We start from the raw sequence: 55821 nt of genomic DNA, 5'->3' as shown, positions 1-55821 counted from the left end.
ACGGCATGGGGGCAGGCTAGCCCGGAGTCGCTACCCTGCGTGACATGTCGAGCGACGTGCAGGTCGGATCTCCCCTGCGCCGCGCGTTCGCCCACAACGACTACGCCCGCGAACGTCCCTTGTACGACGCCCTGGCGCACGGCTTCACCACCGTCGAGGTCGACGTCTTCCTCGACGGTGGACAGATCCTGGTCGGGCACGGGCGTCGCGACCTGCGGCCCCACCGGACCTTCGAGTCGATGTACCTGCAGCCCCTGGCCGACCTGGTCGAGGACCGTGGCCACGTGTGGCCCGAGCACACGCTGACCCTGTTCGTCGACGTGAAGAGCGACGCCCGGCCGACGTACCTCGCGGTCCACAACGCCCTCGAGCGGCACCGGGACATGCTCACCCACTACCGCCCCGACGGCCACCTGTCGGGGCCGGTCACGGTGGTGGTGAGCGGCCACACGGATCCCGTGCTGATGGAGTCCCAGCCGATCCGCTTCGCGACCCGGGACGGTCGTCCCGGCGACCTGGTCGACGGGCTGACGCCCTGCACGAGTGCGATCAGCGAGAAGTTCGGCAGGCTCTTCGACTGGAACGGCGAGGCGGAGCTGGATGCGCCCCGACGCGAGGGGCTGCACCGCCTGGTCTCCGAGATCCACCGCGTCGGGCGAACCGCACGCTTCTGGGGCACCACCCCCTCGATGTGGACGGAGCTGGTCGAAGCAGGGGTGGACCAGGTCATCGCCGACGACCTGCCAGCGCTGCGCGACTTCCTGCTCGCCGGACCCTGACCCAGGCACGGCTGGTCGGCCCGACTGGTCGGCACGGCTGGTCGGCGCGGCTGGTCGGCACGGCTGGTCGGCGCGGCTGGTCGGCACGGCTGGTCGGCACGACTGGTCGGCGCCGGACGGATGATCAGGGAAGCAGGAACGAGCCACGCCACGCCTTGCGGTTGACACCGCCGCCGACCATGCCCTGCTCCTCGAGGTAGGGCATCACCTTCTCGCCCATCCACGCGATCGTCGCGCGGTGGTTCGGGTTGGTGACCGCCACCTTGCGCGCCTCCTGCGGGTCCAGACCGACGGCCGCGTAGACCGCGGGGTTGACCAGCGAGCGCATCATCACGAAGGCGGCTTGGGCGGTGAGCGTCTGCGCCCAGAGCCGCTCGGCCCGCGACATCGTCCTCACCGACTTCTCCAGCTCCTCACGCGCGAAGGTGACGTGGCGGGCCTCCTCGAGCACGTGGATGCGCGAGACCATCCGCACCAGCGGCTGGATGCGCTCGTCCTTCATCATGTCGCGCTGCCAGCGGTCCACGGGCTCCTCGCCGATCAGGATCGAGGCGTAGGCCGCGGCGCCGCGGGCGATCGGCGGGAACACCCGGCCGAGCTTGCGGATGTGGTCACGGGGGCCGTACGCCGGGGCGCCGAAGGTGCCGATCGCCTTGCCGAACATCAACGTGTGCCGGCACTCGTCGGCCACCTCGGTGAGTGCGTAGTGGGTCCGCGCCTCGCGCGGGTCGTTGCGATAGACGTCGCGCAACAGGATCTCCATGAGCAGGATCTCGAACCACAGGCCGACACTCGCGATCGAGGCGACCTCGTGCTTGCTCAGCTCGACCTGCTGCTCCGGGCTCAGCGACTCCCACATCGGCGTACCGAACAGCGAGGTGCGCTCGGGCTGCATCCAGAAGAGCCCCTCGACCGGTGGCGCCTCCCAGTCGATGTCGACCTCGGGGTCGTAGGACTGGCGTGCACTGGACTTCAGCAGCCGATCGGGGATCGGATCGACGAGCGTCATCAGAACTCCTCGGGGATAACTGTTACTTCAAGTTACGGATACCGCTAGAGTGACCCACATGACACGCAAGGTCAAGACCCCCGAACCCGCCGACGGGCGGGCGACCCGCTGGGAGGAGCACCGCGACCAGCGCCGCGCCACCCTGATCGAGGCGGCCGTCGCGGCGATCGACGAGCACGGCGCCGACGCCAGCATCGCGCAGATCGCGGCGACGGCCGGGGTCAGCAAGCCGGTGCTCTATCGCTACTTCGCCGACAAGGACGAGCTCCACGCCGCCGTCGGCTCCTGGGGCGCCCAGCAGGTGCTCGAGCAGGTGATCCCCACCCTGCTCACCGACCTTCCGATCCGCGAGCGGATCGCGCGCAGCGTCGACGGCTACCTCGGCGTCATCGCCGAGCACCCCCACCTGTTCCACCTGGTCGTGCAGCATCGCACCGAGTCCAAGGACCCACTCGCCGACGGCAGGCAGGCGATCACCTCGGCCTTCGCCCGCGTGATCGGCGACGGCATGCGCCACCTCGGAGTCGACGCCGCGGGAGCCGAGCCGTGGGCCCACGGCCTCGTCGGCCTCGGGCTCTCCACCGGCGAGTGGTGGCTGACCAGGCAGACAATGTCGCGGGCCGCGGTCGCGCGCTACCTCACCGAGTTCGTCTGGCACGCCTTCGAGGGCATCGCCGAGGAGTACGGCGTCCCCCTGACCTCCCTGGACTCACCCACCCGCGCAGCCACTCCGATCCGGAAGGACCACGAGGTATGAGCAACCACCTCCCCGAGGCCGACGAGTACGCAGGTCCCGCCAACCTCATTGCCGGAGAGACACGGCTGCAGGTCGAGGTCACCCTGCGCAGCGTCTTCCAGCCGATCGACGGCCACCTGCACTGGTACGGCCGGATCGCCAGGAACCCCGAGCTGGAGCACGGCTGCACCCCGGGCAGCACGGTCTCCTTGACCACCCCGGCCGGCAGCGCCGAGGGCAGGATCAACGACGTGGACCCGTGGGGCCGCTTCCGGATCGCCGGCACGGGACGGCCACCGTTCTGATCGGATTCGATTTACATAGGTTCCCTATGCAATAGTGGGGGCATGGCGCAATCCGAGTCCCTCCTGGTCGCCAGCAGCGACCTGGTCACCTACGCCGCCCGGTTCGTGCGTGCCTCCCGCCAGCACATCCACCACACCCCGCCGGCGGGGATCCGGGTGTTGTCGCTGCTCGACGAGCACGGCGCCTCCGGGGTCAGCCAGCTCGCCACCATGGACCGCTGCTCCCAGCCGACGATGTCAGGCGCCGTGGCCGGCCTCGTCGAGCGTGGATGGGTCTCCAAGGAGCCCGACCCACGCGACGCGCGCGCTTCCCTGGTCACGCTCACCGACTCCGGGCGCAGCGCCCTGGCGGTGGTACGTCGCCGCAGCGCGGAGACGGTCTCCGCCGCCATCACCGATCACCCGACCCTCACCGCACACGACCTCGACACCGCCGTGGCCGTTCTCGTCGCCGTGCTCGAGGCAACCCAGGAAGGACCCCAGTGACCCACCACGTCCCCGCCGAACCCGAGTCCGGCTCCATGCTCCACCAGCCCCGGGCGGTGTGGGCGGTCGCCTTCGCCTGTGTCATCGCGTTCATGGGCATCGGCCTCGTGGACCCGATCCTCAAGCAGATCGCGGAGAAGCTCGAGGCCTCACCGAGCCAGGTCTCGCTGCTCTTCACCAGCTACATGGCCGTGATGGGCGTGGCCATGCTGGTCACCGGCGTGGTCTCCAGCCGGATCGGCCCGAAGAAGACCCTGCTCAGCGGCCTGGCCCTGATCATCATCTTCGCCGGCCTCGCCGGCGCCTCCGGCTCGGTGGACGCCGTGATCGCCTTCCGCGCCGGCTGGGGCCTGGGCAACGCCCTGTTCGTCGCCACCGCGCTGGCCACCATCGTGCAGGCATCGAAGGGCTCGGTGGCCCAGGCGATCATCCTCTTCGAGGCCGCGCTCGGACTCGGCATCGCCTCGGGGCCGCTCGTCGGCGGGCTGCTCGGTGAGCACTCCTGGCGGGCACCGTTCTTCGGCGTCTCGTCCCTGATGGCGATCGCACTGGTCGCGACCACGGTCTTCCTGCCCGCCACTCCCCCGACGGGACGACGTACGTCGCTGGCCGACCCGTTCCGCGCACTGCGCCACCCCGCACTCCTGCTGCTCGCGCTGACCGCGATCTTCTACAACCTCGGGTTCTTCACCATCCTGGCCGCCGGCCCGTTCGCACTGCCGAGCGCCGGGATCATGCAGATCGGCTGGATCTTCTTCGGCTGGGGCATCCTGCTCGCCTTCACCTCGGTCGTGGTCGCCCCGGCCCTCCAGCGTCGCTTCGGCACGATGCCGTCGATGATCGCCTGCCTCACCCTCTTCGGGCTCGACCTGCTGGTGATGGCGCTGTTCACCCAGCACGAGATCGTGATCGTGGTCGGCATCATCGTGGCCGGCGCCTTCCTCGGGGTGAACAACACGCTGGTCACCGAGGCAGTGATGGGTGCGGCTCCGGTCGATCGCCCGGTCGCCTCGGCGGCCTACTCGTTCGTCCGCTTCTCCGGTGGCGCCGTCGGCCCCTACGCCGCACTCAAGATGGGTGAGAACATCAACATCCACGCGCCGTTCTGGTTCGGCACCGTCGCGATCTTCATCGGCATTGCCATCGTGTCCGTCGGCACGCCGACCATCCGGCGCGCGCTGAACGGCCCGCCGGCCGCACACGGCGCCGACGAGGCAGAGGCCGTCCTGGTCGGCGACCTGGACTGAAGCTGGCTGCCCTGCGAAGCGGGCACCAGCGGCCGGGACCGTGGAGGCTGCCGCAGACGGCCGGTTTCGTCCCGGCATCGCCCGGGTCCCGACCGGAGCTGGTGGCTCCGACGCCGGGTCAGCCGCCGCGCGAGCGGTCAGGCAGCGCGCACCGTTCCCCGCGCCAGCGCCCGGCGGTGTGCCGCCCAGCACAACGCCCCCAGCACCACCAGGACCAGTGCGGTGAGCGCGAAGCCCAGCGCCGACCCACCGACGTACGGCGTGATCGCCACGGCTGCGACGGCGTTGAACGACAACGTCACGCAGGTCATCCCCGACATCACCGCGCCGCGTCGCGTGGGCAGCAGGTCGAGCACCATCAGCTGCACGATCGGATAGCCGAGTCCGTTGCCGAAGGACAACAGGGCCAGTCCCACGACCGCCCACGGCAACGTGTCCCCGAGCCCGACGAGAGCCAGCACGGTCCCCAGGACCATGCCTCCCAAGGAGATCGCATAGCCCGCACTGACGATCAGCACGGGCTCGACGACACCCGCGGATCGACCACTGGCCCACGAGCCGAGCACCATCGCGCCGATCATCGGCACGAAGAGCTTCCAGAAGTCGAGCTCGCCGCCACCGAGCACGTCGACCACGAAGATCGCTGCGCCACCGATGTAGAGGAACTGCGCTCCGAACACGAAGGTCCCGGCCCAGGCGATTCGGTGGAAGGCCGGCTGGCGCACGACCTCGCCCAGGCCATGCAGGATCTCCTTGACCCTCAGCTCGGTCCGCGCTTCCTTCGGATGCGTCTCGGGCAGCACCAGCAGGGTCGCCACGATCAGCACGAGCCCCATCACACCCATGAACCAGAAGACCAGGTGCCACGGACCCAGCTGCAGGAGGATCCCACCGACAATCGGGGCGATGGCGGGCGCCAGGCCGAAGATCATCGCCACCTGCTCATCAGCCGCTGCGCCTGCGGCCCGTCGAACACGTCACGGATGACGGTTCGGCTGACGATCGTGGATCCTCCCGCTGACAAGCCCTGCACCACACGGCCCACCAGCAGCCAGCCCAGCGACGGGGCCAGCGCGCACCCGATCGAGGCGACGACGTAGACCGCGATCGAGCCGAGGATCACCGGGCGTCGACCGAGGGCGTCCGAGAGCGGCCCGTGGAAGATGCTCATCGCGGCGAACGCCAACATGTACGCGGTCACGACCAGCTGCAGCTGGTCGGAGTCCACCCGCAGCGCCACGCGCATCTCGTCGAACGCCGGGAAGGGGGTGTCGATGCTGAACGGGCCGATCATGCTGAGCATCGCCAGCACGATCGGCAGCGCAACCAGGACCCGGCGCGAGCGAGGATCGAGGGCTGGCGTCACCCACGGAGTATGTCGCACCCCGTGAAACGACAACGTGTGGGATCCGACGTGCGTGACACGTCGGATCCCACACGTTGTGTGGGTCGATCGCGACTCAGAGGTTGCCGCGGGCGTCCTGCTCGCGCTCGATGGCCTCGAAGAGCGCCTTGAAGTTGCCCTTGCCGAAGCCGAGCGATCCGTGGCGTTCGATGAACTCGTAGAACACGGTCGGTCGGTCCCCCATCGGCTTGGTGAAGATCTGCAGCAGGTAGCCGTCCTCGTCGCGGTCGACGAGGATCTTGCGCTTCTTCAGCTCCTCGATCGGGACCCGCACCTCGCCGATCCGGGCACGCAGCTCGGGGTCGTCGTAGTAGGAGTCGGGGGTGTCGAGGAACTCGATGCCGTTGTCGCGCAGGATGTCGACGCTGCGCAGGATGTCGTTGGTGGCCAACGCGATGTGCTGGCAGCCGGCGCCGTCGTAGAACTCGAGGTATTCGTCGATCTGCGACTTCTTCTGCGCGACCGCCGGTTCGTTGAGCGGGAACTTCACCCGGTGGTTGCCCGAGGCGACCACCTTGCTCATCAGCGCGGAGTAGTCGGTGGCGATGTCGTCGCCGATGAACTCGGCCATGTTCGTGAAGCCGAGCACCTTGTTGTAGAACGTCACCCACTCGTCCATGCGACCGAGCTCGACGTTGCCGACGCAGTGGTCGACGGCCTGGAAGAGTCGCTTCGGGTGGCCCTCTCGGCGGGCCACCTTGGTGGTCGCCTCGACGTAGCCGGGGAGGTAGGGGCCGTCGTACCTCGACCGGTCGACCAGCGTGTGCCGGGTCTCGCCGTAGGTCGCGATGGCCGCGGTGCGGACGGTGCCGTGCTCGTCGGACTCGTCGTGCGGCTCCACCAGGATCGTCGCACCCTGGGCGCGGGCGTGCTCGATGCACTTGTCGACGTCGGGCACCTCGATGGCCAGGTCGACGACGCCGTCGCCGTGGTGGCGGTGGTGGTCGAGCACGGGGCTGTCGGGGGTCACACCCCCGGTGAACACGAACCGCGCCGAGCCGGAACGGAGCACGTAGGACTTCGACTCGCGGCAACCGTTCTCCGGGCCGCGGTAGGCCTCCAGCTCCATGCCGAGGGCGAGCTGGTAGAACGTCGCGGTCTGGGTGGCGTTGCCGACCACGAAGCAGACCGCGTCCTGGGCGATCACCGGGAACGGGTCGCTGCTGGCGTCGTACTCCACGAGGCCGACCAGCTGCTGGAGCTGCTCGAGGGTGAGGTCTGCCTTGAGCTCGTCGGCGGTCAGGGCACCGCCGCTGGCACCACCGGATTCCTTGGCTGTCGTCGTCATGGCTCAAGCCTGTCGATCGGCGACAAGGTGTGCAACAGTACGACGAAACACTGTGCATGTTGTCCAACAGAAGGTGGGATGATGGATGATCTCGATGCCACATTGATCGGTCTGTTCGCCAATGAGCCTCGGATCGGCGTGCTCGAGGCCTCCCGGCGCCTCGGGGTGGCTCGCGGCACCGTCCAGGCCCGGCTCGACAAGCTGGCCGCCAGCGGCGTCGTCACGGGCTGGGGCCCGGACCTCGACCCCGCCGCCCTGGGCTATCCGGTGACCGCGTTCCTCACCCTAGAGATCCGGCAGGACGCCACTGACCTCGGCGGGCACGACACCGTGGCGCGCAAGCTCGAGCAGGTCCCCGAGGTGCTCGAGGCCTACACCATCACCGGCGCCGGCGACATGTGGGTGCGCGTGGTGGCCCGGTCGAACGTCGACCTGCAGCGGGTCATCGACCGGGTGCTGGCCGACCCGACCATCGTCCGGTCGACGACAGTGATCGCGCTGGCCGAGCAGGTGCCCTACCGCACCCTCCCCCTGACACGAGCCCTCGATCCGCGAACGGGCAATCGTTGATGCGCGAACGGGCAATCGTTGTTGCGCGAACGGACAATCCACGGATCTTCACCTCAACTGCGCGTTCGACACGCAATGATTGCCCGTTCGCGACGCAAGAACTGCCCGTTCGCGAGTCAGGCGAGCCGGGTGGCCACGTCCGCGGCAGCTGCCGCCACCTGGGGGCCGAGCTTCTCCACGTCGAGCACCCCGAGCGTGACGATGCCCACGGACGCCTCAAGCCCATCGACGCCCCGCACCGGCGCGGCAAGGCCCTTGGCACCAGCCTGCAGCTCTCCCGCCGTCACTGCAAAGCGCGCGACGGCCGGATCCCGCCCGAGGAGGATCGCCTTCCCGGCCGCGCCCTGGGCCAGCGGGTGCCGTGCGCCGACCCGATAGGCCACGTGGAAGTCGGTCCACGACGGCTCCACCACGGCCAGTGCCAAGGCCTCCTCTCCGTCGGCGACGGTCAGGTGAGCGGTGCAGCCACTCGACTCGGCCAGGGCACGCAACACCGGCACCGCCAGGTCGCGCAGCACCGGCTGGACCGCAGAGGCCAGGTGCAGCACCCCGAGGCCGACGTGCAGCCGTCCCCTGGCATCGCGGCGTACGAGTGCGTGCTGCTCGAGCGTGGCCACCAACCGGTAGACGACGGTGCGGTTCACCGAGAGCCTGGCAGCCAGCTCGGTCACGGTCAGCCCGGACTGGGTCTCGGCCAGCACTCGGAGGACGCGCAGCCCACGATCGAGTGTCTGCGAGGTCTCCGTGGCCATGCGGTGAGCCTAGCGGGGCACGACGCCGGAGTGCAGCGTCTGAGAGGTGGGTCGAGCGACCGCGCGCCCAGCCGGGTCAGGACGTCTTGCGAACCGCCCATTCACGGACCAGGTCGATGCGCTTGCGCAACAGGTCGGCCCCGGCGACCGCCGCAGCGGGCCCCCCGGTCTCCTTGCGCAGCGCCGCATGGGTGACACCGTGGGGCTGCCCGGTGCGGTGGAACCACGCGGCGACGAGGCCGTTCAGCTCGCGCCGCAGGACGGCCAGTTGCTCGTGCGTCGAGACCTGGGCCACCGAGTCGGCCTCGGGGGCCTTGGCCCGCTTGGTCTTCGCTGCTCGCTCGGACTGACGGGTGCGCAGCAGGTCGCGGACCTGGTCGGCCTCGAGCAGCCCGGGGATGCCGAGGAAGTCCATCTCCTCCTCGGACCCGACGTGCACCTCGCCCTCATGGCCGAACTCACCGCCGTCGTAGAGCACGCGGTCGAAGGTCGCCTGCGAGCCGAGCGCCTCCCACGGGCCCATCATCTCGTCGCCCAAAGCCGACTCGGTCGCGTTGGCCTGGTTCATCAGGTCCTCTTCGGCGCCGAAGATGTCTCCGTCGTCGTTGACCTTGCGACCGAGGACGTGATCGCGAGCCACCTCCATCTCCGAGGCGTGCAGGAGCAGGTTGGGCACCGACGGCAGGAACACCGATGCGGTCTCGCCGCGCTTGCGGGCACGAACGAAGCGCCCGACTGCTTGGGCGAAGAAGAGCGGCGTCGAGATCCGGGTCGCGTAGACACCGACCGCCAACCGTGGCACGTCGACACCCTCGGAGACCATCCGCACGGCCACCATCCACCGGTCGTCGGAGTCGGCGAACTTCGCGATCTTCTTCGACGCTGCCTTCTCGTCGGAGAGCACGACGACGGGCGACTGGCCGCTGATCGCCTTGAGCAGCTTCGCGTAGGCGCGGGCGGAATCCTGGTCCGAGGCGATCACCAGTCCACCGGCATCGGGCACGTGTCGACGCACCTCGGAGAGCCGGCGGTCGGCGGCCTCGAGGACCGCAGGCATCCACGATCCGGCCGGGTCGAGCGCTGTGCGCAACGCTTGAGCGGTCTGGTCCTTGGTCAGCGGCTCACCCAGGCGGGCGGAGATCTCGTCGCCGGCGCGCGTGCGCCACTGCATCTCACCGGAATAGGCCATGAACAGCACCGGGCGGACGACGTGGTCGGCCAGCGCCTCGCCGTACCCGTAGGTGTAGTCGGCCAGCGAACGCGGAATGCCGTCGTCGCCGGGCGCATAGGTGACGAACGGGATCGGGTTGATGTCGGAGCGGAACGGCGTCCCGGTCAGGGCCAGGCGTCGGTGCGCCGGCTCGAAGGCTTCGCGTACGCCGTCCCCCCACGACAGTGCGTCGCCGGCGTGGTGCACCTCGTCGAGGATGACCAGCGTCTTGAACCGCTCGGTGCGGATCCGGTGGGCCAGCGGGTTCACCGCCACACCGGCATACGTGAGCGCGATCCCGACGTAGTCCTTGGAGGTCCTGCCCTGCCCCGCGGAGTAGTTGGGGTCGATCGGGATGCCGGCACGGGCGGCGGCCTCGGCCCACTGCGTCTTGAGGTGTTCCGTGGGCGCGATGATGGTGATCCGGTCGATGATCCGACGTCCGAGCAGCTCGGAGGCGACGGTCAGCGCGAACGTCGTCTTCCCGGCACCGGGGGTGGCCACGGCGAGGAAGTCGCGCGGCGACTCGGTGAAGTACTTCTCCAGCGCTGCTGCCTGCCACGCACGCAGGGACTGCGCGGTGCCCCACGCGGCACGGTCCGGCCAGGCCGGGGTGAGAGGGGGCGTGTTCGGTACGACGGGCTGGCTGGCGGGCCCTTCCGTCACTCGGAGCCTCCCCCGCCCTGCGGCAGGCTCTCCCAGATCTCCTTGCACTCCGGGCACACCGGGAACTTCTCCGGCGACCGGCTCGGCACCCAGGTCTTGCCACACAGGGCGGTCACGGGCGTGCCCATGACCATCGCCTCCATGACCTTGTCCTTGGGCGCGTAGTGAGAGAACCGCTCGTGGTCACCCTCGTCGGTCGGGACGGTCTTGCGGTCCTCGAGGACGTCTGTCTGGCTGAATCCGATCGGGTTGCTCACGTTCACCACTGTATGTCAGATGTCAGTTCATCAAGGGGTCGGCCGGGCGTGTTGAGACCCACGCCAGCTCACCGGGCTGACGGCGGAGCACGTCGGTGCGCAGCGTCGTGGTGTCCTCACGGAACAGGTCGCCGACGTCGGCGGGGACGACGTACCAGGCGCCCTCGTCGATCTCGGCGGCGAGCTGCTCGGCACCCCATCCGGCGTACCCGGCAAAGATGCGCAGGTCGGCCAGTCCTCCTTCGACGAGCTCCAGGGGCGAGTCCAGGTCGACCAGGCCCACGTCGGCGAAGGTGGCCCTGAACCCGACCGGCTCGTCGCCGGGGTCGGAGAGTCGGGCCACGGCCAGTGCTCCATCGGTCGACACCGGGCCACCGTGGAAGAGCACGGCGGGCTCGGCAACCAGGTCACGCCAGTCCGCGAGCGCTTCGGCGACCAGCAGCATCGTCGGACGGTTGAGCACCACGCCCAGCGCACCGTCCTCGCCGACGTCGAGGAGCAGGACCACGGAGTCGGCGAAGTTCGGGTCGGCCAGCTGGGGGCTGGCCACCAGCAGTGCTCCGGCTCGTGGCTCCATGCACCCAGCATGCCAAAACATGACAACAGACCCCGGGCCGACACTGGGGAGGGAGGGAGTGCGGAAGGGAGGGGCCGCGGGCGTGTCGACGCCGGGGTCTGTCAGTCTGGGTGCGCACTCAGGCGGCGAGGGCCGCCTTGATGCGATCGAGGAAGCCGACGTTGCCGGGAGTCGGCGACGGCTCAGGGAGCTGGTAGCCCGCTCGCGCGGCCGCCTCGATCCGGGCCCCGATCCGGGCTCCGTGCTCGTCGGCCTGCACGGCCGAGACCAGTCCTGCCATCACGGCCAGCATCTGGCGTTCCTTCGCCGTCGCCGTGGCCATCGCCTGCGCCATCCGGTCGTCCAGCGGCGCGGCCCGATAGCTGTCCTGGACCTCGCGGATCCCGGGAAGCTCATCGGCCGTGGCCCGCCAGGCGGCGATCACCGCGGACTCGAGGTCCATCGGCTGGTTGCTGAGCTCGGCCTCGATGTGGCCCGAGAGTCGGGCAAACCAGCGCAGTTGCAGGGCGCCGAGGACGTCGAGCTCGTCGTGGAAGGTCTGGGCGACGCCGGGCAGGTCCATCGGGAGGATTCCATCCCGGCGGACGCCCACCTCGGCGACGAGGGAGCGGAGGACGTCTCCGCGCTGGTGAAAGGCTTCCCAGGTCATGGTGCAGCTCCTTTCGATTTCACGTACCGACGGTACGTACTAAGAGTATGTACCCGACCGACGGTATGCAAACCGACCACTGCGTGACCTCGACCACAGCACGCGGCAGCGCCCACCTATGCTGAGCCAATGAGCAAGTCCGCTGCCAAACGCCTCATGCCGAGCCTTCCTCTCCCCGATCTCCCCGGGGCCACCCGGCGCCAGCAGTACTCCAGCAGCACCAAGCGAGCCCTGGTGGAGGCGGCCGCCGGGCTGTTCGCCGAGCACGGCTACGCCAGCACCTCCCTCGACGCGATCGTCGCTGAGGCGCAGGTCACCAAGGGCGCGCTCTACCACCACTACAGCGGCAAGCAGGCCCTCTTCGAAGCCGTCTTCGAGCGCATCGAGGCCGAGGCCGCCCAAGCCATCGCCAAGGGAGTCAAGGGGGTCAAGGACCCCTGGGAGAAGGCGCTCGAAGGGCTTCGCGCCTTCCTCACGGTGGTCCAGGACCCGGCCTACCGCCGCATCGTGATCCAGGAGGGCCCTGCCGTGCTGGGCTACGAGCGCTTCCGCGAGCAGGAGGAACGCTCCTCGTTCGCGATCGTGCTCGACGTGGTGCAGAACGTGCTCTCCGCGGGTCCGTGGGAGCTGGAGCAACCCATGATCGACACCTTCAGCCGGATCTTCTTCGGCGCGCTGAGCAGTGCCGGGGAAGGAGTCGCGTCCAGCGCCCAGCCCGAGGAGGCCAGTGCCCGCGTGGAGGCAGCCATCGGCTTCATGCTGATGGGACTGCGCAGCCTGGTCGACCAGGGCATCGAGCTGGTCGACCCCGTGACCGGCGACAGCGCGGTGCGCAACTGAGGACCGGGACCCTCCGCCCACAGGGACCCTCCCGTCCACAGGGACCCTCCGCCAGCGGCTGACCAACGACGAAAGGGCCTCCGACCGAAGCGGTCGGAGGCCCTTTCGTGATCGGCGTCAGTTGTAGCTGACGTTCCCGCCGTCAGCGGGGACCAGCTCGATCCAGACGTTGCCGGCCGGGATCTTCAGCGCACCCGCCTTGGTCTTGAGCTTGAGCGCACTGTCGGCCGCTCCCTTGCTCCAGGTGCCGGTCACGGCCTTGCCGTCGTTGAAGACAGTGGCCTCTCCGGTGCCGTGGAACTTGGTCTCGGGCACGAAGTTGCCGGCCGGGTCCTTGTAGCCCGCATCGCCCACCTCGACCTTGAGCACCAGCACGGTGTCGGGGGTGAACTGGTCGTCGGCGGCGGCGTTGGAGTTCTGGTTGTGGTACTTGCCACCCTGGAACGACCAGTTGGTGGTGTGTCCACCCGAGAACGACGCCGAGATGGAGGTGGCCTTCTTGCCCTTGGGCAGGTCCTTCGCCTCGCCCCACGGCAGGTAGTCGTCGGGACGGGCGTCCTCGGAGAGCTTGCTCGCCTTGGCGAGCTTGCCCAGGTCGACCATCAGGTTGTAGGGAGCAGAGCGGCCGGAGTCCCGGTAGAAGCCGGCAGCGCCCTCCTGGTGGAACCTGATGCCGGCACCCTTGAGGCGGTTGATCGTCGGCATCGCGGCGCCGCTGGTGACCATCTGGGCGTCCACCGGCGACACGATGCCGATGTCGGAGGCGCGCATCGAACGGACCGGACCCACCTGGGCGGGGATCGTGGAGTAGTAGAACGCCGCCAGCCGCGTGCTGCCCCCCTCGACGAGCTCCTCGACCACCATGTCGGCCGAGCTGAGCCCGATCTGCGGGGCACTGCTGCCGGTGTTGTCGATCTTGACGACGTAGACGGGGTGGTCCTGGCTGGCCGAGTCCTTGCCCGAGACGTCGAGGCCGGTCATCGGCCAAGTGCTCTCGAGCACCTCGGCCCGAGCCTGCTTCTTTGCCTCCTGGGCCTGCTCGTCGTTCTTGTCATCTCCGCCGCAGGCAGTGAGCGTCAGGCTCAGGGCAAGGGCGGCCGCCAAGGCCATCGTGGGGCGGACACGGCGCACGTGGATCTCCGATCGTCAACAACTTCAGTCGAGAAGCAAGTGTGAAGGTGTGCCACCCCGATCCGGGGAGGCGCGCCCTCGGCACGGCGAGGATCGCCGGGGGTGAACCTACTCGCGTGACCCAGCCCACAGGACCGAGCGGTCGAGCAGTGCCACGGCACCCGTTCGACTCACCGCCGCCGCAGGGTGCCGGCGTAGAATCTGGTCGTCCAGGCGAACTCACGCTTCACCCTGCTCCCGCTGTTGGGGGCGTGGAGGATCTTCACGCGACCGTCCTTGCGGCGAATGAAGATCCCCACGTGGTAGACCCGGCCGTCGTCGTGGAAGAACACCAGGTCGCCCTTGCGCAGGTTGCGCTTGCGGATCTTGCGCACGAAGTCGTACTGCGCGCTCGACGTCCGCGGCAGTCCCCGAAAGCCGGCCCGCTGGTAGGCGAAGTAGGTCAGGCCGGAGCAGTCGAACCGGTTCGGGCCGGCCGCGCCGTACTTGTAGCGGTCGCCGATCTGCCGGGCCGCGACCCGGTAGGCCTTCTGGATCTTCTCCGAGCGGGTCAGCTGGGTGGCTGCCTCGGCCTCCGGCGGTTCGACCACGGTGCCGGCCAGCACCAAGGAGGCGATGAGCAGTGGCAGCACCAGCAGCCTGGAGAGCAGTTGCACGGGCATGGGTGGGTCCTTTCCCACGCCTGTGGGGTGAGCTGTCGGGTTGGAGCCGGAAAGTGCTCCGCCACCGTCGGGTGGCTTCACCCCGAGCAGCGCCGACCCGTCGGGCCGGCGCCGCGTGGAACCTGTGGGTCCCCCACTCCTGCCCCTCGGCTTCGATCGATCACGGGACACTCCGGGACGGGGCAGGACTCGGCGTTGTCCCGGAGTGCGTTGAGTTGTCCGCCTGCACGATAAGCGTCTCGGACGCCGGAAATCCACGGAATGCGATCACCCAGCACGCACGGGACCCCACGTCGTACGCCGTCTCCGGAAGGACGACCTCCACTGAGCCGGGTCCGCAGGTGCCCGGGAGTGCCTCAGCCGAGCTTGGCTCCGCCGTCGACGTAGAGCGTCTGGCCGGTGATGTACGACGCCTCGTCGCTGGCCAGGAACGCGGCTGCCGCGGCGATGTCCTCGGGGAAGCCGACGCGACGGACCGGGTTCGCCTCGGCGTTGAGCCTGCGGAACTCATCGACGTCCATCTTCAGACGAGCCGCGGTCGCGTCGGTCATCTCGGTGGCGATGAAGCCGGGGGCGATCGCGTTGGCGTTGATGCCGAACGGGCCGAGCTCGATGCCGAGGGTGCGGGTGAAGCCCTGCACACCCATCTTGGCCGCCGAGTAGTTGGCCTGGCCCCGGTTGCCCAGCGCGGAGACGCTGGAGAGGTTCACGATCTTGCCGTACTTCTGCTCCACGAAGTGCTTCTGCGCCGCCTTGGTCATCAGGAAGGCACCCTTGAGGTGAACGCCCATGACGAGGTCCCAGTCCTGCTCGGTCATCCTGAACAGCAGGTTGTCGCGGGTGATCCCGGCGTTGTTCACGAGGATGTGGATGCCACCGAGCTCGGAGACCACGCGCTCGACGGCTGCCTCGACGGAGGCTGCGTCGCTGACGTCGGCTCCGATGCCGACGGACTTCACGCCGTCGCCCAGCTTGCCGGCCGCCTCACTCGCTGCGGACTCGTCGAGGTCGATGATCGCGACCGCGGCCCCTTCCTCGGCGAACCGCTTGGCGGTGGCGAAGCCAATGCCTCGTGCCGAACCGGTGACCACGGCCACGCGTCCGTCAAAGCGACCCATTTGATTCTCCTTCGGTGAGATGCACGTTCACGACCACCCTAGTCAGGCTCGAGCACGGCTCTGAGCCGGGCGGCATACTCCGCTGGCTCGCCGTCGGCGTACTTCGTGCGCGGCCAGAAGAATCCGCGCAACCCGTCCCCCTTCGTGCGGGGCACCACGTGCAGGTGCAGGTGTGGCACGGACTGGGAGACGGTGTTGTTCATCGCGACGAAGCTCCCCTGCGCGCCCAGCCCGGCGACCATCGCGGAGGCGAGCTGCTGCCCGGCGGCCAGGAAGGGCTCACGCAGCTCGGGCGGCAGGTCCGGCAGCGTGACCACGTGTCGCCGGGGCACCAGCAGGACGTGGCCCTTGAAGACCGGCCGCCGGTCAAGGAAGGCCAGCAGCTGCGGCGTCTCGAGGACCACCTCCGCGGGCGTCTCCCCCGCGACGATCGAGCAGAAGGCGCAGGCAGTCACGAGTGACCCACGCCACGGTCGAGGAGGACGGTCATGCCCAGAACGTAACCTCCTGTTACGGTGCTTGTCAGTTACAGCCAACTGGCTGGGCCGGACCTCCGCGACCTGACGGTCCGCGAAGTTGGACCGGTCTTCCGCGGGATCAACGATCCCTGAACCCTGCCGACCGGCCCGGTTGGCGTCAATCGCCGCGACCACGAGTCGAGTGCGTCCGGGCCGTGGTCGCGTGCGAACCAGAGGAGCACCAGTGCCCGGAATCGAGTCCGCGCAGTTCAGCATTCCCGTCATCGTCGCCCTGTTGCTGTTCTTCTACGGAGGAACGTTCTGGGTCTCGACCATGATCGGGAAGAAGGAAGAGAATGCCGACGGCTTCATGACCGCCGGCAACAACATCGGCTTCGGCATCTCCGCCGGCAGCATGACCGCCACGTGGATCTGGGCGTCCTCGATGTACGCCGCCGCCACCTCCGGCTTCACGTACGGCATCTCCGGCCCGATCCACTACGGGTTCTGGGGGGCGCTGATGATCCTGTTCATCTATCCCTTCGGCAAGCGGATCCGCGCCGTCGCGCCACGCGCGCACACCTTGGCCGAGGTGATGTTCGCCCGGCACGGTCGCTCCAGCCAGTTGCTGCTCGCCGGGTCCAACCTGGTCGGCAGCCTGATCAGCCTGATGTCGAACTTCATCGCAGGTGGGGTGCTGATCTCCCTGCTCTCCCCCTTCAACTTCACCCAAGGTGTCGTCACGGTGGCCGGCGGGACACTGCTCTACACCCTCTGGTCAGGATTCCGAGCCTCGGTGCTGACCGACTTCCTGCAGGTCCTCGCGATGCTCGGTGCGGTCGCAGTGATCGTGCCCTTCATCTTCTTCGCCGCCGGGTTCCCGGCCGTCTTCGAGACCGGCGCGGGAAACCTGACGGCCCAGCAGGGCAACTTCTTCTCCAGCGATGCCTTCCTGAACCAGGGTGCGCCGTACATCGCAGCGGTGCTCGCCTACGCCATCGGCAACCAGACCATCGCCCAGCGGCTCTTCGCGGTCCGTGAGGACCTGATCAAGCCGACGTTCCTCACCGCGACGCTGGGCTACGGGTCGATGGTGATCGGCGTCGGCATGCTCGGTGTCCTGGCGCTCTACCTCGGTTTCGAGCCCAGTGGCGGCGAGGTCAACAACCTGATCCCCGAGATGGCCGCCGAGTACCTGCCCGGCCTCCTGCTGGCGGTCTTCTTCATCATGATCATCGGCGCGCTCTCCTCCACCGCCGACTCCGACATGGCCGCGATGGCCTCCATCGTGATGGCCGACGTCTACGGCCAGAGCGTCGGCAAGGACAACGCCGACCCGAAGCTGATGCTGCTGATCGGTCGCGGCACGATGGTCGTCGCGACCGCGACGGCCGTGGTGTTCGCCAGCTTCCAGCTGAACATCCTCGACCTGCTCGTGTTCGTCGGAGCCCTCTGGGGTGCCTTGGTGTTCCCGGTGATCGCCAGCTTCTACTGGAACAAGGTGACCAACAAGGCTTTCACCACCTCGGTGCTGATGGCCCTGGCCGTCTTCCTGCCGGTGCGCTTCGAGTGGATCCCGCTCACCGGTGTCGTCGGCATCGGGGTCGACATCCTCTCGGTGATCGGGATCGGCATCGTGCTCGGCCTGATGTGCTTCGGCTTCTTCGGGCTCCGGCCGGCATTGACCGTCGGCATCATCGCCTCGGTCGTCTCCGCGCCGTTCGTGATCGGCTTCCTGCACGACTACGCGACCCTCAGCGGGTCGTTGGTCGCCTACGCGGTGAGCACCATCGTGTGCTGGGCGATGTCGACGTCCTCCGACACGGAGTTCGACTTCGACGAGATCTCACTCACGGTCGGCGACTTCGACGACAGCGATGCCGCGGTCGTCGCCGTGGCCGAGCCCATCGGCCGCCACGACGACGACCTCGACCCGACCCACTGACCAGGAGGAATCATGGAAACCGCTCTGTTGACCGCCTATGTGCTCATCTGGCCCCTGTTGGCCGCGCTCGTGCTGCTCGTGATCTCGGTCGCGTTCGTCAAGGAGTACCGCACCGCCAGGGAGAAGGGCGAGGACATCGTCTGACCGGCACCGACACCGACGGCACCGGGTCGCGGTCATCTGATGACTGCGACCCGGTGCCGTCGTGAGGGGCTGTGGCTCAGTGGCAGTTGCCGACGCAGGGTGGTGCGATGCGGATCTGCGCCGAGCCGGCGGTGGCGTCGAAGTGCTGGGTGTCGCCGAGCCCGTAGGTCCAGAACAGGCCGTGCCGGCGCATCAGCCTGACCATCGCGTGGTCGCGCGATCGCCACGCGTAGCGCGGGTTCGAGTGGGACTGCCACCACGTGTTCGGGACGATCCCGGTCGCCGACCGGTAGGGGTTCTCCCAGGTGTTCACGTCGACCGCGGTGCCGTAGGAGTGCGGGGAACGAACCCCCGGCCGGTTGACCACGCTGCGGCAGTTGAACGCCGACGTGTTGCCAGCCGCCATCGACTTGTAGTCGTTGCCCCCGTGCAGCTTCGCGCTCCAGCCGAAGCGGTCGACGCGGTACATCGACCGGATCGGCAGCCTGCGCTCGTAGATCTCCCTGAACGCGGCGGCCACGTTGCCCGAGACCCGCGCGTTGACGACGATCTCACCACGTCGCCGGTAGCCGTCGTACGCCCAGTAGTTGACCCGGATCAACCGGAGTCCGGCACGGCCGACCGGGCACCCACTGTGCCAGGTGCGCCCCACCATCTGGTGCCACATCGGGTCGGGGATGCGCCGGATCGTGACGGCTGCCCCGCGCTGGGTGGCGCGCGGCTGCGCCGGAAGCTTGACCCGGGGCCTGGGAGCTGCGTCGGGCAGGACCACGGGACGACCGGGTGGGAGGTTGTTGATGCGGCGTCTGTTGCTGGTGTCGCCGCTCACCCAGGCCAGTCGCTTGCCCCGGGCCCGCCACACGCTGTCGCTGCGCACCTTGTAGCGCCAGCTGGCGCGGCCCTTGTCATTGGTGCGCAGCTTGTGGACGGTGCGCCACCTGCCGTTCCTGCGAGTCTGGACGAGCACCCGGCCAGCGACCGGCATGCCGCTGCGGGTGCGCCACAGGATCGAGAAGTCGACAGCCTGCTCGTCGACCACGGTCTTCGGCGCATCCAGCCTCAGACGGCTGTGACGTCGCTCCAGGTCGAGCCGCTTCGGCCCGGTGCTCGATGCGGCGTACGTCGAGCCTCCGGCATGGCGGGCCCGGAACACGTTGTCGGCCTTGAGCCGGCTGAGCTTGACCGTGACCTGCACGGAGCCGTCGGCGTCGGTGACCGTCTCGGTGACTGACCTCCAGTCTCCACCGACTCGCCGCTCGAGAGTGACCGGACCGCCGACGACGTCGGTCCCGTCGGCCGCGGTGACGGTGATGGTGACCGGGACCGGGAGTCCGGACGGGCTGGCCGGCGCTCGCATCGTGGTGGTCGTGGCGACCAGGTCGGTGGGGAGCTCGTCCGCCCTCGCCACCGACGGAGCCAGGCCCAGGCCGAGGACCACGACCAGACTGGTCACCAGGGGACGTATCAGCCGTGTGGTTCCCATGTCACGCGGACTTGCGTCCCACACCACCCTCGAGGAGACCGAGGACGATGAGGGCCACCACGCAGGCGGCGATCACGCTGAACGCGCCGTTGGCGTGCCATGGCTCACTGCGCAGCAGGTTGGCCCCGACACCACCGACGACGGCACCCGCGACGCCGGCAGGGACGGTGAGCATGACCTGGGGGTCACGCAGTCCTCCTGCCAGCGCGCGGGCCAGCACGCCGAGGATCAGGCCAGCCAGGATGAAGGCGATCATGGGGGCAATCTAGCGTCCCCCGGCCTGATTTCCGGTCAGCGTCGGACGATGGTGCGCGTGGCGGCCGCCTTCTTGCCGACCTTCTTGACCTTCACCTTGAAGATGTCCTTGCCCTTGGTGTTGCGGCGGTCCTTGTCGATCTCGACCTCGCCGTCGCTGTCCGCGCGGTGCACCTTCTTGTGGATGACCTTGCCGTCGTGACGGATCACCACGCGCCACTTGCTGCCGCGCTTCGCATCGTCGATCTCGAAGGAGACCTCGAAGCGACCGTCGTCCTTCTCGACGTCGAACTCGTGGTGGGCCCCGGCGTAGCGGAACTCACGGTCGGCGTCGGCCGAGGCGGGGCTGGCACCCAGCACGGCGAGAGGCGTGGCGAGGAGTGCTGCGGTGCCGATCGTGGCGGCGGTCCTGCGAAGGTTGAACATCTTGTTTCCCTCTTTCACTGGTTCCTTGGTTGTGGCACCAGTCTCGGAGGCGTGGGTGAGGCAGTCATGAGGGCAAGATGAAGGAGTTCTCATCTCAGCGCGAGGGCCCGACAGACGACGATGCGGAAGACCCCGGCGTGTGGCCGGGGTCTTCCGCATCGTGTTCAAGAGGTGATCGTGTGGAGCTGGCGGGAATCGAACCCGCGTCCTCGAGCGCCGAACCAGGTCTTCTCCGGGTGCAGTCAGTGCTGGCGTTTTCTCGGCCCCGGTGCTCGCACGGACACGTCACCGACAGGCTCAGTCAGGAAAAAGTCCCGATCAATCCTCCTGACAGGAATTGATCAGCAAGCCTTCTGAATGAGGCCAGGGTCCGGGACGAAGGCGGATGCCCGGTCTGACCCTTCGATCACTGCTCAGGCAGCGAGAGCGAAGTCGTTGCGCTTAGAGTCGGCAACTATGGTTTTCCAGCGAACGTTAACGAGATGACGCTGGCTTCTCGACCCGCTTCCCCTGGAACAAACGTCCCAAGTCGAAACCGATCAGCCCCTCTTGAGTTGTACTGGTGCAACCATATCCGGGCCCGGGACATTCCCCCAACCGGGTTTCGTCGGCTCCTCCTCGCCTGTCGGAGCGTCAGGACGAGACTCCCGGGGCCGCGCTCCCCCCGAACAACGCCTCGCCGTTGCCCCACAGCACACGGCGGAGCCAGTCGTCCCCGAGGTCGAGCCGCTCCAACGCCTCGATCTGGTGGGCATAGGGATAGGGGATGTTCGGGAAGTCCGACCCGAGCAGCACCTTGTCGCCGAGAGCGTGCAGACGCGACGTCAGCTCCGGTGGGAATGGTCCGCCCATCTCCTCGAAGAAGTCGGTGAAGGCCATCGTGGTGTCCAACCGGACGTTGGCGAACTCCTCGGCCATCTCCATGAACTCGACGTACTCGGGGGCGCCCATGTGCGCCATCACCAGGGCGAGTCCGGGATGCCTTCCCAACAGCTCCCTCACCGGTCCGGGGCCGGTGAACTCGGTGGGCACCGGCCCTGAGCCCGCGTGGAGCACGATCGGCGTGCCGGCCTCGGCCAGCACGCCCCAGGCGTCGTCCAGCAGCGGGTCGGTGACGTGGAACCCGCCCACCTGCACGTGCACCTTGAACAGCTCCACACCCGAGGAGATGCGCGCGGAGACGTAGTCGGCGGCCCCCTCCTCCGGGAAGAACGTGCCGCAGTGCAGGGCCTCGGGCACGCGTTGCGCGAAGCCGGCTGACCACTCGTTGAGGAACTCCGCCATCGCCGGCTTGTGGGCGTAGGCCAAGGCGGAGAATCGTCGGACCCCGAAGCCACGCAGCGTCTCGACCAGCACGTCGTCGGTGTCTCGGTAGTTCAGCGGCCACGGTCGCCCGATCAACGGTCCTGCGGAGTCGAAGACGGCTCGCACCTTGGCCATCACGTTGGGTGGCAGGAAGTGGGTGTGGACGTCGAAGAACCCCGGAATTCCCAGTCGGCTGAGGGTGGTTTCGAGACGGCCTCGTTCCTCGGCCTCCTCAACCACCGTCGAGGGCCGCTCCGCCTGCGAGTCGGTCAACGCATGCCCTTGAGCCGACGGCCGATCTCGATCTCCTTCTCCCGGTTGGCCGTGCGCTCGGCAATCGTGTTGCGCTTGTCCCAGGCCTTCTTGCCCTTGGCCAGCGCGATCTCGATCTTGGCGCGACCGTCCTTGAAGTAGAGCGAGAGCGGCACGACCGTGAAGCCCTTCTCGTTGACCCGCCGCTCGATCTTGTCGATCTCGACGCGGTTGAGCAGGAGCTTGCGCTTGCGCCTGGAGGCGTGGTTGGTCCAGTTCCCCTGGGAGTACTCCGGGATGTGCACGTTGTGCAGCCAGACCTCACCGCCGTCGATCTCCACGAAGCCGTCGACCAGGGACGCCCGACCCATGCGCAGGGACTTCACCTCGGTGCCGACCAGGACCATGCCGGCCTCGTACGTCGTCTCGATGTGGTAGTCGTGGCGCGCCTTCTTGTTCTGCGCGACCAGCTTCGTGCCCTGCTCCTTGACCATGCGGTCATTCTCTCAGGAGCGGCAAGCCGGTTTCGAGACGGGCGCGCTGGGCGCCCGCCCCGACCTGCTCCAGTCGGGCCTCAGAGCCACTTCATGGGGTTGACCGGAGACCCGTTGGCCATCACCGTGAAGTGCAGGTGGCAGCCCGTCGACCAGCCGGTCGAGCCGACGTAGCCGACCACCTGACCACGCTCGACGTGGGCGCCCACCCCGACGGTGTACGACGTGGCGTGGTTGTAGATCGTGGCCAGGCCGACACCACGCTGGTGTCCGTGGTCGATGATCAGACGGTTTCCCCACGCCGTCTGGTAGTACCGCGAGATCACGGTGCCATCGGCCGCCGCATAGAGCGGCTGGCCGCAGCCGGCGCCGAAGTCGGTCCCGTCGTGCAGGGAGTAGTAGCCGTAGATCGGGTGCACCCGGTAGCCGAAGGACGAGGTGACCGGGCCACTCACCGGGTAGCTCAGGAACCCACCTGAAGCACCGGGCGGGCCGGTGTTGCCCGCCTTCTTGGCCGCTGCGGCGGCGCGTGCACGCAGCATCGCCTCGATGCGGTCCTGCTCCTTGCGCAGCTCGGCCAGCTCGGCCAGGTCACGGCGCTTCACCTTGGCCGCGCTGGCCTTGGCGCTGGAGCGCTTGCCCACGAGCTTCTTCACGGAGGCGGCCTGGCTCGCGGCCTGCGCCTCGAGGTCCTCCATCAGCTCGAGGTTCTCCGCCGCGGCGGCACGCTTGGTGGCCACCGAGTCCTTCTTGTCCTCGACGTTCTCCTCACGGACGCCGAGCAGGATCTTGGCGGCCTTGAGCTCGTCCAGGGCCTGGGTCTCGTCGCTGACCAAGGCGTCCTGGGAGGCGAGCGTGCGCGTGATGTCCGTGGGGTCCTCCGCGTTGAGGAGCGAGGAGAACGAGGCGAGTCGGGGGTCTCCCTGCTCATAGATGTCGGCGATCATCGCGCCGACGTCGTCGTTCTTCTCCGCCACGGCGGCCTGGCCCTCCCGGAGGTCGGCGCGGGCGTCGGCCAGGTCGAGCTCGGCCTGGTCGAGCGCTGCTTGCGCCTGCCGGTCCCTGACCTTCGCGGTGGTGAGCTGGCCTCGCGTGCTGATGAGCTCGGCGCGGGCCGACTTCAGCTCGGTGTGTGCTGCCTGCAGCCGCGCATTGGCCCTGCGCAGCGCCGCGCTGGACTCATCGAGATCCTGATGGGCAGAGCTCAGGTTCTTCTTGACCTGGCGCTGCTTGTCCTTCAGATCCTTGTCTCCGTCGGCATGTGCCAAGGGAGCACACACCATGCCGATCACCACGAGCAGTGTGGCCACCAGGGCCACCACGCGGTGTCGGTCGTCGCTGGGGAAGTAGCGAACCACCGTAGAAAGCCTTTGTTCGGGGAAGTGAACGCCTTGACGTTAGACGACGAACGTCAGACTTTGAGGTATTTCCGGGTCAGCAGGAGAGTCGGAATGATGGTGAGCAGCGGTCCGATGATCACGATCCCCGGCAGGGGGAACGGAATGAGCCGGAAGTCCAGGTCGGCGACGAACAGCGCCCTGACGTAGTCGGACCAGTCGATCCACGGCATGAAGTTCACGTTCTGCTCGATGGCGCCCTGCACCCCGAGCCCCATGAACAGCGCCAGTGCACCACTCGCCAGGAGCACGCCGATGACCGCGGTGACCAGTGCCTCCAGGAGGAACGGCAGCGAGATGTAGAGACCGGAGGCCCCGACGAGTCGCATGATGCCGATCTCCCGGCGCCGCGCGAAGGCTGCCAGTCGAATCGTGTTGGCCACCAGCAGGAGCGCGGCCAGGATCAGGAACACCGCGATGCCGATCGCGCCGTACTTGAGCATGTCGATGGTCTTGAAGATGGGTCGCACCAGGTCGCGCTGGTCACGCACCGTGTGCACGCCGTCCAGACCCTCGACGGCGCTGATCACGCCCTCGGCGTCGTCACGACCGTTGAGGTCGACCCACACCGACTCGCGCAGCGACTCGGGGCCGAAGGTGTCGGGGATGTCGTCGAGGAACTCTTCGCTGTAGAGCTCCTTGAACTTCTCCCAGGCCTCGTCCTGCGACTCGGTGTGGTGCCCGTCGACCGACGGGTTCTCGTCGACGGCCTTGATCACCGCATCACGCTGTGCGTCGGTGACCTCACCGGTGCAGTTCGGGCCGGTGGAGGTCTTGTTGCAGAGGAAGATCGTGATCTGGTTGAGCGTGCCGAAGTGGTCCTCGGCCTTCTTGGCCTGGGCGTTGAGCAGGAATCCCAGCCCCACCAGCGTCAGGGAGACGAACAGGGTCAGGATGACCGCGATGTGCATGGTCAGGTTGCGTCGGAGCCCTTGTCGGAGCTCGGAGAAGACATGACGAAGCTGCATGGTGTTGGAGCTCCTCTCAGTTCTGGTAGCCGTAGATGCCGCGGGCCTGGTCGCGGACGACTCGGCCGTCCTCCAGCTCGATGACCCGCTTGCGCATCTGGTCGACGATGCCGGCGTCGTGGGTGGCCATCACGACGGTGGTGCCGGTGCGGTTGATCCGGTCGAGCAGCTTCATGATGCCGACGGACGTGTTCGGGTCGAGGTTTCCGGTGGGCTCGTCGGCGATCAGGATCATCGGCCGGTTGACGAAGGCACGGGCGATCGCGACCCGCTGCTGCTCACCACCGGAGAGCTCGTCGGGGAGCCGGTCCTCCTTGCCCTCGAGACCGACCAGCTCGAGGGTCTCGGGGACCAGCTCGTCGATCTGGGAGCGTGACTTGCCGATCACCTGCAGCGCGAAGGCGACGTTCTCGGCCACGGTCTTGTTCTGGAGCAGCCGGAAGTCCTGGAACACCGTGCCGATCTGACGGCGCAGCCGCGGCACCTTCCAACCGGCGAGCCGGTTGATCTCCTTGCCGGCGACGTAGACGCGTCCCTCGGAGGCGCGGTACTCACGGAGCACGAGGCGCAGGAACGTCGACTTCCCGGAGCCGGACTGGCCGACGAGGAAGACGAACTCACCCTTCTCGATGTCGACGGACACCTGCTCGAGGGCGGCGCGGGCTTGTCCCGGGTAGGTCTTCGTGACCTTTTCGAAGCGAATCACTGGACGGAGTCTAGGTGACGGCCCCAATCCGCTCCGGGACGCGCCGTCGTGGGGTGTCGGGGTGGGGTGTCGGCGTGGGGTGTCGGCGTGCGGTGTCGGCGTGGGGTGCGGCAGGGTGTCGCCCACTCGGCTGGTCGGCCGGATGGGCGACACCGTCGCGCGGCGGCGTTCAGCCGTTCCCGCCCGCGCGGAACGCGATCCAGGCGTCATTCATCCGCTCGACCTGTCCCTCGGTGAACATGTTCATGCAGGAGTCCTGCGTGTAGTCCATGAAGTTGTGGATGGGGTCCAGCCCAGGGGTGGCGCAGGTGTCCGCGCCCTCGGGGCAGTCGAACTGCGGGATGGCCTCGCGCGGGGTGTCCGCCACACCGTCGCCGCTGGCGGAGCAAGCACCCGCGAAGGTGTGCTCGAGCATCATCCAGTGGCCCACCTCGTGGGTGAGCGTGTCGCCGAGCGCGTACTTGCCGGCGGTGCCACCGGGCATCGACTCGGCGAGGATCACGACGCCGTCGTTGTAGTCCCGGCCGTTGTTGTAGTCCTTGGGGAAGTAGGCCCATCCGAGCAGCCCACCGCCGATGTCGGCGACGTACACGTTCAGGGTCTCGGAGTCCCCTTGGTGCAGGGCGCGCTTCATGTCGCGCTCGGTCTTGCCGGGTGCGACGTGCGCCCAGTCGCTGTCGACGGTCCAGGTGGTGTCGGTGAGCGCGAAGCGGAAGGGCGAGTCCGCCGCGTCCGGCGCCGTCGCGCCGCTGTAGGAGGCGTTGAGCACGTCGACCTGTGCGTCGATCATCGTCTCGAGTCGCGCCTGGTCGGTGGCACTGGGCTGCGTCTCGGAGATCACGTGGAAGACGGTGTCGATGGTGACCGAGCCGTTGGGCATCCGGGGCGAGTCCTTGATGACGCCGTACTTCTTGGCGTCCTTCTTCGCGTAGAGGGCCGGTTCGGCGACCGTTGCCCCCTCCTTGACGCGGGCCTGGTCCGGCACCTGCTCGCACGCCTGGACCCCCGGGGACGCTTGCGCCGCCGAGACCGTTGCCGTCGCTCCCCCTCCGAGCAGGGCGGGGCCGGCGATGAGCGCAGAAACTGCGACGAACGTTCGCGACAAGCGCATGATTTCCTCCCAGAAAGGTGACGGACCTCATGAAACCTACAACCGTCGGCGCCACCCTGACCAGACCTCCGATCCGGCTAACCTGTGCGAATGCGCACGCCGGTGAGGATCCTCCTGATGTCCGTCGTCCTGCTGCTGATCGGCAGCTCGACGGCGGCCTGCAGCCAGGGCGACGACCCCGGCGCGGCACCCGAGGCGAAGCCGACCCCGATCACTGCGTTCGACGCCGACGGCATGACGATCGCCCGGACCGACTTCTGCGACCGGATCCCCGAGATCGCCGTCGAGCGCGCCGTGGGCGAGGTCGAGGAGACCGACCACTACGGCAACGGCGAGTCGGCCGCGGTCACCGGGTCCGTCAAGGACGTCTCCCACGAGTTCAACTGCACGTTCACCGGAACCTCAGGAGCGGTGGCGCGGGTGTGGGTGTTCGTGCCACAGGTCACCCGGGCCCAGGCCGGTGAGCTCGTCAAGGAGGCCGGGCGCCGCGAGGAGTGTCGCCGGGTGCCCGGAGAGGGCTTCGGCAAGCCGTCGACCGGCCTGTCCTGTCGCACCAAGGACGGCGCGGAGGCGTCGTACCGCGGCTTGTTCGTCGACTCGTGGCTGGCCTGTTCGGTGAGCAGTCCCGACCGCAGCGCCGCCGGGAAGGAGCTGCTCGAGCTGGCCGGCTCGTGGTGCGTGCAGGCGGTCAGCGCCGCCGCCACCGAGTAGCCCCGCGTGCAACGCGGTGTCCATGTCACATCGCAGGCGACTGGTCACGTGTGGAGTGACAACAGCACCGCACCAGTGCGCGGATGCGCCCAGCGTGCGGCTCAGGAGTCCTGGTCGGCGCCGCGGCGCCAGCGGATCCCGGCCTCGAGGAAGCCGTCGAGGTCACCGTCGAAGACGGCCGACGGGTTGCCGGACTCGTACGTCGTCCGCAGGTCCTTGACGACCTGGTAGGGGTTCAGCACGTAGTTGCGCATCTGGTCGCCCCACGACGCCTGGACGTCGCCCTTGAGGTCGTCGAGGTGCGCCTTCTCCTCGGCCTTCTTCAGCGCCAGCAGCTTGGCCTTGAGCACCACCATGGCGCTGGCCTTGTTCTGCAGCTGCGACTTCTCGTTCTGGCAGCTCACCACAGTGCCCGTGGGGATGTGGGTGAGTCGCACCGCGGAGTCGGTGGTGTTGACCGACTGGCCACCCGGACCACCGGAGCGGTAGACGTCGGTGCGGATGTCCTCGTCGGGGATGTCGATCTCGTCGGTCTGCTCGAGCACCGGGACGACCTCGACGGCGGCGAAGCTGGTCTGGCGGCGGCCCTGGTTGTCGAACGGGCTGATCCGCACGAGGCGGTGGGTGCCGGCCTCGACGCTGAGGGTGCCGTAGGCGTAGGGCGCGTGCACCGCGAAGGTGGCGGACTTGATGCCGGCCTCTTCGGCGTAGGACGTCTCGAAGACCTCGACGGGGTAGTCGTGCTGCTCGGACCAGCGCACGTACATCCGCATCAGCATCTGGGCGAAGTCGGCAGCATCGACACCACCGGCCCCGGCGCGGATGATCACCAGTGCCTCGCGGGCGTCGTACTCACCGGAGAGGAGGGTGCGCACCTCCATCGCCTCGACGGACTTCTTGATGCGTCCGAGCTCGCGCTCCGAGTCGGCCAGGGTGTCGGCGTCGTTCTCCTCGCGGGCCATCTCGACCATGAGGCCGAGCTCCTCGATGCGGTCGGAGAGCGTGGTGAAGCGCTCCAGCTCACCGTTGAGCGTCGAGAGACGACCGGTCACCCGCTGGGCGTTGTCCTGGTCGTCCCAGAGGTCGGGCGCCGCGACCTGCTCGCTGAGGTCGGCGATCTCCCGACGCATCTCGTCGACGTCGAGCACCTGCTCGATGGTGTGCATCGTCGCTTGGAGCTGCTTGATCTCTGCTTCGAAGTCTAGGCCTGCCACAAGGCGCAACCCTACCGCTCGCCCCGCCGCCGCCCGAATGGACGGCGCCCGGGGTCAGCGTCGGCCGAACACCTGGGCGACGTACCAGCGTCCGTCGCCCTTGCGTGCGGCGACGCCGATGAGCCGGTAGCGACGCTGCAGGATGTTGGCGCGGTGACCGTCCGAATGCATCCATCCGCGGTTCACCACCGAGCGACCGCTCGGGTAGCCGTAGGCGACGTTCTCCCCCACCATCGTGAGGTGGCACTCGCTCATCACCCGTCCGAGGTCCTGGTGGAACATCCGTCGTTGGCTGGCCATTCGTCGTGCGTGGTTGCGCGCCATCCGCTTCAGGCAGTCCTGGGAGCGCAACCGCTTGCGGTCCTCGTCGGCACGGTGGCGGTTCGTCGCCCGCACCGCCTGGTTCTTGTAGGTCTTGGGCGACGTCACCATCACGGTGCTGGTCCGGTCACTGGTGTTGTTCGTCCCGGACGTGCTCGTGGCCGCCTGTCCGGTTGCACTGCTTCCCCCGAACAGAACGGCAACCAGCAGGAGCGCGAACAGCGCCGGAACACCTCTCCTCGTCATGGCGGGAGAGTGGCACAGATGGGTTGACGGCCGCAGGAAAATCTTGTCAATCGTCCAAGGAATGCCCGATCGGTCAGGATCAACCCTCCAGATGGATGGCCGCCGAGCCCCGAGCTCCGACCCGGCCGTCCGTGATGCCCGAGACGTCGATCGGGAGGTCCAGGTCGGAGCTCATCGTGACCACCACGGCGCGGTCACTGACCTCCACCCGGAAGCCCAGGCCCGGGTAGTCGGCGTACGCCCCGATCTCGCGCAGGTAGTCGCGCACCGCACCCCGCACCTTCTCCGGATCGAGCGGTGCGCGCCGACCCCTGAGGCCACCGGTGTAGACCCCCTCGCCGCGAACCTCCTGGGCCCCGGCCAGCGCCGCGCCGTCGGCGGCCGTGTTCAACGACTGCCGGCGCAGGTAGGCCGCAGAGGAGTCGACCACCACGCCGACCATGAGCAACAGGGCGGCCGCAAAGCCCACGATGAGGACCGTGACCTGGCCGCTCTCGCGGTCGCCGCGCGTGCCGGCCATCATCGGCCTCGCTCCTGGTAGAGCCCGCGCGGAACGACGTGCTGGGACTCGACCCGGAAGCTCGGCGCGCCCCCACCGAGGGCCGCGGGGACCAGGGGCAGCACGACCTGCGCTCGCACCACCACGGTGATCACCGACCCGGGGTCGAGGCAGTGACCGGCCCCCATGGAGCAGGCGATGTCGAGCTCCATCCGGCCGGGCTCCATCCCCTGGTCACGCAGGGCCAGCTCGGCTGCCGCTCTCGCGTCACGCCGTCCAGCCGACTCCGTGTCGGCGATGGCGAAGGCCCTTCCCGCCGACCGACTGGCTGCCGTGACCCCGAAGGCACCCCGCTGGACGTCGAAGACGGAGACCAACACGTAGACCAGCGGGACCAGGAGCAGGATCGCCAGCCAGGTCACCTCGATCAGTGCACTGCCCTCATCGTCACGTGTCACGGTCTCTCCTCGACGGCGTGGCCGTGCACGACGAGCTCGACCGACGGTCCCCAGAGGCCGAGCGGAGGCACCTCGGCGCGGACCGTCACCTCGACCATCACAGCGCCGTCAACCGTGGTCTCGCGAGCGCTCACCCCTCGAGCGAACTTGCCGGCGAGGACGCCCCGGATCTGGTCGCGGGTGTAGGCGGCACCGTCCCCGGGGTCCCGATCGGCGGTGGCCGCCTGCCGAGCGCCGTCACTCGCCGCGGCGGTGAGCGTGTTGCGCACGTGGAGCACCAGAGCGACCTGCAGGATGCCCAGCACCAGCGGCACCAGGATCGCCAGCACCAGCACGAAGTCGACCACGGCGGAGCCGTGCTCGTCACGGCGTGGCACGGCCATCGGATTCACCCGTGCACGGAGCTGAGTGCGTCGCGGAGCATGTCCTTCAACATGGGCCTGGCAATCATCAGGAGCCCGCCGACGATCGCGGCGGTCATCACCGTGACCATCACCCAGCCGGGCACATCGCCCCGCTCGTCGCGCATGCGCGACGTGGTGCCGACGTAGAGTCGCAACAACAGCGTGTTCAACATGTCCATCCCGAGATTCCTCCTGCTAGGGCGTGACGAGCCGGAGCCCGATCAGGCCGGGCCAAAATGCGAAGACAACCGTGACCGGAAGCACGACGAAGACCACGGGGACCATCATCAGCACCTCCTTGCGAGCGCCGGACTCGATGAGCTCGCGCCGCCCTGCTTCTCGAACGTCGGCCGCCTGGGCGTGCAGCACGTCGGCCAGCGGTGTGCCGCGTTCGACGGCCACCGCGATCCCCTCCGCGAAGCGGCCGACCAGCGGTAGCCCGCTGCGCAGGGCGAGTCCGTCAAAGGCACGGCCGACCGGCGTGCCGGTTCGGATCTCGGCCAGCACACGTGACAGGTCGCTGCTCAACGCTCCGTTGGTGCGGTGCACCACGCGGTCGAGGGCCGCCGCGGGACTCTCGCCGGCCGCCACGGCCAGGGCCAGGAGCTCAGCCACCACCGGGAACTCGAGCATGATCAGCTGCTCGCGTTTGCGTGCCGACGAGCTGAGGTGGTGGTCGCACAGGATCACGCCACAGGCGAAGGCCACCAGGGTGAGCAGCAACAGGGGCAGGATGTCACCCGGTGCCTGCCATGCCCGGAGCAAGGACAGGGCAGCGGCGACGGCGAACCCGGTCAGGCCCCACAGGACCTGCTCGATGCGGAACTCGTGGACGGACTTGTCGATGTCGGCGCGCTCGAGACGACGGCGCACCGAAGCGCTTCCACCCAGGACGCGCTCGACCGCATCGGCCGAGCTCCGGAGCATGGGCCCGAAGACACCGCGCGCAGCACTGCGTGGCAGCTCGGGTCGTCGTCGGCTGCCCAGCTGCGGTACGTCGCGCAGGTAGGGCAACACCCTCACGGACAGGTTGGCGCGCCTCATGTCGGCCAGCCTCGCCACGACCAGCACCATGCCGAGGCCGGCCAGGGTCCCGACGAGGACTCCCCAGGCCTGATAGCTGCTCATGCGAGGATCCGTCGATCCACGGGGAGCCGTCCGATCCGCATCATCAGGCGATAGGCCACCAGGCACAGCACGGCTCCTCCGACGAGGACCAGGGCTCCCGCCGGGGACCGGTAGCGTTGGATGATCTCGGGCTGGAAGCACATCAGCAACAGCACGATCCACGGGGCCGCGACGGCCAGCCGAGCGCCGTTGACGGTCCATGCCTGCCGGGACTCGAGCTCGGAGCGGGTGTGCAGGTCGTCGCGCAAGTAGGTGGAGAGATTGCGCAGCAGCCTGCCCAGGTCACCCCCGCCGACTTCGCGGGCGATCCGCAGGGCTTCCACGACACGGTCTCCGACGGGATCCGCGAGCGAGTCCTTGAGCAGGTCGAGGGAATCCCCGAAGCGACCGGTCACCTGGTAGTCGAGGGCGAACTTCGCGAAGGCCGGCCGCAAGGGCTCCGGTCCACGAGTGGACAGACCGACCAGTGCCTCGGGCAGCGACATCCCGGCGCGGACCCCGGAAGCGAGGTGGTCGACCGCCTCGGGCCACACCTCTGCGAACTCTCGTTGCCTCCTGGCCGCACGGCCGTTGACCACTGTCACCGGGAGGTGGGCAGCGATCGCTGCGAACACCAGCGCCACCGGCAGGGTCCCGGAGAGGATCTGCATGACCGCGAGGGCAAGCACACCCAGGGCCACGCACAAGCCGACCAAGTTGCGGCTCGAGACGTTCTGCATGCCTGCACGCGCCAGCAGGGCCGTCAGTCGGTCGGGTGGACGAGCTGATTCCCTGGGAGAACGCGGCAGGACGAATGCCGACCAGATGAGGGCGAGCCCCAACCCGAGCCCGAGCCCGATCAAGGCGCCCATCAGCCGGCCCGCACCAAGCGGTGGACGTCGATGCCGGCACGCTCGAACAGCTCGACGCGTGGCGGCATCCCACCGCACGCACGCAAGCCGTCACGTCCTCGGACGAAGATGCCCTCGGTCTCGATGATGTCGTTCTCGACACGCCCCGGGACCGAGACGATCTCGTTGACTCGTCGTACGCCGTCGGCGTCCATCCCGAGGTGCACCACGAGGTCGACGCTTGCGGCAACCGTCGGCACCACGAACCTGGCGGAGATGTTCTCGCCGGCGAGCAATGGCAGCGTGCACACCTTGACCAGGGCCTCGCGCGCACTGTTCGCATGGATGGTGCACATGCCCGGCAGACCGGCGTTGAGTGCCAGCAGGAGGTCGAGACACTCCTCCGCACGCACCTCCCCCACGATGATCCGGCTGGGACGCATGCGCAGGCTTTCCTTGACGAGGTCGCGCAAGACGATCCCGCCGGTGCCCTCCAAGCCGGCCTGACGTGTCTGCATCGGCACCCAGTCGGCGTGGTGGAACCGCAGCTCGAAGACCTCCTCGACCGAGATGACCCGCTCGGTCCCGGGGATCGCCGAGGCGAGGCAGTTCAACATGGTCGTCTTGCCGGCCTGTGTGCCACCGGCAACGAGGACGTTGAGACCGGCGCGCACGCTCGCGTCGAGGAACTGAGCGGCCTGCATGGACAGGGAGCCGAGGTCGACGAGGTCGGGCAGCCGACTGGCGCGCAGCGTGAACTTGCGAATGTTGACTGCCGTGAAACCGCGGGAGATGCCCTCGAGCACCACGTGCAGACGATGGCCCTCGGGAAGCATGGCATCCACGAACGGCGCGGAGACGTCGATGCGCCGGCCACTGGACTTCAGCATCCGCTCGACGAGCTCCTGCACCTCGGCGGTGGTGAGCACCGTGTTGGTCAGCTCGTGGCGACCCTGCCGGGCCACGAACACCTGGCTCGGGTCGTTGATCCAGATCTCCTCGACCGCCGGGTCGTCGAGATAGGCCTGCAGGGCGCCGAAGCCCGCGACCCGGGCGACCAGCTCGCCCACCATGGCCTGCGGGTCGTGCACCGGCGGAACCTGACCGGTGAGGCTGCGATCGTCGTGGTCACGAACCACGGACTCCACGATGCGGCGCACGACGGCGGCCTCGGCCTGCGGATCGACCCCGTCGCGACGGACCACGTCGCGCACTCGCGCATCCAGCTGGCTGACCAACGCGGCATGCGCATCAGCGATCGTCGATGTCATTCGGTCCCCGTCCCGAGTGAAGGTTCCTGCGCACTGTTATATGTCAGGTTCAGGCGCTTTGACCATGCCCCTGGGCGAGGGCTGTGGACAACCGGCCTGCGACCGCCGTCAGTCGGAAGGTTGCCGAGACCGCCGGGCGTCATGGCCAGTCGGCCGGGTTGCCGGACGCGGCCGGCATGCCGAAGTCACCGAGCACGCCCGGCGAGCTCGCCGGCGTACGACGCGTGGTCGGGTCACGACGTGTGGGTGCAGCGCCGCTGGACCTGGCGCGTCGACCCGCTCAGTCGCGCGGTCGTTGCTCCTCGCCGGCCCTGCGGGCGGCGTCGCGGATCTCGAACAGCTCAGTGGCCAGGCCACCCACGGCCCGACCCACGTCGCGAACGGCCCCGACGAGGAGTCCGCCGACCTGGCCGACCGTCGACACGGTGGCCTCGAAGCCGTCCTGGAGGGCGTCCTTGCGGATCTCGCCGCGGCTGAGGTGGTCCGGTTCGTTGCTCATGATGACTCCATCATCAGGGACGGAGGGCGGCTGCGACAACCGTCGCCCCACGGGATGTGGATCACGCTGGGGTGAGCCGCTCCGTCGCGGTGCGGGCGAGTGCCTCCCCGAACGCGGGAATCTGCTCGCACAGCCCCTCGACGGCCGCCGAGGTGAAGTGCACGACCTCCAGCGGCGTCGCGGCCACCACGGTCGCCGTACGCAGCTTGTGGTTGACGATCGCCATCTCGCCAACCACGTCGCCCGGCCCGAGCCGGGCGATCTCGACGTTGTTGCGACGGATGGTCACCTCACCGGCGACGATCAGGTAGGCCTTGTCCGCCGGGGTCCGCTCCCAGATCAGCGACCAGCCCTGGGGAACGGTGAGGCGGGTGCCCTGCGCGTGGACCTGCTGGAGCTCGCGCGCGGTGAGCTTGTCGGCAATGTGGGTCATCGGTGACTCCTTGTCAGGCGGCGTCGGCGGCCGGGGTCGACTGCCGACCTCCGGTGAGCACGGACAGGCCGGGGATCTTGGTGCCCTTGGGCGGGAGCGACATCTTGAAGATCTTCTTCGCGACGCTGCCGAGCTGCTTGCCCAGCGAGCCGGTGTTGTACTGCAGCCCGTAGCGCTCGCAGATCTCCCGGACCTCCTCGGCGATCTCCGGGTAGCGGCGCGCCGGGATGTCGGGGAAGAGGTGGTGCTCGATCTGGTGGGACAGGTTGCCGCTCATCACGTGGAAGAGCTTGCTGCCGGTGATGTTGGCCGAGCCGAGGAGCTGGCGGTAGTACCAGTGCCCCCGGGATTCGACACCGTCCTCGTTCGCGATCTCGTCCAAGGTGAAGGTGGCGACGCCGGCCGGGAAGTGGCCGCAGAAGATGATGTTGAAGGTCCAGATGTTGCGGATCAGGTTGGCAGTCGCGTTGCCGGCGAACGTCAGCGGGAACAGCGGGCCGGTCAGCGCCGGGAAGGCCACGTAGTCCTTGAAGACCTGGCGCTTGATCTTGCGACGGATGCCCGCGGCCAGCGCCTTGTTGTCCTCCCAGTCGCGCTTGCCCTTCACGACGTTCTCGACCTCGAGGTCGTGCAGTGCCACGCCCCACTCGAAGAAGACCATCAGCAGGAACGCATAGAGCGGGTTGCCGAGGTAGTAGGGATGCCACGGCTGGTCCTCGTCGATGCGCAGGATGCCGTAGCCGATGTCACGGTCCTTGCCGAGGATGTTCGTGTACGTGTGGTGGATGTAGTTGTGGCCGTGCTTCCAGTTGGCGCTGGGCGCCATCGTGTCCCACTCGTACATCCGCGAGTTCAGGCCCGGGTCGCCCATCCAGTCGTACTGCCCGTGCATGACGTTGTGGCCGATCTCCATGTTGTCGAGGATCTTCGAGATCGAGAGGGAGGCCACGGCCAGCGGCCAGGCCGGCGGCAGGTAGAACAGCGCGCGGCCGGCGGCCTCGAAGCCGCGCTGGGCCTTGACCACGTTGCGGATGTAGGTCGCGTCGGCCTCGCCGAGGTCGGCCACGACCCGCTGGCGGATGGCGTCCATCTCGTCGCCGAACTTCTCGAGCTGCTCGGGGGTGAGGGTGATCTTGTCGCTCATGGATGTCCTTTCGGGAATGGGTCTCGATACGGTCGCTGCGCGACCTACTCGACCGACGAAGTCCAAGCGGTCGCTGCGCGACCTACTCGACCGACGAAGTCCAAGCGGTCGCTGCGCGACCTGCTCGACCGACGAAGGTCGATTCAGAGGTCGAGGCTGCAGTCGCCCTGCGGGGCGGACACGCAGATGCGGACCCCTTCGTCGGGCAGGGACGAGGTCTCGCCGGTGAGCACGTTGGTCACCGTGCCCTCGGTCTTGGTGGCCGTGCAGGAGAAGCAGATGCCCATCCGGCAACCGAACTCCGGCGACAGCCCGGCGGCCTCGGCCTGCTCGAGCAGCGTGGCGCCGGAGTTCGGCGCGTTGGTGCCCGTGCGGCTGAACGAGACCTGTCCCTCCGCGGCGCCGTTGGAGACCGTGGGCGGCTTGAAGTACTCGATGTTCAGCGCGTCGGAAGCCTCCTCGCCGCCCGGGGCGGCGTACGTCTTGCGCACCGCCTCGATCAGCGGCGCCGGACCACAGGCCCACGTCGGCACGTCGCGGTAGCCCGGCACGAGGCGCTCGAGCCAAGCCGGGCTGAGGGCCGGGTCGCCGAGCTCGGGGTGCAGCAGGTGCACGTCGACGCCGTAGCCGGAACGCGCCACGTCGGCGAGCTCCTCGGCGAAGATCTGGTGCTCCGGCGACTGGGCGTAGTGCAGGAAGGTGACGCGGCCGCGATGGGTGCGTCGCTGCAGCGTGCGCAGCATCGACATCAACGGAGTGATGCCGGAGCCGCCGGAGATGAACACGACGTGGTCGGGCACGTGTGCCGGAAGGGTGAACTCACCCTCGGCCTGGGAGAGGTGCACGATCGTGCCGGGCTGCGCCTCCTCGACCAAGAACTTCGACACCACGCCGTCGGGGTTGGCCCGCAGGGTGATGGTGAACGGCTCCCCCGGTCCGGCCTCATGGCTGGAGACGGAGAAGACGCGAGTCGTACGGCGAGCACCGTGCACCTCGACGCCCAGCTGGACGTGCTGGCCGGCGCGGTGGCCACGCCAGGTGCTGGTGGGTTGCAGCGTGATGGTCGCGACCGGCGGGTGACCGGGCACGTCCACCTCACGGTGGACCTCCACGATCCGGGCCCGCACCTCCTTCGCGGCCCACATCGGGTTCACGAGCTCGAGATAGCGGTCGACTCCGTGCGGCGAGGTCAGTGCCTCGACCGCTCGGGAGCGGAGCAGGGTCTGGGTGATGCCCATCCGAGGGCTCCTTCCGGACTGTCGACTCGGCGAGTCGATCAACAACAGTTTGAGTGAACAACCGTGCACTCAAATAGTACCGACCACTTACCACCGACCGTCAACTGGTGGGCAGTGTGAGTCGCGCAACAGGAGCACGAGTGTTCACTGAACTCGATTCCCGTACCGGATCACCGCTACACTCCCCCGCGTGAGCGATGAGGCGACCGCCGCACCCGAGAGCCGACAGGAGCGCAAGCAGCGCACCCGCCGAGCGATCCTCGACGCCGCCCTCGACCAGCTCGCCGACAACGGCTTCGGTTCCCTCTCGTTGCGCCGGCTGACCAAGGCGGCAGGCATCGTGCCGACCGCGTTCTACCGACACTTCTCGACGCTCGACGAGCTGGGCCTGTCCCTGGTCGACGAGTCGTTCATGACCCTTCGTGGCCTGATCCGCGAGGTGCGCCGGGGCGACCCCGCTCCGGAGACCCTGATCGACAGGTCGGTCGACGTGCTCGTCGTCCAGCTCGAGGAGCACAAGGCCCACTTCCGCTTCATCGGGCGCGAACGCCAGGGCGGCAGCCCCACACTCCGCGAGGCGATCCGGCACGAGCTTGACCTGTTCGAGCGGGAGCTCGTCACCGACCTCGCGCGCATGCCCGGCCTCGAACGGTGGGGCGCCGCCGACCTGCACGTGCTGGCCAGCCTGTTCGTGGACCTGATGGTGGCTGCCGCCGGGGAGCTGGTGAGCCCGTCTGCCGAGCAGCCGGCGACCCGGCGCCAGATGATCGAGAACCTGCGCAACCAGGCCCGGATGATCGTCGTCGGCGCAGTCGGCTGGGAACCGCTGGGCGAGGCGTAGCCCGAGCGCTTCCGGCCGTCCGGGATGGACAGCGTGCGGAGAGCACCGGCTCAGGCGAACCGGCTCAGGCGAACCAGCTCAGGCGAACCAGCTCAGGGGCGCGGTCGCCGCGGAGGTGGCTCCAGCTCGATCATCTGGCGGTACGCCGCAACGGCTGCGATCTGGGAGCTCACCTCCAGCTTGCGCAGGATCGACTTGACCTGGCTGCGCACCGTGCCCTCGGAGACCCCGCCCTCGACCGCGATCAGCTTTACCGTCAACCCCTCGTGGAGGCTGGCCAGGACCGCCATCTCGCGAGGCGTGAGCAGCTCCATGTGGCGGCTCACGAGGCGGGCCTGTTCCCCTTCGCGGTGCCACTGCTCGACCAGCTCCCGGCGCTGGCCCTCAGGCATCATCGGGCGCCCCGCGACGACCTGCAGCAACGCGTCGGTCAGGGTCTCGAGGTCGGTCGACATCGGCAGCACGGCGGCGACACCGGCCTCGACCAGCGCCCCCCACGCGGCGCCACCGTTGGCCCGCGTCAACAAGACCCAGCGGATCTGCGTCGAGGCGACCACGTCCACCGCGTCCCTGAGCAGGGCACGGTCCTCGAGCTCGCAGAGCAGCAGCCCGACCGCGGGCCGGAAGCGCCTGACCTGGGCCGTGATGTCACGACGACCGCTGGCTCCCAAGGACGCACCCAGGCTGAGTGCCTGGAACCCTCGGCTGGCCAGCGCCATCCGCACGGCCTCACTGACCAGGCTGTGGTCGGAGACGACGACGAGGCGTACGCCGTGGGCTCCGCGGCGTTGCCGGGGAACCACAGGGTGTCCCGCGCCAGACGCCTCTGGGGGCGCTGGGCCGTCGGACTCCACAGACGGATACATCCGGTGCCCTCCCATAGCGGCGGATTCATCGACCGACCGCACACGCCAGTCTAGGTCGCCCTCCACTGGGAGCGTAGGACCAGCGCGTGCGCCCGATCCTGCTGCGCGGCACAACATCGCCAAATTCGGTGAGCCGGCCCGCGGGGCCCCGACGACGCTCGTGGCGCGAGCTCGTTTCCCCCAGAATTGGTGGTGCCGATGGGCCAGCCAGGCCCGAGGATGAGTCATGCCACCCCGACGGGCTCACCAGCCGTCAGCGGCCGGCCCAGGCCCCGAGATCGGTAGACATCCCCCAGTCTGATCTCGGCACAGCCCGGCGGCTGGTGAGTTCCCCTTCCTGCCCCCAATATTCGGTATGGTTCCGCATTCGCCTGACGCGGTCGCAAAAGGCAAATAGAGTCAAGCGTCATGGTCGGGTGGTCTTCCCTGCATGCACCCCCGCGCCGAACTGGTCAGATCCCAGGGGGGCACACTCGGAGCCGCGGATCGCACGGCCGGTCGGGGGGCCCATACAGGGACAACGAGGGAGTTGAGCCGTACCGCCGTTCCCCGGTGAGGTGGGAGTGGCGACGGGTCCTCCTGGCTGCCCTCGTGGTGACTCTCCCGACGGCCATCGCCGCGCTGATCCCTCCTGTGGGGGCAACTCGGCTGCAGGCCACCGACGCGGTCGCCTGGTTGGTCTTCCACGTGCTGATCGCGGGCGCCGGGGCCATGCTCTACTCCCGGTGGCGGCTGTCGGGAGAGTCCGACACCGCTTGGCTCTCCGTGGCACTGGTGGCCGTGGGTCTCAGCGGCACGCCGTTCGCCATCCTGAACATGGCCGACGTCGCCAACCGCGCCGGACGCACGGGTGACGTGACCGGCGCGCTGCTCGCCGTGCCCCTGGTCGTGATCGTGGTGTGCGCCAGCAGCGACAGGAGGTTCCCCGACCGCGTGCCTCCGCTGGCACTCGGAGTTGCGACCGGAGTGGTCCTGGTCGCCGGTCGACTGCTCTACTCGTGGGTGCTGGGCCACCCCCTGGCGACGCTGCCCCAACCGTGGGGGCCGGTCCTGGCGGCGAGCCTGGCCGTTGCCTTCCTGGTCGCCTGTGTCATCGTCAGGCGACAGCGCACCCCGGCGGGGCTGACCACGCCCGAGTTCGCAGCGATGGTGGCCGCACTGGTCACCATCTTCGTCCTCGGGCCGGCAGGCACCACCGGCGACTCCCTCAGGTCGTGGCCCTCAGTCGCGGTGATGATGCTGGTGGCGGGATGGATGGGCCTCTCCGCGGCCCAGGCCCTGCTGCACCCGATGGCCCAGCAGGCACGCCGCCTCGACCGCGCCTCACGAGCGACCGCACGCCGCGCCCCGCCGGTTTCGCACCAGCAGGAAGAGCTGTTCCACGAGCTGCGCTCGACGGTCGCCGACATCAGCACCGCCGCGCAGATCCTCCTCGGCGACGACCACCGTCTCAGCGACTCGAGCCGCCGCCGCCTCTCGTCCGGGCTCGCCACCGAGGTGGCCAGGCTGCAGCGACTGGTCAGTCCGCAGGACGAGTCGAGGATCCACTGCGTGTCCCTCGACCAGGTGATCGCCCCCTTGGTGGTGACCCAACGCGCGGCCGGCCACGACATCCGCTGGGAGCCGTCGGGGCAGCGTGTTCGCAGCTGCCAGGACGACGTCACAGAGATCGTCCACGTCCTCCTCCACAACGCCCTGCGCCACGCGCCCGGCACCACGATCACGGTCTCGGTGCACCAGCGGGCCCACAACGTGGAGATCCGGGTCTCCGACGCGGGCCCCGGTATTCCGGCAGACGTCCGCGACTCCTTGTTCCAGAGAGGAGCGCGTTCCACGGAGTCCCCGGGCTCCGGACTGGGCCTCTACCTGGCCCGCAGGCTCGCCACCAAGCACGGCGGCAGCCTCCAACTGCGACACAACGACGGCCGTCACGGGGCCTCCTTCGTGGCCGCGCTGCCGCACTTCGATGGGGAGGAAAGTTGATCAGCAGGAGAGTTGGAACGCGGGTGGCCGTGATCGAGGACCACTCACTGTTTGCGGAGTCGTTGGAGATCGCCCTCGAGATGGAAGGACACGACGTACGCCGCATCGTCCTGCCGGAAGGCGGCCGATCCGTGCACACGTTGCTCCCGATCATCATGCGCGCCAAGCCGCGCGTGGCACTGCTCGACCTCGACCTCGGCACCTACGGCAACGGAGGCCGCCTCGTCGAGCCACTGACCCTGGCTGGTGTCAACGTTGTCGTCGTGACGTCGAGCATCGACCGCGGTCGTTGGGGCGAGTGCGTGCGCTACGGCGCCCGGAAGATACTGCCCAAGAGCTCCCCCCTCAACGACATCCTGGCCACGATCCGCAGGATCACCGAGGGCCTGCCGGTGATGACCCAGGACGAGCGCGAGGAGCTGCTCAAGCACTGGCACGCCCAGGTCCAGGAGATCCAGCTGATCCGGAGCCGCCTGGAGAACCTCACCCATCGCGAGAGCCAGGTGCTGGCCCAGCTGATGGACGGTCGCGCGGTCCGTGAGATCGCCCGCATGAGCGTGGTCTCGGAAGCGACCGTGCGCACCCAGGTCAAGTCGATCCTGTCCAAGCTGGAGGTCTCGTCCCAGCTGGCCGCGGTCGGCTGCGCCCACCACGTCGGCTGGGCACCAGCGGGAGCCTGATCGACTCTCCAGCGACCCGGCCCGCGCCTGCTCGCGCCCGGTGCACGCATGACCGGTGCGGGGTGCTCGCACGGTGCTCTCGGCTGCACACCTGACGAGAATCCCCTGCCCCACAAAGGGATTCACCAACGTTGGTGATGCAGTCACCTCCGCCGGACACCATCCTGAACGTGGGCCGCCCGCCCCGCGGGCGGACGGCTCGCCAAACTTTCCGGCAACGTATGTGGGGTTCGCTGCGATGAGTAGTGCCAATGCTGTGGCAGAAAGATTGCGGCGCGGTCCGGGGGTCCGCCCCCCGGTGGAGATCCCGGCCGTGCGCCTGGCGCCCGACTCCGTCCCTGCGCCCCGGAGGTCCGCTCCGGCTCGGGCCGTGGAGCAGGAGGCGACCGCACCCACCCGGACCTCCACGAGGACGCACCCTCGACGCCGGGCGGGTGCCCCGGTGGTGTGCGCCGCCGCAGACTCCTTGGCCGCGTTGATCGCCTGCGCGGTCGTCGCTCCACCCCGCGCCGCCCTCTTCCTCCCCCTCCTCTGGGTGGCACTCGTGGCCGCTGCGCACGGCTACCGCACGAGCCTGGTTCCCAAGGGGGCCGAGGGCCTCGGACGTGTCGTGCGAGCCGGTCTGGCGTTGGCCGTCGTGTGCGCCGCCGCATCGTGGTTCGCCGACCTGCCGACAGCACCGGGGACCCTGCTCGTGCTGGTGGCGATCACCACCCTGCTGAGCCTCCTCCACAGAGCAACCGCGGCGGGGACCCTCGGACCACGCCGTCTGCGCGGGCAGCAACTCACCCGCCGGGTGCTGCTCGTCGGGCACCACCACCAGGTCGCCGGGGTGCTCAGCGAGCTCGGCAGGACTCGCACGCACGGCTTCGACGTGGTGGGCGCGAGCCTTCACGGCAAGCACCGGGACCGGCCCCTCCCCGTCCCCAGCGCCGGGGGCCTCGACGCTGCGGCCACGTCTGCCCGGGACCTGTCGGCCGATGCGGTGATCGTTCTGCCCTGCAAGCACCTCGACGCTGCGGCGCTGCGCCGCCTCGGCTGGGAGCTGGAGGCCTCCCGGACCCAGCTGCTGGTGGTTCCGGGGCTCACCGACGTGGCCGAGACACGGACCACGATGACGACCGTGGGATCGATGCCGATGCTGCACGTCCGCCAGGCCGAGCTGCGTGGCTGGCGCCGGGTCCTCAAGGCAGGTTGGGAGCGTCTCGCCGCCGCGACGATCCTCCTGGTCATCTCGCCGCTGCTGCTCGGGATGATGCTGGCCATCCGCCTGGACAGTCGCGGTCCGGCGATCTTTCGGCAGACCCGCATCGGGCGTGACGACCGGCCGTTCACGATGTTCAAGCTGCGCACCATGTGTGACCGAGCCGAGGAACGTTGCGCGGACCTGGCCTCGCACAACGAGGCGGACGGCCTTCTCTTCAAGGTCCGCAAGGACCCTCGGATCACACGGTTGGGTGGGTTCCTGCGCCGCTACTCGCTCGACGAGCTCCCCCAGCTTCTCAACGTGGTCCTCGGGGACATGGCACTGGTCGGTCCCCGGCCACCGCTCCCCACCGAGGTCGCTGGCTACGCCGACGACGTACGCCGTCGGTTGGTGGTGAAGCCGGGTGTGACCGGGTTGTGGCAGGTCTCCGGCCGCTCCGACCTCCCCTGGGACGAGGCGGTGCGGCTCGACCTGCACTACGTGGACAACTGGTCGCTGGGACTCGACCTCTCGATCATGCTCCGCACCGCCCGTGCGGTGGTCTCCCACCAGGGCGCCTACTGATCAGTCGAGGGTGAACAGGTCACCGTGGTCGGCGATTCTGTCCAGCACCTCCTCGAAGCGGCACTGCTCCAGGCCGAGCGGGTCACCGGCGCCCTCCTCGATCTCGGCCCACGTGCGCGGAGTGGCGGCGTACGGCTTCTCCCTGCCGCGCAGTGAGTACGGCGAGATCGTGGTCTTGGAGCCGGCGTTCTGCGACCAGTCCAGGAACACCTTCCCGGAACGCCGCGCCTTCGTCATCACCGCCGTGACGAGCTTCGGGTGCTCGGCCTGGAGCTCGTCGCCGACCTCCTTCGCCAGGGCCGTGGTCCCCCCGGGATCGAGGTCACCGGCCACTGCGGCATAGAGGTGCAGACCCTTGCTGCCACTGGTGACCGGCACGGCGGTGAGGCCGCGCTCCTCGAGCTTGGCCCTGACCAGCAGCGCGATCTCGCAGCACTCGGCCAGTCCGGCGGGGTCGCCGGGGTCGAGGTCGATCACCAGTCGGTCGGGGTTGCGAGGCCGGCCGCGGGCGGTGACCCGCCACTGGTGCACATGGAGCTCGAGGCTGGCCAGGTTCACCAGGTAGGTCAGCGCAGCGAGCCCGTCGACGATCGGGAAGACCAGCTCGTCGCCGTTGCGCGACGCGCCGCGCGAACCCGTCGTGGGCACCCGGGCGGTGCGCAACCAGGATGGCGCACCAGCGGGGACGTTCTTCTCGAAGAACGAGTTGCCCTGCACGCCGTGCGGCCAACGGATCCGGGTGACCGCACGGTCCGCGACGTGCGGGAGCAGCACCGGCGCCACCTGTGCGTAGTAGTTGAGCACCTCGCCCTTGGTGGTGCCGGTCGCGGGGTACATCACCTTGTCGAGGTTGCCGATCTTGAGGGTGCGCCCCTCCACCTCGGCCCGGATCTCCGTCATCGCCGACACCGTCCGTCGCTGTTCGAGGTCACGTCTGCTGCCTGCCCAAGAGGTCTCCGGCTTCCAGGTCGTCGCGGACGCCGCGGAACGACGGCTGGCGGAGTCTCCCCTGGGCGCCGATCCCGAGGGACTCCACGTCCACGACCACCCGCGGCTCCACCCACTGGGTGCCGCGCGCATCCTCCCGCGGGAGGGGATCACGGAAGGGGCTGGTGGGCCTGGCCAGTGGCTCGAGCAACGACTTCAGCAGCGGACCGACCTTGCCCGCGATGCCACTGCCGACCCGGCCCCGGAAGACCATCCCGTCGGCCGTGGGCTCCCCCACCAGCAGCGCGCCCAGCCGGTGGTCCGAGTCGGTCTCGAAGCGCCACCCGCACACCACCCACGAGGTGCGCAGGCGGTGCGGGAACTTCAGCCAGTGTGCGCTGCGGGAGCCTGGTTCGTAGCGCGACGAGAGACGCTTGCTGACCACGCCCTCGAGCCCCTGGGCCCTGGTCGCCTCGAGCAGCATGGCCCCGTCGTCGTACACGCCGGGCACCTGCCACGAGACGCCGTCCAGGCCGAGGCCCTCGAGGACCTCGCGCCGCCGCGAGAGCGGTTCCGTGGTGAGGTCCCGTCCGTCGCACCGCAGCACGTCGAAGACGAGGTAGACCACCGGACGGCGCTCGGCGAGCCGGGCCACACGTCGTACGTCGCGCACGTGCATCCGCTCGGCCAGCGCCCCGAAGCTGGGTCGCCCGTCCTCGAACGCGACCACTTCGCCGTCCAGGAGGAGGTCCCGGCCGGCCAGGCCGTGCAGCTCGGGATAGCCGGCCGTCACGTCGTTCTCGTTGCGACTGGTCAGCCGAAGGCGATCGGGGCCGATGTCGGCCAGGATCCGCATGCCGTCCCACTTCACCTCGTGCGTCCACCCACTGCCCGTGGGCACGAGGGCTCCGCGGGTGGCCAGCATCGGTCGCATGCACCCATCCTTGCGCACACGGTCGGACAAACCACGCCCTTGCCCGTCATCCTGCGACCGGCGCGCGGCATTCCTCTCGCCCGCGGCCCGTGACCCGGGGCGACGTCGGGGTCCCCGACGCGGGCTTCCGCGTGCGTACTGGGGCCGATGAGGCAATACTGGGCGCATGCGTGCGATCTGGAAGGGTGCCGTCTCCTTCGGCCTGGTGAGCGTCCCGGTGAAGCTCTACTCGGCGACGGAGAGCCACGACGTGTCGTTCCGGCAGGTCCATGCCAAGGACGGCGGTCGGATCAAGTACCAACGCGTGTGCGCGATCGACGGCGAGGAGGTCGCCTACGCCGACATCGCCAAGGGCTACGAGACCGAGGACGGCGAGATGGTCATCCTCACCGATGAGGACATGGCCGAGCTGCCCTCCACGTCCTCGCGTGAGATATCGGTCGAGAAGTTCGTGCCCAGTGACCAGATCGACCCGATGCTGTTCGAGAAGTCCTACTACCTCGAGCCCGAGAAGACCGGCGCGAAGCCCTACGCCCTGCTCCGGCAGGCCCTGCTCGACGCGGACCGGATGGCCGTGGTCACGGTCGCCCTGCGGCAGCGCACGACGGTCGCCGTGCTGCGCGTGCGTGACGACGTCATCGTCATGCAGACGATGATGTGGCCCGACGAGGTCCGCACCCCCGACTTCGGCATCGATGCCGGCGAGGTCAAGGAGGGCGAGGTCAAGATGGCGCAGATGCTGGTCGAGACCCTGGCGGGTGACTTCGACGCGAGCGAGTTCGAGGACGACTACGCCGGCGCTGTCGAGGCCCTGGTGAAGTCGAAGATCGAGGGTGGCGAGATCAAGCGCACGCCCACGGCGACCAAGTCCTCCGGTGAGGTCGTCGACCTCCTCGCTGCGTTGCAGAAGTCCGTGGCTGCGGCCAAGGAGGCCCGCGGCGAGAGCTCTGCAGCCGCCAGCTCCGACGACGCCGGATCGGACGACACCGGCTCCGACGACGCCGACTCCGACGAGGAGAAGCCGGCGCAGAAGCCGGCGAAGAAGGCCGCTGCCAAGAAGACTCCGGCGAAGAAGTCCACCGCCAAGAAGACCACCGCCAAGAAGACTCCGGCGAAGAAGTCCACCGCCAAGAAGACCACCGCCAAGAAGACTCCGGCGAAGAAGTCCACCGCGAAGAAGGCATCGGCCCGCAAGGCCAGCTGACGGCACCGCTCTGCGCGGCGCCGCGTCGCCCATCCCCGTGGGCGACGCGCGCCCTCAGCTGGTCGCCAACAACCCGCGCACGACGCGCAACCCCACCGACAACCTGGCGAGGTCGGCCTCGTCGTCGGAGCAGATCTCCTCGAGGGTGGTGACCGCTCGGGAGACCACGACCTCGTCGTTGTCCTCCCAGGCTGCCACGCGTGCCAGCACCGCGTCGTCGGGAGACGTGCCGGAGAGCACCTGCGAGGTGAGCTGCGCGTGCACGGCGTGCAGGTCGTCGCGCAGCGCGGCTCGGGCCATCGTCTGCCACCGGTCGTCGCGCGGTAGCGCCAGGATGCGCGACACCAGCGATGGAAGACCGAGCCGCTCGCCCAGTGCGAAGTGCACGCGCGCCACCTCGAAGGCGTCCAGGCCCTCCCGGGCGGATGTCTCCACGATGCCCAGGATCATGTAGGCGGGCGGCAGGACCGCCACCCGCACGGCGAGGTCCTCCGGCACGCCCTTCGCGATGAACTTGTCGCGCCGCTGCTCGAAGGCATCGAGCTCACGACCGGTCATCAGGGTCGGCAGCTCGGCCATCACCTTCTGGGTCGGCACCGAGAAGAAGTCGACCGTCCCCTCGCTGTCGAGTGGCGGTCGCCGGTTGCTGACCAGCCAGCGCGAGGCGCGTTCGACGAGGGTCCGCATCTCGATGCGGATCCGGGTCTGCACGTCGGCCGGCAGCTTGTTGTCGTAGGACGCCAGCTCCTCACGCAGGGCCAGGGAACCGAAGATCTCACGCGCCACGAAGTTGGCACGGGTGAGCTCGGCGGGCGTGGCACCGGTCTCACCGGCAAGCCTGGGCCAGAACGTCATGCCGGCGCCGTTGACCAGGTCGTTGACCACCTGGGTCACGATGATCTCGCGGCGCAGGGGGTGGGACTCCATCTGGTTGCGGTAGCCCTGCCGCATCGGCTGCGGGAAGTAGTTGAACAGGTCGATGCGCAGGTAGGGGTCGTCGGGCAGGTCGGAGGCAAGCAGCTCGTCGGCCAGGACGATCTTGGTCCACGCCATCAACACGCACAGCTCGGGCAGCCGCAGTCCCTCGCCCCGGTCCAGCCGGCGGCGGACCTCGCGGCTCGTCGGCAACGCCTCCAGCTCACGGTTGAGGACGCCCCTGCGCTCGAGGTCCTTCATCCAGTCCTCGTGCACGTGCAGCAGAGGGCCGGCATTCGCCACGGCGTTGGTCAGTGCCAGGTTCTGCTCGTAGTTGTCGCGCAGCACCAGGGCCGCGACCTCGTCGGTCATGCTGGCCAACAGCTCGTTGCGCTGCTTCGTGGTGAGGTCCCCGTCGCGCACGACACCATCGAGCAGGATCTTGATGTTCACCTCGTGGTCGGAGGTGTCCACGCCGGCGGAGTTGTCGATGAAGTCGGTGTTCATCCGACCACCGTTCTCGACGTACTCGATGCGGCCCCGCTGGGTGAAGCCGAGGTTGCCACCCTCGCCCACGCAGCGGACCCGAAGGTCGGCGCCATCGATCCGGATCGCGTCGTTGGACTTGTCCCCCGCGTCGGCATCGGTCTCGGCGGACGACTTCACGTAGGTGCCGATGCCGCCGTTCCAGAGCAGGTCGACGGGCGCCTTGAGGATCGCTTGCATCAGCTCCGCGGGTGCCATCGACGTGGTCGCGGCATCGATGCCGAGCACGTCACGGATCTCGGGGCTGAGCGGGATGGACTTCACCGACCGCGGGAAGACGCCGCCGCCCTCGGAGATCAGGTCGCGGTCGTAGTCCTGCCACGACGATCGTGGGAGGTCGAACAGTCGCCGCCGCTCGGCGTAGGACGATGCCGCGTCCGGTGCGGGGTCGAGGAAGATGTCCCGGTGGTCGAACGCGGCCACCAGCCGGGTGTGCTCGGAGCAGAGCAGTCCGTTGCCGAAGACGTCGCCGGACATGTCCCCGATGCCGACTGCGGTGAAGTCCTCGTTCTGGCAGTCGACGCCCATCTCCCGGAAGTGGCGCTGCACCGAGACCCAGGCACCACGCGCGGTGATGCCCATGCCCTTGTGGTCGTAGCCCACCGAGCCACCCGACGCGAACGCGTCACCGAGCCAGAAGCCGTAGTCGTCCGCGACCCCGTTGGCGATGTCGGAGAAGGACGCGGTTCCCTTGTCGGCGGCCACCACGAGGTAGGAGTCGTCCGTGTCGTGGCGTACGACGTCAACGGGCGGCACGTTCTGGCCGTCGACGAGGTTGTCGGTGATGTCGAGCATGCCCGAGATGAAGGTCTTGTAGCAGGCCTTGCCCTCGGCCAGCCACGCCTCGCGGTCGGAAGGGTCGGGCAGCTGCTTGCAGAAGAAGCCACCCTTCGACCCGACGGGGACGATCACGGTGTTCTTCACCATCTGGGCCTTGACCAGGCCGAGCACCTCGGTGCGGAAGTCGTCTCGGCGGTCGGACCAGCGCAGCCCGCCACGGGCGACGGCGCCATAGCGCAGGTGGACGCCCTCGACCCGTGGCGAATAGACGAAGATCTCGAACTTGGGACGGGGTTCGGGAAGCTCCGGGATGTCCGAGGGGCGCAGCTTGAAGGAGATGTAGGGCTTGGTGCCGCCCGCCTGGAAGTAGTTGGTGCGCACGGTCGCCTCGATGATCGTGCGGTAGGACCGCAGGATCCGGTCGTGGTCGAGGCTGGCCACGTCGTCAAGGGCCCGAGCGATGCGGTCACGGACCTGGTCTGCCTGTCCGTCGCCGGCCGGGTCGAACCGGGCCTCGAAGAACTCGACCAGCAGTCGGGTGATGCCGACGTTCTGGCGCAGTGCGTCCTCGATGTAGTCCTGGGCGAAGGGCGTGCCGCCCTGTCGCATGTATTTCGCGATCGCACGCAACAGGGTCGCCTGGCGCCACTGGAGCCCGGCGGCCAGCACCAACGCGTTGAACCCGTCGATCTCGTTGCGACCCTCCCAGATCGCCCGGATCGTGTCCTGGAAGAGCTCCCGGGCACCGGCCGGCAGGTCACGGCCGTAGTCGAGACCGAACTCGTAGATGAAGGTCGGTCGGTGCAGGTGCTCGAGGTCGTAGGGACGTTCGTCGACGACGTCGACGCCCATCGAGCTGAGCATCGGCAGGATCTGGCTCAACGACAGGGGCGAGCCGATCCGGTAGACCTTCAGGCGCGCCTCGCCACGATCTGCGTCCATGGGTTCGTAGAGCGAGAGGTCGATGCCCTCGTCACCCTCGATCGCCTCGAGCCGGCCCAGGTCGACGGCGCCGGTGCGGGCCGTGAAGTCCTCCTTGTAGGCCTCCGGGAAGGACTCGACGTAGCCACGGCTCAGCCGCGCACCCGCCTCCTCGCCGTGCTCGCTGACGACCGCGGCCGTGAAGTCGTCGTGCCACGAACGTGCGGCATCGACCAGCTCGCGTTCCAGCTCGGCGGTGTCGATGTGCTCGATCACCTCACCGGCCGGCGGGCGGACGACGAAGTGCACGCGCGCCATGTTGGACTCGCTGACCCGGACCGTGAACTCGACGTTCTCACCGTGCAGGCGCTCGCGCAGGATCTCGGCGATCTTCTGGCGAACGGTGGTGTTGTAGCGGTCGCGGGGCAGGTAGACCAAGCAGGAGACGTAGCGACCGTAGGTGTCGCGACGCACGAACAAGCGCAGTTGCCGGCGCTCGCGCGTGTACATCACCGCTTCGGCGATCTGGCTCAGCTGGTCGACGGGAGTCTGGAAGAGCTCGTCGCGCGGATAGTTCTCGAGCGTGTCCATCAGCGCCTTGCCCGCATGGCTGTGGGGATCGAAGCCGACGCGCTCCATGACCCGTGCCGCCTTGTCCCGCAGCAGCGGGATGCGGGTCAGGGACTCGGTGTAGGCAGCACTCGAGAAGAGACCGAGGAACCGACGCTCGCCGACCACCTCACCGGACTCGTCGAACACCTTCACCCCGACGTAGTCGAGGTAGGCGTCGCGGTGCACGGTGGCGCGGGAGTTCGCCTTCGCCAGGACCAGCAGGACCTTCTCGCGTGCCTTGGCCCTGACCGGTTCGGGAAGGCGGGCCGACCCCTTCGACAGATCCGGGTCGGAGCGCAGGATGCCGAATCCGGTGCCGGGGACGGCGCGCAGGACGTCTTCTCCGTCGACCGTGTCCAGGCGGTATTCACGGTAACCGAGGAACGTGAAGTGGTCGTCGCCCAACCAGGCGAGGAGGTCGCGGCCCTGCTGCAGCTCGGCCTCGGGGATCGGAGGCGGGTTCTCAGCCAGGTCGGCCACGATCTCGCTGATCTTGTCGTGCATGCGCTTCCAGTCCTCGACCGCCTCGCGCACGTCACGCAGCACCTGTTGCAGGGCAGCCTCGACCTCGGCGACGTCGTCGCCCTCCGGGATCCGGTCGATCTCGACGTGCATCCACGACTCGCGCACGGACTCGTCGCGACCGTCGGAAGCGGTGCCGTCCTCGGCCACGGTGACTTCCTGCAGCTCACCGGTGATGCTGCGCACCACGTCGAAGTGCGGGTGGACGATGACGTGCAGGTTGCGCTGCTGCTCGGCGAGCGCCATCGTGATCGAGTCGACCAGGAACGGCATGTCGTCGGTCACGACCTCGACGACCGAGTGGGCGTTGGCCGACCACCCGTGCTCCTGCACCGTGGGGGTGAAGACCCGGACGTTGGCGGTGCCCTGGGGACGCGTCTCCGCCAGCCGCCAGTGACTGGCCAACGCGCCGTACAAGTCGACGTCGGAACGGTCGATGACGTCCTCGGGTGCCACGTGCCGGTAGTAGGCCTTCAGCATGCCCGCAACGAGCGGCAGCGGGGGGCCGCCGGAGCCCTTCCGGCGCGCCGCAAGGTCGGTGGCCTTGGCGATCAGAGCGGACTTGTTGTCATCGAGGCTGTTCGACACGACTCTGACCATAGGGGGCCGGGGTGTGACGGACAACACGGGGGCGCAACGCTCCGGTAACTTGTCCGGGTCGTTGAGCACTTCGCACCCGACCAGACAAGATGAGGCCCATGAAGATCACACACTCCGTCAGGTACGACGCGCCCGTCGCGGAGGTCTACGCGATGCTCACCGACCCGGCGTTCCGGGAGAGGGCCTCGAAGGCCCAGGACACCACCGAGGTCAACGTCTCGGTCGATGGTGGCACGGTCAACATCGACATGGTCCAACCCAACAAGGACATCCCGAGCTTTGCCAAGGCAATCGCCGGGGAGACCAGCCGGGCGCTCCAGGAGGAGACCTGGAGCGGCGGGAGGAGTGCCGCGTTCTCCGTCACGCTCCCGGGCAAGCCCGGCAGCATCACCGGGGTCCGCACCCTGGTCGCTGATGGCGACGGCACCCTCGACACGTTCGAGGGCGAGGCCAAGGTGAAGGTCCCGCTCGTCGGGGGGAAGATCGAGAAGCTCATCGCCGAGAAGCTCAAGGACGGCTGGGACATCGAGCAGTCGGTCGGCGCGGCGTGGCTGGGAGGCGACCGATGAGGAAGATCAAGCACGAGCTGTCCTATCCCGGGGCCAGCGTCGACGACGTGGTCGCGATGGTCTCCGACCCGGCGTTCCGCGAACGAGTCGCCGACTCCCAGGGCGTCGTACGCAAGGAGGTCTCGGTGCAGGGAGCACCGCCGGCCAAGACGATCTCGGTCGAGCTGGTGCACGGCACGGATCGAGTCCCCTCGTTCGCCCGCAAGTTCGTCGGCGACGAGATCGCGATCGTCCAGGTCGAGACCTGGTCCACCGACACGGCCGCGTCGGTCGAGGTGACCATCCCCGGCAAGCCGGGCGACATGAAGGGCGAGGCGCGCATCGAGCAGCGCGGCGACGCCGTCGTGGAGACCTACGACCTCGCGGTGCAGGTGAAGATCCCGTTGGTCGGCGGCAAGATCGAGGACCTGATCGCCGGCCTGCTGGTGAAGGCGTTCAAGGCCGAGAACAAGGTCGGGATCAGCTGGCTGGAGGGCGACCGGGGCTGAGACCGGACTCCCGGTCCGGCTGGTCCGACACTGCTGTCGCCGCGGAGGGACTGACCGGGTCGCCCTCGGGTGACTCGTCCTGGGCCACGTCCGTCTGGGCCGAGTCTTCTCGTTCCGCGCTTGCTCCGGCCGGGTCTGCTTCGGCGAGGTCGCGACGACGGACGAAGAAGACCACGATGCCGAGCACCAGGAACGGCCCGAACGCGATGGCAAGGACGAGGAAGTTCTCGTAGGGGTGCAGCTGGCCCATGTGCTGGGGCAGCGGTGCGGTCGGGAGGTGCGGCGTCATGGCGGTCCCAGTCTCTCACCGGGACCGTGGCGGCGTGCCCGCGGGTCCGCGCCCATCCGGCTGTCCGACGGGCGCGGACCGGCGTCGGTCCGACTGCCGGACGGGCGCGGAACCGGCTCAGTCCGGCTGTGCGGACATGTGCGGGTAACGGAAGTCCTTCGGCGGCACGAAGGTCTCCTTGATCGAGCGCGGTGAGGTCCAGCGCAAGAGGTTGGAGGCCGCTCCGGCCTTGTCGTTCGTGCCGGAGGCACGACCCCCACCGAACGGCTGCTGGCCGACCACGGCACCGGTCGGCTTGTCGTTGATGTAGAAGTTGCCGGCCGCGAAGCGCAGCTCCTTGCGAGCCCACGCGATCGCCGCGCGGTCCTGGCTGATGATCGCGCCGGTCAGGGCGTACGGCGAGGCGGACTCCGCCTGCTGCACGACCTTCTCGAAGTCGGCGTCCTTGTAGACGTGGACGGCCAGGATCGGACCGAAGTACTCGGTGGTGAACATCTGGTCGGTCGCGTCGGTCGACGTCACGACGGTCGGACGGACGAAGTAGCCCACCGAGTCGTCGTAGGTGCCCCCTGCAACGACGTCGAGGTGCTTGCTGCGCTTCGCCCGGGTGATCGCGGCCTTGTGCTTGGCGAAGGCCCGGTCGTCGATGACGGCACCCATGAAGTTGGACAGGTCACGGACGTCACCCATCGGCAGCGCTTCGACATCGGCCACCAGCTGGTCCTTGATCTTGTCCCAGACCGACTTGGCGACGTAGGCACGCGAGGCGGCCGAGCACTTCTGGCCTTGGTACTCGAAAGCGCCGCGGATCATCGCCACCCGCGTGACATCGGGGTCGGCACTGGGGTGGGCGATGATGAAGTCCTTGCCACCGGTCTCCCCCACGATCCGCGGGTAGGAGCGGTAGGTCGCGATGTTCGCCCCGACGGTGCCCCACAGGTGCTGGAAGACCGGGGTGGAGCCGGTGAAGTGGATCCCGGCCAGGTCGGGGTGGGTCAGCGCGACGTCGGAGACGTCCTTGCCGTGACCGGGCAGCATGTTGATCACACCCGGGGGCATGCCGGCCTCCTCGAGCAGCTCCATGGTCAGCGACGCGGCGAGCTGCTGGGTGGTGGAGGGCTTCCAGAGCACGGTGTTGCCCATCAGCGCCGGCGCCGTGGGCAGGTTGCCCGCGATCGCGGTGAAGTTGAACGGCGTGATCGCGTAGACGAAGCCCTCGAGCGGACGGTGGTCGGTGCGGTTCCAGATGCCGGGGCTGTTCGCGATCGGCTGCTCGGTGTGGATCTGCTTGGCGTAGTGGACGTTGAACCGCCAGAAGTCGATGAGCTCGCAGGCCGCGTCGATCTCGGCCTGGAAGGCGGTCTTGCTCTGCCCCAGCATGGTGGCGGCGTTGATGCGCTGGCGCCAGGGGCCGGCCAGCAGGTCGGCGGCCTTGAGGATGATGGCGCACTTCTCGTCGAAGGGCATCGCCCGCCAGTCGGGGGCCGCCTTCGCTGCGGCCTTGATCGCCGCCTCGGCGTCCTTGCCGGTGGCGCTCTTCATCGTGCCCAGCACGTGCTGGTGATCGTGCGGTTGCACGACCTTGATCTCCTCACCGCCACCTGACTTGCGTCGCCCCCCGATCACGGCGCGCAGGTTGTGCTGCTTGCGTTGGAGCTTGTCGATCTCCACGACCAGTTCGGCCCGTTCGGGGCTGCCGGGTGCGTAGGTCAGGTTCGGCTCGTTGGTGGGAGCCGGAGGAAAGGTGATTGCGTCCATGACGCGATCGTGTCAGACCGTGACCAACCTCTCAAATGTCCGGCACGGCCGGCGAGGACGACGCCGAGTCAGACGAGGTCGGCGATCTCCTGGGTGGCGAACCAGGCGAGCTCCGGCCCGTCGTCGTCCGGGTCCTCCGCGAGGTCGACGGTGTCCACGTGCGCCGCAGCCACGTGCTTCCAGACCAGGTCCCCCACGACCCGCACCCCGGTGACCTCGTCACCACGCGACTCGACGGACGCCACGTCGGCAGCGACCACGTGGCGCCGCCGGGCCGCGGAGCCACGCGTCTGCCACGACTCGTCGGCAGCGGCCGCCAGGGCGGCGTACTCCCACTGCTCGTCGTCCCCGTCCGGCCACGCCGCGCGCAGCTCCTCGGTGACTGCGTGGGCGTCGAGCGGACCGGCCAGCCGCCCCTGCTCCACCAGCTCCGCCAGAGCGCCGGGCGTCACCGGCAGGTAGACACGGATGCTCATGAGGACGACTCCCCCGTGCCGCGTTGACCACTGCGGGTCGCGACTCGCTTGGTGGTACGCCGACCGCGCGGCGCACGAGGACGCTGGTCGCTGGCCGTGTCGAGCAGCTCGTCGAGTGCCTCGGTCACGCACTGGCCCAGGACCGTGATGTCGGGCAGGGCATCGCGGTCGGCGGTGATGCCGTAGTAGACCGCACCGTCGTAGGACGTCACGCCGATCGCCAGCGCCTGTCCGGGGAGCAACGGCTGCACCGGATAGGTCTCGACCATCCGCGCTCCGGCCGCATGGAGAGGGAACTGCGGTCCGGGCACGTTGGTCACGGTCAGGTGGAAGCTCTTCCGGTGCTGCAGGGCAGCCACCCTGGAGCCGAGGGCGTGGAAGGTCGTGGGGGCGAAGCCGGCGATGCCGGCCAACCGGTTGGCCGCGACCGCCCGGCCGGTCTCCCGGTGCGACTTGAAGGCATAGGAGACCTGGTGCAGCCGGATCACCGGGCTGGCCTCCCCGATCGGGAGGGTGACCAGGTGTCCGGCGATCTGGGTGCCGAGCGAGGTCGCCTCGAGCTCGTCGTCGATCACCGACATCGGGACCATCGCTCGCAGCGAGCGCATGGCGGTGGCAGGGGTGCCGCGAGCCATCAGCCAGCTGCGCAGTGCGCCGCTCAGCGTGGCCAGGATGACGTCGTTGACCGAGCCGCCGTGCTCCTGGCGGATGCGGCGGTAGTCCTCCAGGTCGGTCCGCACGGTGACCAGGCGACGCTGCTCCGACAGGTGCGCCGAGACCGGCGACTCGGGGCTGGGCCTGCGGTTGGTCAGCGCGTTCGCCACGCCCTGGGCACGATGACGAACCTGGCGCACCCGGCGTACTGCTGACTCGGCGGTGCTGCGCGTCGTCGAGACGAGGGTCGAGGGCGAGGTCGCGTTGTCGCGCAACGCCTCCGTGGCGAGGCTGAGCGGTGACGGCGTCCGCCTCGGTTCCCAGTCGTCGTGCTCGAGGGACTTCGTCTCCGGCTTGGCGTCCAGCAGCACCTGGCCGAGGTCCACGGTCTCGACGCCGTCGACCAGGATCTGGTGGGACTTCGACAGCACCGCCACCCGACCGTCAGCCAGGCCCTC

General features: G+C 68.7%; 59 protein-coding genes, 1 other RNA gene, 1 pseudogene and 1 riboswitch (2 of these 62 running past the window's edge). Of the genes and pseudogenes, 17 read left to right on the top strand and 44 right to left on the bottom strand.

Annotation, left to right across the window (positions count from 1 at the left end; genetic code table 11):
• On the bottom strand, window positions 1-7 hold the 5' end (the start) of the coding sequence (locus tag ncot_RS04850) for a DUF1697 domain-containing protein (protein ID WP_168616592.1). It extends 524 nt beyond the left edge of the window; the window shows 7 of its 531 coding nt (coding positions 1-7); it begins with the start codon at window positions 5-7; the stop codon falls past the left edge of the window.
• A 37-nt stretch (window positions 8-44) separates the two neighbouring features.
• Here ncot_RS04850 and ncot_RS04845 point away from each other — a divergent pair, with 37 nt between their 5' ends.
• Window positions 45-779 (top strand): hypothetical protein, encoded by a 735-nt coding sequence (locus ncot_RS04845; RefSeq protein ID WP_168616591.1) that lies wholly within the window; start codon window positions 45-47, stop codon window positions 777-779.
• 124 nt (window positions 780-903) lie between these two features.
• On the opposite strand, the gene ncot_RS04840 is transcribed toward ncot_RS04845, so the two are convergent.
• Window positions 904-1788, bottom strand: a complete 885-nt coding sequence (locus tag ncot_RS04840; RefSeq protein WP_168616590.1) for a diiron oxygenase — start codon at window positions 1786-1788, stop codon at window positions 904-906.
• 58 nt (window positions 1789-1846) lie between these two features.
• Here ncot_RS04840 and ncot_RS04835 point away from each other — a divergent pair, with 58 nt between their 5' ends.
• Genes ncot_RS04835 through ncot_RS04820 form a run of 4 tightly spaced genes read left to right on the top strand, consistent with a single transcriptional unit; the run spans window position 1847 to window position 4562 of the window.
• Window positions 1847-2545: a TetR/AcrR family transcriptional regulator gene (locus ncot_RS04835; RefSeq protein ID WP_168616589.1), complete on the top strand. Its 699-nt coding sequence runs from the start codon at window positions 1847-1849 to the stop codon at window positions 2543-2545.
• Window positions 2542-2829: a DUF4873 domain-containing protein gene (locus ncot_RS04830; RefSeq protein WP_168616588.1), complete on the top strand. Its 288-nt coding sequence runs from the start codon at window positions 2542-2544 to the stop codon at window positions 2827-2829. The genes ncot_RS04835 and ncot_RS04830 overlap by 4 nt, the downstream gene beginning before the upstream one ends.
• A gap of 42 nt (window positions 2830-2871) precedes the next feature.
• Complete coding sequence (locus ncot_RS04825; RefSeq protein WP_168616587.1) at window positions 2872-3315, top strand: MarR family transcriptional regulator; 444 nt, start codon at window positions 2872-2874, stop codon at window positions 3313-3315.
• A complete protein-coding gene (locus tag ncot_RS04820; protein WP_240938071.1) occupies window positions 3312-4562 on the top strand; it encodes an MFS transporter in 1251 nt (416 codons plus the stop codon). Before ncot_RS04825 ends, ncot_RS04820 begins: the two co-directional genes overlap by 4 nt.
• Before the next feature lie 137 nt (window positions 4563-4699).
• On the opposite strand, the pseudogene ncot_RS04815 reads toward ncot_RS04820, so the two are convergent.
• Window positions 4700-5808: pseudogene (locus tag ncot_RS04815) on the bottom strand (multidrug effflux MFS transporter).
• A gap of 214 nt (window positions 5809-6022) precedes the next feature.
• On the bottom strand, window positions 6023-7255 hold the full coding sequence (gene hppD, locus ncot_RS04805; protein ID WP_240938070.1) for a 4-hydroxyphenylpyruvate dioxygenase: 1233 nt from the start codon (window positions 7253-7255) through the stop codon (window positions 6023-6025).
• 81 nt (window positions 7256-7336) lie between these two features.
• Between hppD and ncot_RS04800 the strand changes: the two genes are divergently transcribed.
• Window positions 7337-7825, top strand: coding sequence for an Lrp/AsnC family transcriptional regulator (locus ncot_RS04800; protein ID WP_206065152.1), 489 nt, complete (start codon window positions 7337-7339; stop codon window positions 7823-7825).
• Between the two features lie 116 nt (window positions 7826-7941).
• Here ncot_RS04800 and ncot_RS04795 read toward each other — a convergent pair whose 3' ends face one another.
• The 5 genes from ncot_RS04795 to ncot_RS04775 all read right to left on the bottom strand — a co-directional run bounded on the left by ncot_RS04795 (window position 7942) and on the right by ncot_RS04775 (window position 11936).
• Window positions 7942-8577, bottom strand: a complete 636-nt coding sequence (locus ncot_RS04795) for a helix-turn-helix domain-containing protein (RefSeq protein ID WP_168616583.1) — start codon at window positions 8575-8577, stop codon at window positions 7942-7944.
• Between the two features lie 76 nt (window positions 8578-8653).
• Window positions 8654-10453, bottom strand: coding sequence for a DEAD/DEAH box helicase (locus tag ncot_RS04790; RefSeq protein ID WP_168616582.1), 1800 nt, complete (start codon window positions 10451-10453; stop codon window positions 8654-8656).
• Complete coding sequence (locus ncot_RS04785) at window positions 10450-10698, bottom strand: DUF3039 domain-containing protein (protein WP_168619168.1); 249 nt, start codon at window positions 10696-10698, stop codon at window positions 10450-10452. Before ncot_RS04785 ends, ncot_RS04790 begins: the two co-directional genes overlap by 4 nt.
• 34 nt (window positions 10699-10732) lie before the next feature.
• Window positions 10733-11287, bottom strand: coding sequence for a YqgE/AlgH family protein (locus ncot_RS04780; protein ID WP_168616581.1), 555 nt, complete (start codon window positions 11285-11287; stop codon window positions 10733-10735).
• 118 nt (window positions 11288-11405) lie between these two features.
• Window positions 11406-11936, bottom strand: coding sequence for a hypothetical protein (locus tag ncot_RS04775; RefSeq protein WP_168616580.1), 531 nt, complete (start codon window positions 11934-11936; stop codon window positions 11406-11408).
• A gap of 129 nt (window positions 11937-12065) precedes the next feature.
• Between ncot_RS04775 and ncot_RS04770 the strand changes: the two genes are divergently transcribed.
• Entirely contained in the window at window positions 12066-12776 is a 711-nt protein-coding gene (locus tag ncot_RS04770; RefSeq protein WP_168616579.1) for a TetR/AcrR family transcriptional regulator, read from the top strand.
• 117 nt (window positions 12777-12893) lie between these two features.
• On the opposite strand, the gene ncot_RS04765 is transcribed toward ncot_RS04770, so the two are convergent.
• From ncot_RS04765 to ncot_RS19605, 4 genes are all read right to left on the bottom strand, one after another.
• On the bottom strand, window positions 12894-13907 hold the full coding sequence (locus ncot_RS04765; protein ID WP_168616578.1) for a DUF3048 domain-containing protein: 1014 nt from the start codon (window positions 13905-13907) through the stop codon (window positions 12894-12896).
• Window positions 13908-14077: 170 nt separating this feature from the next.
• Window positions 14078-14569, bottom strand: coding sequence for a C40 family peptidase (locus ncot_RS04760; RefSeq protein ID WP_168616577.1), 492 nt, complete (start codon window positions 14567-14569; stop codon window positions 14078-14080).
• Window positions 14570-14573: 4 nt separating this feature from the next.
• A riboswitch (cyclic di-AMP (ydaO/yuaA leader) is annotated at window positions 14574-14737 on the bottom strand.
• Between the two features lie 188 nt (window positions 14738-14925).
• Window positions 14926-15687: a 3-oxoacyl-ACP reductase FabG gene (gene fabG / locus ncot_RS04755; protein ID WP_168616576.1), complete on the bottom strand. Its 762-nt coding sequence runs from the start codon at window positions 15685-15687 to the stop codon at window positions 14926-14928.
• Window positions 15688-15725: 38 nt separating this feature from the next.
• On the bottom strand, window positions 15726-16142 hold the full coding sequence (locus ncot_RS19605; protein ID WP_240938069.1) for an HIT family protein: 417 nt from the start codon (window positions 16140-16142) through the stop codon (window positions 15726-15728).
• Window positions 16143-16389: 247 nt separating this feature from the next.
• Between ncot_RS19605 and ncot_RS04745 the strand changes: the two genes are divergently transcribed.
• Together ncot_RS04745 and ncot_RS19600 are read left to right on the top strand one after the other, a co-directional pair.
• Window positions 16390-18090, top strand: coding sequence for a sodium:solute symporter family protein (locus ncot_RS04745; protein ID WP_168616574.1), 1701 nt, complete (start codon window positions 16390-16392; stop codon window positions 18088-18090).
• A 12-nt stretch (window positions 18091-18102) separates the two neighbouring features.
• On the top strand, window positions 18103-18234 hold the full coding sequence (locus tag ncot_RS19600; protein ID WP_240938068.1) for a putative transporter small subunit: 132 nt from the start codon (window positions 18103-18105) through the stop codon (window positions 18232-18234).
• Between the two features lie 76 nt (window positions 18235-18310).
• Here ncot_RS19600 and ncot_RS04740 read toward each other — a convergent pair whose 3' ends face one another.
• From ncot_RS04740 to ncot_RS04695, 10 genes are all read right to left on the bottom strand, one after another.
• Complete coding sequence (locus ncot_RS04740; protein ID WP_168616573.1) at window positions 18311-19687, bottom strand: M15 family metallopeptidase; 1377 nt, start codon at window positions 19685-19687, stop codon at window positions 18311-18313.
• Window positions 19688-19718: 31 nt separating this feature from the next.
• Window positions 19719-19973: a hypothetical protein gene (locus ncot_RS04735; protein ID WP_168616572.1), complete on the bottom strand. Its 255-nt coding sequence runs from the start codon at window positions 19971-19973 to the stop codon at window positions 19719-19721.
• Between the two features lie 35 nt (window positions 19974-20008).
• A complete protein-coding gene (locus ncot_RS04730) occupies window positions 20009-20398 on the bottom strand; it encodes a hypothetical protein (RefSeq protein ID WP_168616571.1) in 390 nt (129 codons plus the stop codon).
• Between the two features lie 177 nt (window positions 20399-20575).
• Window positions 20576-20945, bottom strand: a transfer-messenger RNA (tmRNA) gene (gene ssrA / locus ncot_RS04725).
• An 86-nt stretch (window positions 20946-21031) separates the two neighbouring features.
• Window positions 21032-21976, bottom strand: a complete 945-nt coding sequence (locus ncot_RS04720; protein ID WP_168616570.1) for an amidohydrolase family protein — start codon at window positions 21974-21976, stop codon at window positions 21032-21034.
• Window positions 21973-22449: an SsrA-binding protein SmpB gene (smpB, locus tag ncot_RS04715; protein WP_168616569.1), complete on the bottom strand. Its 477-nt coding sequence runs from the start codon at window positions 22447-22449 to the stop codon at window positions 21973-21975. Before smpB ends, ncot_RS04720 begins: the two co-directional genes overlap by 4 nt.
• Window positions 22450-22529: 80 nt before the next feature.
• On the bottom strand, window positions 22530-23807 hold the full coding sequence (locus ncot_RS04710) for a M23 family metallopeptidase (RefSeq protein ID WP_168616568.1): 1278 nt from the start codon (window positions 23805-23807) through the stop codon (window positions 22530-22532).
• A 53-nt stretch (window positions 23808-23860) separates the two neighbouring features.
• On the bottom strand, window positions 23861-24814 hold the full coding sequence (gene ftsX, locus ncot_RS04705; protein ID WP_168616567.1) for a permease-like cell division protein FtsX: 954 nt from the start codon (window positions 24812-24814) through the stop codon (window positions 23861-23863).
• A gap of 16 nt (window positions 24815-24830) precedes the next feature.
• On the bottom strand, window positions 24831-25520 hold the full coding sequence (gene ftsE, locus ncot_RS04700; RefSeq protein WP_168616566.1) for a cell division ATP-binding protein FtsE: 690 nt from the start codon (window positions 25518-25520) through the stop codon (window positions 24831-24833).
• Window positions 25521-25689: 169 nt separating this feature from the next.
• Window positions 25690-26631: a zinc metalloprotease gene (locus ncot_RS04695; RefSeq protein ID WP_168616565.1), complete on the bottom strand. Its 942-nt coding sequence runs from the start codon at window positions 26629-26631 to the stop codon at window positions 25690-25692.
• A 117-nt stretch (window positions 26632-26748) separates the two neighbouring features.
• On the opposite strand from ncot_RS04695, the gene ncot_RS04690 reads away from it, so the two are divergent.
• Complete coding sequence (locus ncot_RS04690; protein WP_168616564.1) at window positions 26749-27342, top strand: hypothetical protein; 594 nt, start codon at window positions 26749-26751, stop codon at window positions 27340-27342.
• A gap of 101 nt (window positions 27343-27443) precedes the next feature.
• Here ncot_RS04690 and prfB read toward each other — a convergent pair whose 3' ends face one another.
• From prfB to ncot_RS04625, 13 genes are all read right to left on the bottom strand, one after another.
• Window positions 27444-28556, bottom strand: coding sequence for a peptide chain release factor 2 (gene prfB, locus ncot_RS04685; protein ID WP_168616563.1), 1113 nt, complete (start codon window positions 28554-28556; stop codon window positions 27444-27446).
• A 54-nt stretch (window positions 28557-28610) separates the two neighbouring features.
• The gene (locus ncot_RS04680) at window positions 28611-29123 is read right to left on the bottom strand and encodes a CAP domain-containing protein (protein WP_168616562.1); all 513 of its coding nucleotides are present in this window, start codon (window positions 29121-29123) and stop codon (window positions 28611-28613) included.
• A gap of 79 nt (window positions 29124-29202) precedes the next feature.
• Complete coding sequence (locus tag ncot_RS04675; protein ID WP_240938067.1) at window positions 29203-29646, bottom strand: pilus assembly protein TadG-related protein; 444 nt, start codon at window positions 29644-29646, stop codon at window positions 29203-29205.
• Window positions 29643-30080, bottom strand: coding sequence for a hypothetical protein (locus tag ncot_RS04670; protein WP_168616561.1), 438 nt, complete (start codon window positions 30078-30080; stop codon window positions 29643-29645). Before ncot_RS04670 ends, ncot_RS04675 begins: the two co-directional genes overlap by 4 nt.
• Window positions 30077-30463 carry a TadE family protein gene (locus ncot_RS04665; protein WP_168616560.1) on the bottom strand — a complete coding sequence of 129 codons (387 nt, stop codon included), beginning with the start codon at window positions 30461-30463 and terminating at the stop codon, window positions 30077-30079. The genes ncot_RS04670 and ncot_RS04665 overlap by 4 nt, the downstream gene beginning before the upstream one ends.
• A gap of 5 nt (window positions 30464-30468) precedes the next feature.
• The gene (locus ncot_RS04660) at window positions 30469-30663 is read right to left on the bottom strand and encodes a hypothetical protein (RefSeq protein ID WP_168616559.1); all 195 of its coding nucleotides are present in this window, start codon (window positions 30661-30663) and stop codon (window positions 30469-30471) included.
• 16 nt (window positions 30664-30679) lie between these two features.
• The gene (locus ncot_RS04655; protein ID WP_168616558.1) at window positions 30680-31612 is read right to left on the bottom strand and encodes a type II secretion system F family protein; all 933 of its coding nucleotides are present in this window, start codon (window positions 31610-31612) and stop codon (window positions 30680-30682) included.
• Entirely contained in the window at window positions 31609-32331 is a 723-nt protein-coding gene (locus ncot_RS04650; RefSeq protein WP_240938066.1) for a type II secretion system F family protein, read from the bottom strand. The genes ncot_RS04655 and ncot_RS04650 overlap by 4 nt, the downstream gene beginning before the upstream one ends.
• A 131-nt stretch (window positions 32332-32462) precedes the next feature.
• Entirely contained in the window at window positions 32463-33713 is a 1251-nt protein-coding gene (locus ncot_RS04645) for an ATPase, T2SS/T4P/T4SS family (RefSeq protein WP_168616556.1), read from the bottom strand.
• Window positions 33714-33993: 280 nt separating this feature from the next.
• Window positions 33994-34212 (bottom strand): hypothetical protein, encoded by a 219-nt coding sequence (locus ncot_RS04640; RefSeq protein WP_168616555.1) that lies wholly within the window; start codon window positions 34210-34212, stop codon window positions 33994-33996.
• 61 nt (window positions 34213-34273) lie between these two features.
• A complete protein-coding gene (locus ncot_RS04635; RefSeq protein ID WP_168616554.1) occupies window positions 34274-34645 on the bottom strand; it encodes a cyclic nucleotide-binding domain-containing protein in 372 nt (123 codons plus the stop codon).
• A 13-nt stretch (window positions 34646-34658) separates the two neighbouring features.
• The gene (locus tag ncot_RS04630; protein WP_168616553.1) at window positions 34659-35789 is read right to left on the bottom strand and encodes a fatty acid desaturase; all 1131 of its coding nucleotides are present in this window, start codon (window positions 35787-35789) and stop codon (window positions 34659-34661) included.
• Window positions 35790-35932: 143 nt separating this feature from the next.
• Window positions 35933-37027 (bottom strand): ferredoxin reductase, encoded by a 1095-nt coding sequence (locus ncot_RS04625; RefSeq protein WP_168616552.1) that lies wholly within the window; start codon window positions 37025-37027, stop codon window positions 35933-35935.
• Window positions 37028-37217: 190 nt separating this feature from the next.
• Here ncot_RS04625 and ncot_RS04620 point away from each other — a divergent pair, with 190 nt between their 5' ends.
• Window positions 37218-37868: a TetR family transcriptional regulator gene (locus ncot_RS04620; RefSeq protein ID WP_168616551.1), complete on the top strand. Its 651-nt coding sequence runs from the start codon at window positions 37218-37220 to the stop codon at window positions 37866-37868.
• Window positions 37869-37960: 92 nt separating this feature from the next.
• Here ncot_RS04620 and ncot_RS04615 read toward each other — a convergent pair whose 3' ends face one another.
• On the bottom strand, window positions 37961-38671 hold the full coding sequence (locus tag ncot_RS04615) for a response regulator transcription factor (protein WP_168616550.1): 711 nt from the start codon (window positions 38669-38671) through the stop codon (window positions 37961-37963).
• Window positions 38672-39325: 654 nt separating this feature from the next.
• On the opposite strand from ncot_RS04615, the gene ncot_RS04610 reads away from it, so the two are divergent.
• The 3 genes from ncot_RS04610 (at window position 39326) to ncot_RS04600 (ending at window position 43168) form a co-directional block, all read left to right on the top strand.
• Window positions 39326-40717 carry a sensor histidine kinase gene (locus ncot_RS04610; protein ID WP_168616549.1) on the top strand — a complete coding sequence of 464 codons (1392 nt, stop codon included), beginning with the start codon at window positions 39326-39328 and terminating at the stop codon, window positions 40715-40717.
• 23 nt (window positions 40718-40740) lie between these two features.
• The gene (locus tag ncot_RS04605; protein WP_240938065.1) at window positions 40741-41397 is read left to right on the top strand and encodes a response regulator transcription factor; all 657 of its coding nucleotides are present in this window, start codon (window positions 40741-40743) and stop codon (window positions 41395-41397) included.
• A 370-nt stretch (window positions 41398-41767) separates the two neighbouring features.
• Complete coding sequence (locus tag ncot_RS04600) at window positions 41768-43168, top strand: sugar transferase (RefSeq protein ID WP_168616548.1); 1401 nt, start codon at window positions 41768-41770, stop codon at window positions 43166-43168.
• Here the strand turns inward: ncot_RS04600 and ligD (ncot_RS04595) are convergent, their stop codons facing one another.
• Together ligD (ncot_RS04595) and ligD (ncot_RS04590) are read right to left on the bottom strand one after the other, a co-directional pair.
• Complete coding sequence (gene ligD, locus ncot_RS04595) at window positions 43169-44068, bottom strand: non-homologous end-joining DNA ligase (RefSeq protein WP_168616547.1); 900 nt, start codon at window positions 44066-44068, stop codon at window positions 43169-43171.
• A 28-nt stretch (window positions 44069-44096) separates the two neighbouring features.
• Window positions 44097-45029: a non-homologous end-joining DNA ligase gene (ligD, locus tag ncot_RS04590; protein ID WP_168616546.1), complete on the bottom strand. Its 933-nt coding sequence runs from the start codon at window positions 45027-45029 to the stop codon at window positions 44097-44099.
• 166 nt (window positions 45030-45195) lie between these two features.
• On the opposite strand from ligD (ncot_RS04590), the gene ncot_RS04585 reads away from it, so the two are divergent.
• A complete protein-coding gene (locus ncot_RS04585; RefSeq protein ID WP_168616545.1) occupies window positions 45196-46233 on the top strand; it encodes a Ku protein in 1038 nt (345 codons plus the stop codon).
• Between the two features lie 54 nt (window positions 46234-46287).
• On the opposite strand, the gene ncot_RS04580 is transcribed toward ncot_RS04585, so the two are convergent.
• Window positions 46288-51117, bottom strand: coding sequence for an NAD-glutamate dehydrogenase (locus tag ncot_RS04580; RefSeq protein WP_168616544.1), 4830 nt, complete (start codon window positions 51115-51117; stop codon window positions 46288-46290).
• 110 nt (window positions 51118-51227) lie between these two features.
• Between ncot_RS04580 and ncot_RS04575 the strand changes: the two genes are divergently transcribed.
• On the top strand, window positions 51228-51698 hold the full coding sequence (locus ncot_RS04575; RefSeq protein WP_168616543.1) for a DUF2505 domain-containing protein: 471 nt from the start codon (window positions 51228-51230) through the stop codon (window positions 51696-51698).
• Window positions 51695-52186, top strand: a complete 492-nt coding sequence (locus ncot_RS04570; protein ID WP_168616542.1) for a DUF2505 domain-containing protein — start codon at window positions 51695-51697, stop codon at window positions 52184-52186. Before ncot_RS04575 ends, ncot_RS04570 begins: the two co-directional genes overlap by 4 nt.
• On the opposite strand, the gene ncot_RS04565 is transcribed toward ncot_RS04570, so the two are convergent.
• The 4 genes from ncot_RS04565 to ncot_RS04550 all read right to left on the bottom strand — a co-directional run.
• The gene (locus tag ncot_RS04565) at window positions 52158-52475 is read right to left on the bottom strand and encodes a hypothetical protein (RefSeq protein WP_168616541.1); all 318 of its coding nucleotides are present in this window, start codon (window positions 52473-52475) and stop codon (window positions 52158-52160) included. The genes ncot_RS04570 and ncot_RS04565 overlap by 29 nt on opposite strands.
• Window positions 52476-52592: 117 nt before the next feature.
• Window positions 52593-54233 (bottom strand): L-glutamate gamma-semialdehyde dehydrogenase, encoded by a 1641-nt coding sequence (pruA, locus tag ncot_RS04560; RefSeq protein ID WP_168616540.1) that lies wholly within the window; start codon window positions 54231-54233, stop codon window positions 52593-52595.
• A gap of 68 nt (window positions 54234-54301) precedes the next feature.
• Window positions 54302-54709, bottom strand: a complete 408-nt coding sequence (locus ncot_RS04555; protein ID WP_206065149.1) for a hypothetical protein — start codon at window positions 54707-54709, stop codon at window positions 54302-54304.
• Window positions 54706-55821, bottom strand: the 3' portion of a protein-coding gene (locus ncot_RS04550) for a wax ester/triacylglycerol synthase family O-acyltransferase (protein ID WP_168616539.1). 366 nt of this gene lie beyond the right edge of the window; the window shows 1116 of its 1482 coding nt (coding positions 367-1482); its start codon lies off the right edge, out of view; the stop codon is at window positions 54706-54708. Before ncot_RS04550 ends, ncot_RS04555 begins: the two co-directional genes overlap by 4 nt.

The sequence above is a fragment of the Nocardioides sp. JQ2195 genome (assembly GCF_012272695.1).
In the GTDB taxonomy this organism is placed as follows: Bacteria; Actinomycetota; Actinomycetes; order Propionibacteriales; family Nocardioidaceae; genus Nocardioides.
Note: the sequence above shows the minus strand (reverse complement) of the source record. Positions and strands in the feature narration are given on the sequence as shown.

Bases quoted from the DNA above. Each gene is read 5' to 3' on its own strand.
- ncot_RS04690 (WP_168616564.1), top strand. From the start codon at position 26,749: ATGTCCGTCGTCCTGCTGCTGATCGGCAGCTCGACGGCGGCCTGCAGC.
- hppD (WP_240938070.1), bottom strand. From the start codon at position 7,255: ATGACGACGACAGCCAAGGAATCCGGTGGTGCCAGCGGCGGTGCCCTG.
- ncot_RS04730 (WP_168616571.1), bottom strand. From the start codon at position 20,398: ATGTTCAACCTTCGCAGGACCGCCGCCACGATCGGCACCGCAGCACTC.
- ncot_RS04565 (WP_168616541.1), bottom strand. From the start codon at position 52,475: ATGACGCCGCACCTCCCGACCGCACCGCTGCCCCAGCACATGGGCCAG.
- ftsX (WP_168616567.1), bottom strand. From the start codon at position 24,814: ATGCAGCTTCGTCATGTCTTCTCCGAGCTCCGACAAGGGCTCCGACGC.
- ncot_RS04645 (WP_168616556.1), bottom strand. From the start codon at position 33,713: ATGACATCGACGATCGCTGATGCGCATGCCGCGTTGGTCAGCCAGCTG.
- ncot_RS04825 (WP_168616587.1), top strand. From the start codon at position 2,872: ATGGCGCAATCCGAGTCCCTCCTGGTCGCCAGCAGCGACCTGGTCACC.
- fabG (WP_168616576.1), bottom strand. From the start codon at position 15,687: ATGGGTCGCTTTGACGGACGCGTGGCCGTGGTCACCGGTTCGGCACGA.
- ncot_RS04760 (WP_168616577.1), bottom strand. From the start codon at position 14,569: ATGCCCGTGCAACTGCTCTCCAGGCTGCTGGTGCTGCCACTGCTCATC.
- ncot_RS04570 (WP_168616542.1), top strand. From the start codon at position 51,695: ATGAGGAAGATCAAGCACGAGCTGTCCTATCCCGGGGCCAGCGTCGAC.
- ncot_RS04640 (WP_168616555.1), bottom strand. From the start codon at position 34,212: ATGAGCAACGAACCGGACCACCTCAGCCGCGGCGAGATCCGCAAGGAC.
- ncot_RS04585 (WP_168616545.1), top strand. From the start codon at position 45,196: ATGCGTGCGATCTGGAAGGGTGCCGTCTCCTTCGGCCTGGTGAGCGTC.
- ncot_RS04780 (WP_168616581.1), bottom strand. From the start codon at position 11,287: ATGGAGCCACGAGCCGGAGCACTGCTGGTGGCCAGCCCCCAGCTGGCC.
- ncot_RS04630 (WP_168616553.1), bottom strand. From the start codon at position 35,789: ATGAGCGACAAGATCACCCTCACCCCCGAGCAGCTCGAGAAGTTCGGC.
- ncot_RS04665 (WP_168616560.1), bottom strand. From the start codon at position 30,463: ATGGCCGTGCCACGCCGTGACGAGCACGGCTCCGCCGTGGTCGACTTC.
- pruA (WP_168616540.1), bottom strand. From the start codon at position 54,233: ATGGACGCAATCACCTTTCCTCCGGCTCCCACCAACGAGCCGAACCTG.
- ncot_RS04735 (WP_168616572.1), bottom strand. From the start codon at position 19,973: ATGATCGCCTTCATCCTGGCTGGCCTGATCCTCGGCGTGCTGGCCCGC.
- ncot_RS04795 (WP_168616583.1), bottom strand. From the start codon at position 8,577: ATGGCCACGGAGACCTCGCAGACACTCGATCGTGGGCTGCGCGTCCTC.
- ncot_RS04555 (WP_206065149.1), bottom strand. From the start codon at position 54,709: ATGAGCATCCGTGTCTACCTGCCGGTGACGCCCGGCGCTCTGGCGGAG.
- ncot_RS04575 (WP_168616543.1), top strand. From the start codon at position 51,228: ATGAAGATCACACACTCCGTCAGGTACGACGCGCCCGTCGCGGAGGTC.
- smpB (WP_168616569.1), bottom strand. From the start codon at position 22,449: ATGGTCAAGGAGCAGGGCACGAAGCTGGTCGCGCAGAACAAGAAGGCG.
- ncot_RS04655 (WP_168616558.1), bottom strand. From the start codon at position 31,612: ATGAGCAGCTATCAGGCCTGGGGAGTCCTCGTCGGGACCCTGGCCGGC.
- ligD (WP_168616546.1), bottom strand. From the start codon at position 45,029: ATGCGACCGATGCTGGCCACCCGCGGAGCCCTCGTGCCCACGGGCAGT.
- ncot_RS04775 (WP_168616580.1), bottom strand. From the start codon at position 11,936: ATGACCTGGGAAGCCTTTCACCAGCGCGGAGACGTCCTCCGCTCCCTC.
- ligD (WP_168616547.1), bottom strand. From the start codon at position 44,068: ATGACGGAGATCCGGGCCGAGGTGGAGGGGCGCACCCTCAAGATCGGC.
- ncot_RS04840 (WP_168616590.1), bottom strand. From the start codon at position 1,788: ATGACGCTCGTCGATCCGATCCCCGATCGGCTGCTGAAGTCCAGTGCA.
- ncot_RS04660 (WP_168616559.1), bottom strand. From the start codon at position 30,663: ATGGACATGTTGAACACGCTGTTGTTGCGACTCTACGTCGGCACCACG.
- ncot_RS04680 (WP_168616562.1), bottom strand. From the start codon at position 29,123: ATGACGAGGAGAGGTGTTCCGGCGCTGTTCGCGCTCCTGCTGGTTGCC.
- ncot_RS04695 (WP_168616565.1), bottom strand. From the start codon at position 26,631: ATGCGCTTGTCGCGAACGTTCGTCGCAGTTTCTGCGCTCATCGCCGGC.
- ncot_RS04675 (WP_240938067.1), bottom strand. From the start codon at position 29,646: ATGATGGCCGGCACGCGCGGCGACCGCGAGAGCGGCCAGGTCACGGTC.
- ncot_RS04770 (WP_168616579.1), top strand. From the start codon at position 12,066: ATGAGCAAGTCCGCTGCCAAACGCCTCATGCCGAGCCTTCCTCTCCCC.
- ncot_RS04625 (WP_168616552.1), bottom strand. From the start codon at position 37,027: ATGGGCATCACCCAGACCCTGCTCCGCTCCCGAGCGGTCGAGGCACTG.
- ncot_RS04845 (WP_168616591.1), top strand. From the start codon at position 45: ATGTCGAGCGACGTGCAGGTCGGATCTCCCCTGCGCCGCGCGTTCGCC.
- ncot_RS04800 (WP_206065152.1), top strand. From the start codon at position 7,337: ATGGATGATCTCGATGCCACATTGATCGGTCTGTTCGCCAATGAGCCT.
- ncot_RS04835 (WP_168616589.1), top strand. From the start codon at position 1,847: ATGACACGCAAGGTCAAGACCCCCGAACCCGCCGACGGGCGGGCGACC.
- ncot_RS19600 (WP_240938068.1), top strand. From the start codon at position 18,103: ATGGAAACCGCTCTGTTGACCGCCTATGTGCTCATCTGGCCCCTGTTG.
- ncot_RS04635 (WP_168616554.1), bottom strand. From the start codon at position 34,645: ATGACCCACATTGCCGACAAGCTCACCGCGCGCGAGCTCCAGCAGGTC.
- ncot_RS04650 (WP_240938066.1), bottom strand. From the start codon at position 32,331: ATGCAGAACGTCTCGAGCCGCAACTTGGTCGGCTTGTGCGTGGCCCTG.
- ncot_RS04830 (WP_168616588.1), top strand. From the start codon at position 2,542: ATGAGCAACCACCTCCCCGAGGCCGACGAGTACGCAGGTCCCGCCAAC.